Here is a 56,138-nt window from a genome sequence, read left to right as displayed (position 1 = left end):
AGATCCTCTGCCGCGCCCACCTGCTGATGGTGGTGATGGTGCTGTTCTTCGTCTTCAGTTGCGTGCTGACCCTGTCGCCGGAACAACTGGCCGAAGCCAAGGCGCAGAATCTGTCGATCCTGTCGTACCTGGCCAACCACTTCAGCAATCCGGCCATCGCTTTTGCGGCGCCGTTGATTGCCTTTGTGGCGATTTCCAAGTCGTTCCTCGGCCACTATATCGGTGCCAGCGAAGGCCTCAAGGGCCTGATCGTCAAGAGCGGCAAGCGTCCGGGCGCCAAAGCGCTGGATCGTATCGTGGCGGCGTTCATGCTGGTGGTGTGCTGGATCGTTGCAACCCTGAACCCGAGCATTCTCGGGATGATCGAGGCCGTCGGCGGTCCGGTGATTGCGGCGATCCTGTTCCTGATGCCGATGTACGCGATTCGTAAAGTACCGGCGATGGCGCGCTATCGCGGTCAGGCGTCGAACGTATTCGTTACCCTGGTCGGTCTGGTGGCCATTTCGGCGGTGATTTATTCGCTGACGGCGTAAGCCAAAGCGCCAGAGACTCAGCTACAGTGGCCGCTGTGCGTGATACGCACAGCGGCTTTTTTCGTCTGGAGACAGTGGATTGTCGAGCGCGCCCCAATCAGTAGAGCCACCCAATCGCTGGCAGGACATCCTCGCCGGTCTATCGATTGCCGGCCTGCTATTACCCGAAGCGGTCGCCTATTCGACCATCGCCGCACTGGCGCCCCAGGCCGGGGTGATTGCGCTGTTTGCCGGGTTGCTGTGCTATGGGTTGTTTGGCACCAGCCGCTTTGCCATTGTCTCGGCCACGTCTTCGTCAGCAGCGGTGCTGGCGGCGGCCACCGCGACCATGGCCAATGGCGACCCGCAGTTACGCGCGACGCTGGCGGTCGGGTTGGTGCTGGTCACCGGTGGGCTGTTCTTGCTGGCGGGGATCTTTCGTTTTGGCAGCGTCACTGCGTTTATCGCCAAACCGGTACTGCGCGGCTTCGCTTTCGGCCTCGCGCTGACCATCATCCTCAAGCAGGTCGCCAGCGTGGTCGGCGTGCACCTGATCGACGCCAATCTGGTGCGCTTCGCCCCGCAACTGCTCGAACAACTACCGCAGTGGAACTGGCCGGCGGCGGCCGTCGCAGCGGTGGCGCTGGTGCTGTTGGGACTGTTCTCGCGCTTTCCACGGGTGCCTGGCGGTTTGCTGGTGGTGGTGATCGGCATCGTCGCCGGGCAATGGCTGAACCTGCCGGCTCATGGCGTGAGCATGATCGGTTTGATCGACCTGAGCCTGGAGGTGCCGAGCCTGCCGGTGCTGCCGTTTGCCGACTGGCTGCGGCTGGGGGAGGTGGGGTTTGCGCTGGTGATGATTCTGTACGCCGAGTCGTACGGCTCGATCAGTTCGTTCGCCCTCAAGCACGGTGATCGTGTGACCTCCAACCGCGATCTGCTGGCGCTCGGCGCAGCGAACTTGTTGTCCGGATTGTTCCATGGCATGCCGGCGGGGGCCGGGTATTCGGCGACGTCGGCGAACGAGGCCGCTGGCGCGATTTCTCGCTGGGCCGGTGGGGTGGCGGCGCTGGTGGTACTGGTGATCGTGCTGACGGTGCTGCCGTGGATCGCCCTGACACCGGAGCCGATTCTGGCGGCCATCGTGGTTCATGCGCTGGCGCGGGGCTTGAGTCTGCAGCCGCTGGGGCGCTATTTCGTCTGGCGCCGGGATCGGCTGCTGGTGCTGTGCGCGGTGGGGGCGGTGCTGGTACTGGGCATTCTCGACGGCTTGCTGGTGTCGGTGACCATCAGCGTGTTGCTGATGCTCAAACAGATGTCGGCGGCGGACATTCAGGTGCTCGGTCGGATCGACGGCGGGCATGATTTTGTCGATCTGCAGCGTCACCCAACGGCGGTGACTGAGCCGGGAGTGCTGATTGTGCGGCCCAGTGAAGCGTTGTTCTTTGCTAACGTCGAGCGAGTTCTTGGTGCAGCTTTGCACTTGATTCGTCATTCGGACGTGGCGCTGCACACGGTGATTCTCAGTCTGGAGGAAACCCCGGATCTGGACGGCACCAGCATCGAGGCGATCCAGGAGTTCTTCCTGCGGGTGCATCAGGAGGGCAAGCGCCTGATTCTGGCGCGACTCAAGCATGAGGCGCTGGCCGTGTTGGAGGCGTTGCCGGAGGTGACGGCCAACGGGGTGATACTCAGCGGGCTGAGCGTCGATGGTGCGGTGCAGCAGGCCTTGAAGCCTGCTCCCACAGGTCCCCAGACATAAAAAAACGCCGCGCATCTCACGATGGGCGGCGTTTTCTATTGCTTTGTAACGTTAGGCTTGAACGACTGGAATCTTGGCGTTCGCAGCAGCTTCACGGAACTCGGCGATCTGGTCGAAGGACAGGTAGCGGTAGACATCGGCCGCCATGCTGTCGATCTTGCCAGCGTATTCCATGTACTCCTCGACGGTCGGCAGGCGACCCAGGATCGAAGCCACGGACGCCAGCTCGGCCGAAGCCAGGTAGACGTTCGCGCCGTCGCCCAGACGGTTCGGGAAGTTACGGGTCGACGTCGAGACCACGGTGCTGTTCGGCTCAACGCGTGCCTGGTTACCCATGCACAGCGAGCAGCCTGGCATTTCCATGCGTGCGCCGGCCTTGCCGTAGATGCCGTAGTAGCCTTCTTCGGTCAGTTGGTGAGCGTCCATCTTGGTCGGCGGCGACAGCCACAGACGGGTTGGCAGCTGACCCTTGACCTGATCCAGCAGTTTACCGGCAGCACGGAAGTGACCGATGTTGGTCATGCACGAACCGATGAACACTTCGTCGATCTTCTCGCCAGCCACGCTGGACAGCAGACGGGCGTCGTCCGGATCGTTCGGCGCGCACAGTACCGGCTCGTTGATGTCGGCCAGATCGATTTCGATGACTTCGGCGTATTCGGCGTCGGCATCGGCTTCCATCAGCTCAGGGTTGGCAATCCAGGCTTCCATCGCTTGCGCGCGACGTTCCAGGGTACGTGCATCGCCGTAGCCTTCGCCGATCATCCAGCGCAGCAGGGTGATGTTGGACTGCAGGTACTCGGTGATCGACTCTTTCGACAGCTTGATGGTGCAACCGGCAGCCGAACGTTCGGCCGAGGCGTCGGACAGTTCGAACGCCTGTTCCAGGGTCAGACCTTCCAGACCTTCGATCTCCAGGATGCGGCCGGAGAAGGCGTTTTTCTTGCCTTTCTTCTCGACGGTCAGCAGACCGTTCTGGATGGCGAAGTAAGGGATGGCATGAACCAGGTCACGCAGGGTGATGCCAGGTTTCATTTTGCCTTTGAAGCGCACCAGGATCGATTCCGGCATGTCCAGCGGCATGACGCCGGTGGCAGCGGCGAACGCGACCAGACCGGAACCGGCCGGGAACGAGATGCCCATCGGGAAACGGGTGTGCGAGTCACCACCGGTACCCACGGTGTCCGGCAGCAGCATGCGGTTCAGCCACGAGTGGATGATGCCGTCGCCCGGACGCAGGGAAACGCCGCCGCGGGTCATGATGAAGTCAGGCAGGGTGTGGTGGGTGGTCACGTCGATCGGCTTCGGATACGCCGCGGTGTGGCAGAAGGACTGCATCACCAGGTCAGCGGAGAAGCCCAGGCACGCCAGGTCTTTCAGTTCGTCACGGGTCATCGGACCGGTGGTGTCCTGAGAGCCGACGGTGGTCATTTTCGGTTCGCAGTAGGTGCCAGGACGAACGCCTTTGCCTTCTGCCAGACCGCACGCCTTGCCGACCATTTTCTGCGCCAGGGTGAAGCCCTTGGTGCTTTCAGCCGGTGCTTCCGGCTTCTTGAACAGATCGAATGCCGGCAGACCCAGTTCGGCACGAGCCTTCTCGGTCAGGCCACGGCCGATGATCAGCGGAATACGACCGCCGGCACGGACTTCGTCCAGCAGCACAGGGGTCTTCATTTCGAAGGTGGTGATGACTTCGTCGGTACCGTGCTTGCAGACTTTGCCAGCGTGCGGGTACAGGTCGATCACGTCGCCCATGTTCATGTTCGACACGTCGAACTCGATTGGCAGTGCGCCGGCATCTTCCATGGTGTTGTAGAAGATCGGAGCGATTTTGCTGCCGAAGCAGAAACCGCCAGCGCGCTTGTTCGGCACGTAAGGGATGTCGTCGCCGAAGAACCACAGCACCGAGTTGGTCGCCGATTTACGCGAGGAACCGGTACCGACCACGTCACCGACGTAGGCGATCGGGAAGCCTTGACCGCGCATTTCTTCGATCTGCTTCATCGGGCCGGTCTTGCCTTGCTCGTCCGGAACGATGCCGTCACGGGCCATTTTCAGCATGGCCAGGGCGTGCAGCGGGATGTCAGGACGCGACCAGGCGTCTGGTGCAGGCGACAGGTCGTCGGTGTTGGTTTCGCCGGTGACCTTGAATACGCGCAGGCTGATCTTGTCGGCCAGGACAGGACGCTTCTTGAACCACTCGCCGTCAGCCCAGGATTGCAGCACGGCCTTGGCGTGAACGTTGCCGTTCTTGGCTTTTTCAGCCACGTCGTGGAAGGCATCGAACATCAGCAGGGTGTGCTTGAGTTCTTCGGCAGCCACTGGCGCCAGCTCGGCGTTGTCCAGCAGTTCAACCAGAGTCACGATGTTGTAGCCGCCCTGCATGGTGCCGAGCAGTTCTACAGCGCGCTTCTTGTCCAGCAGAGGGGAGGTGACTTCGCCTTTGGCCAGGGCCGACAGGAAACCGGCTTTGACGTAAGCGGCTTCGTCCACTCCTGGTGGTACGCGATTGGTGATCAGGTCAACGAGGAAAGCTTCTTCGCCAGCCGGAGGATTCTTCAGCAGCTCGACCAGGCCTGCAGTTTGTTCGGCGTTAAGCGGCTGGGGAACGATACCCAGGGCTGCACGCTCTTCGATATGTTTGCGGTAGGCTTCAAGCACAGTTATTACCCTCATCAGTGGTCCCAAATGGGTGTCCGGGACGCTCATCCCGAAATTGCCGTACTCATGCACCGCACGACGTTGTGGGTCGTTTGGCCAGAATTACCGGCAATTCCTTACAGAAGCTGCTTTCAAAGTTTTACGCCTGCAGAACGGGGAGCTGATGAGGGTTGGCGTTGGGCTTTTCCCCGCTGGAAAAACCCTTCGCCAACACCGCTCTGAAGGAACGACTGTGCTCGTGACGCTTTGAAAACAGCTTCTAACGGACATTGGCGCCTTAAAAGGCTGGCTGATTCTACGGCAAAAAAAACTTAAAGGTAAGTCGCGCTCTATTGGACTTTGGTGGCGTTGTGCACGGGCAGGGTAAACCGCGAGCCAGCGCTTGCCCCTGACGTTTGAGGGGTGATCAATGCCCGACAAAGGGCTAACATGCCGGCCTGTTCCGCGTTTCAGTGTTTTGCCATTTTATGCCCAATCAGACCATCAAGACCCCCTGCGTCGGCCTCTGCTCCACTGTTTACGGAGATCTGGTGTGCCGTGGCTGCAAGCGTTTCCACCACGAAGTGATCCACTGGAATGGTTACGGCGAGGAGGAAAAGCGTGCGGTGTGGTTGCGTCTGGAGCAATTGCTGTCACAAGTGATGGCGAGCAAGGTCGAGATCTTCGATCCGGCGCGCCTTCGCCAACAGCTGGAGCAGCGCAAGATCCGCTTCGTGCCGCATCAGTCGGAATATTGCTGGGCCTATCAGCTGATTGCGCGCGGGGCGCGGGTGATCATTAATCTGGAAGCCTACGGGATGGTGTTGCTGCCGGAGTTCCGCGACTGGAACCTGCCGGAGTTGCGCGATGCCATTGATCGGGAATTTTTCCTGCTGTCGGAAGCGCATTATCAGCGCTACATCGCCCCTGGCTTCCTGAAAGACGCCTTCGGCGCCTGAAGATCAAAAGCTTCGCGAGCAAGCCCGCTCCCACAGGAGATTGCATTCCAATTGTGGGAGCGAGCCTGCTCGCGAAGGCGCCGGTTCAGGCACCGTAATCCTCAGTGCTTCACCGCCAACTCCACCAGATGATCCTCAACCTCTTGCGGCTTGAGCACCAGCACGTCGCTTTCCAGTGCATCCAGCACCACCTCAGCGGTATTGCCGATCAACGCGCCCGACAACCCGGTGCGCGCCACGGTGCCGATCACGGTCACTGCCGCTTGCAGTTTGTGCGCCATGAACGGAATCAGCACATCCGCCGGGCCTTCCTCGATGTGCAGGTGTTCGTCGTCCACATCGAACTCGGCCTGAAACGCCTTGCACTGTTCGCGGTATTTCGCCTCGATGGTTTCCTTGAGTTGAAAGGTCGGATCCGCTGCCGAGAGCATGGGTGACGGATGCGCCGTGATCACATGCAGATGCGCCTTGGCGAGGCTGGCAATGTCGTAGCCGTGATCAATGATCGTGGTGTGCAAATGCCGGTGTTCGCCATCGGCATTGCCCACGTCCACGGCCGCAAGAATCACCCGGTCTTTCCAGGAAGTGGATGTTTTTACCAATAGCACCGGGGTCGGGCAGTGGCGCAGCAGTTTCCAGTCCGCCGGCGTCAGCAGAGCCTTTTTCAGCGCACTGTCGGGATAGTGCTGCTTGATCACCAGCCCGCAGCCTTCGGCCTGCTGCACATCGATGATGGTTTCGTGCAGGCTCTCGTTCCATGCCTGTTCGGTGGTCGCGCTGTAGCCATCCGCCAGCAGCGCGGCTTTGAGCACGCCGAGCATGCCGGCGTGGTCGTGCTTGCGGTCGCACACCAGCAAGTGGAGATGGGCCTGGGTCACGCCGGCGATCAGCTTGGCGCGCTTGAGCGCCAGGCTTTCCGAATGTTCGGGTTCGATGACCACCAGAATGCTGCGAATGGCTTGCATGAGCGGAGTCTCCAGCAAAGAAAAGGCACGGCGTTGCACAACTATAGTTGCTGCTCATGCGCCTGCGACTTGATACATATCAACGCCTGCGACTGGTGGTCTGCGGGCAGGCCGGTATAATCGGCGGCCTTTGCTCGTACACTTTTTACCGTGAGCCCCATGATCCTTCCCGAAATCCACGAATTCCTTGGCTGCCGCACGCCCGACGCCTGGGTCCAGGCGGCACTGGCCGATCAGGAAACCCTGTTGATCGACCACAAGAACTGCGAGTTCAAGGCCGCCAGTACCGCGTTGAGCCTGATTGCCAAGTACCATTCCCACGTCGACCTGATCAACATGATGTCGCGTCTGGCCCGGGAAGAACTGGTGCACCACGAACAAGTCATGCGCATCATGAAACGCCGCAAGATCGAGCTGCGCCAGTTGCATGCCGGGCGTTACGCCTCGGGCCTGCGCAAAGTGGTGCGCAGCCATGAGCCGGTGAAACTGGTGGATACCCTGGTGGTCGGCGCATTTATCGAAGCGCGCAGTTGCGAGCGTTTCGAAGCGCTGGTGCCGCATCTGGACGAAGAACTCGGCAAGTTCTATTTCGGCCTGCTGAAAAGCGAGGCGCGGCACTTCCAGGGTTATCTGAAACTGGCTTACCAGTACGGCGACGTGAAGGACATCGCTCAGGTGATCGACAAGGTGCGTGCTGCCGAGCAGGAGCTGATCGAGTCGCCGGATGAAGAATTCCGCTTTCACAGTGGTGTGCCGGCCGCGGCCTGAAACACAAACTGTTAAAAACTCTTAAGAGTATGAAATATCACCGAAAACCGGCCCCTGCGGCCGGTTTTTGCTGCCCGAAACAACGCCTCTCCGACGAATCCCGCCATACTGTCGCCCACTTCACACATGGGTTGGCAGACGGTCGTTATGGATAACCTGGGTTTTGGCAAAGTCCTGCTGGTCGAAGACGATGAGCGTCTGGCCACGTTGATTGCGCACTTTCTCGAACAACATGGCTACGAGGTGCGCGCGGTGCATCGCGGTGATCTGGCAGTGGCCGCGTTTCTCGAGTTCCAGCCCAAAGTGGTGGTGCTCGACCTGATGCTGCCGGGGCAGAGCGGCCTGCACGTGTGCCGGGAAATCCGCAGCGTGTCGGACACGCCAATTGTCATCCTTACCGCCAAGGAAGACGACCTCGACCATATTCTCGGCCTGGAATCCGGCGCCGACGACTACGTGATCAAACCGATCAAACCGCCGGTACTGCTCGCTCGGCTGCGCGCCTTGCAGCGGCGGCAGATGCCGGAAGCTGGCGTGGTCAGTGCACTGGAGTTCGGGCGCTTGAGCATCGATCGCAGCTGTCGCGAAGTGCGTCTGGCCGGCGAGATCATCGAAATGACCACCATGGAATTCGAGCTGCTGTGGTTGCTGGCCAGCGCCGCCGGCAAGACCCTGTCCCGCGATGACATCCTCAATCGCATGCGCGGTATCGCTTTTGACGGGCTCAACCGCAGCGTCGACGTGTACATCAGCAAGTTGCGCAACAAACTCAAGGACAACCCACGCGAACCGGTGTGCATCAAGACCGTGTGGGGCAAGGGGTATCTGTTCAATCCGTTCGCGTGGGAGCTGTAGATGCTGCGGTTATTCCTCGGGCTGTTTCTGGTGATGACGGTGGGCCTGGTCCTGGCGTTGCAGACTGTCGAGCGTACGTTCGATGCCTTGCTCGACTATCAGATGCAGGACTACAACCGCGAGGCGGTGCGTGGTCAGGCCTGGACGCTGGGGGAGTTGCTGCGCAACCTCGACGGCCCGGCCCGTGAAAAACAATTGCAGGCCCTGCGCCCGCACTATGGCCTGGGGTTGACCTTGGTCGACGCCGATCAACTGGCGCTCAGCGACGAGGAAAAAGCCGAGCTTGCTCAAGGCTTGCTGGTGATCCGCGACAAATACACCCAATACATTTCAGCCATCGACGGCGGCTCGCAACTGCTCAGCATTCGCTTGCCCGCCGAACCCAGCCTGATGCCGTTCTACATTGCCGGTGCCTACTTGATGATCGCCGTGCTGATCGGCTGTGTGTTGTTTTTCTGGGTGCGTCCGCACTGGCGCGATCTGGAAAAACTGCGTCTGGCCGCCGAGCGTTTTGGAGACAACGATTTGTCGGTGCGCATTCAACTGTCAAAGCGCTCGAACATTCGCGATCTGGCTGAACACTTCAACCTGATGGCGGCGCGCATCGAGAGTTTGATCGCCAATCAGCGTGAGCTGACCAACGCGGTTTCCCACGAACTGCGCACGCCGATTGCGCGATTGTCGTTCGAACTCGACCAGCTCAAGCAGCAACCGGACGCCAGCCAGAACCGCGAACTGATCGCCGACATGTACGCCGACCTTGGCGAACTGGAAGAAATGGTCTCCGAGCTGCTGACCTACGCCAGCCTCGAACGTGGCGCGACGGTGATCAAGTGCGAAAACATTCAAGCGGCCAACTGGCTCGACAGCGTGGTCGGCAGCGTGGCGCTGGAGGCGGAAGCGGCGGGGGTGCAGTTGCTGATTGGTGACTGCCTGCTCGACACCGTACGCATCGAGCCGCGCTTTATGGCGCGCGCAGTGATCAATCTGCTGCGCAACGCTATTCGTTATGCCGAGCGCCGTGTCGAAGTGACGCTGGTGCGCAGCGGCGATTACTACGAAGTGCGGGTCAACGACGACGGTCCGGGTGTGCCGGTGGAAGGTCGGGAGAAAATCTTCGAGCCGTTCTCGCGGCTGGATGCCAGTCGCGATCGGCGTACCGGTGGCTTTGGGCTGGGTCTGGCATTGGTGCGACGGGTGTCGCAGTCCCATGGCGGGCAGGTCGAGGTCGGGGAATCAGTGTGGGGTGGGGCGTCGTTCCGGATGACCTGGGCGCATCTGGACTGATTTGTGTAGACAGGTTGGGCCCTATCGCGAGCAGGCTCACTCCTACATTTGGAATGCATTCCCTTGTAGGAGTGAGCCTGCTCGCGATAGAGCCATCAATCACAACACAACCCCCTGCTCATTTGACCAACCCCAACCGCTCATGCCACTGCGCAATCGACTCCTCGGGATACACCGCAAACTGCTTGTCCTTGGGTTTCGCATCCACCTCGACCCAGGGCGCCTTCGACCCCAGCATCAAATGTGTGTGCTGCGGCGGCACCGGCAGTGGCGTATCGATGGCCGAGGCGAATGGATGAATCAACTCCGGCCATTCCGGGCTGAACAGCCACAAACCGCTGCCGCACTGTGAGCAAAAATGCCGCTCGGCCGTGCTGCGATGGGCACGTTTTTCACCTGCTTCCTTCATCTTCGCGTGGTAGATGCTGATGTGCTTGCGCCCCTGAACCTTGAGGCTGGCCGCATCGCCACCGAGGTTGATCGCGTAACCGCCACCGCCTTGAGTCTTGCGGCAGATCGAGCAGTAGCAGCGTTGATAGGGGTAGGGATGGACGCTGGTCAGGCTGAAAGTGACGGCGCCGCAATGGCAGGAGCCTTCGAGGTGCATGAGGGGCCTCCGGTTGGCTGAAGGGGTGCGGTTGAGCCTAGAAGATTTGTGGCGATCATGCAGACGCTTTCGCGAGCAGGCTCGCTCCCACAGGGGAGCGCGTTCGAGAATGTGGGAGCGAGCCTGCTCGCGAAGAACGATAACTCGGTCGCACTGGACGCCCACCGCCAGCCCGGTCAGCATGTCCCAAAAAAAGGCACCCCAACCCATGCGAAGACTCCCCTCACTGGCGGCCCTGCGAACCTTCGAATGCGCCGCCCGCCACGCGCATTTCGGCCGGGCTGCCGCCGAGTTGTGCGTCACCGACAGCGCGGTCAGCCACCAGATCCGTCAGCTCGAAGAGCAGCTCGGCGTTTCGCTGTTCATCCGCGAAGGCCGGCAGATCCGCCCGACCATCGCCGCCGGACGCCTGATGCAGAGCCTGCAGCAGGCCTTCGAACTGATCGGCGAGGCCTGTGATGAACTGCGCGATCCTTCCTCGCTGGCGGTGTTGCGCCTGGCGGTCACCGCCGAGCTGGCGCAAAAGTGGCTGATGAACCGCCTCACCGATTTCTACGTGCGCTATCCGCACATCACCCTGCATCTCTACGAACAGCCGATCGACGCCAGCGCGCCGGGCGAAGACATCGACCTGGCGATCACCTACGGCACCGGCCCGGTGGACAGCAGCGCCTATTTCGTGCGGCCGTTGCCGGCGCTGCAGTTCTTCCCGGTATGCAGCCCCGGACTGTTCAACCAAGGCACTCTGAAAACCCCGAAAGACCTGGCGCGCCACTGCCTGCTGCACGACGATCAGGACGGCAAGACCTGGACCGCATGGCTGACCAGTCACGCCGGCGATCTGCGCCCGCAGCGCCAGTTGTATTTCGCTCACGCCGGTCTGGCGCTGGAAGCGGCGGCACAGGGGCAGGGTGTGGCGATGGGCGACAACCTCACCGCGCAGGAGGACTTGCTCAGCGGGCGGCTGGTGCGGCCGTTCGCATCGAGCATGACCGCGCTGGGCCAATATGCGCTGGTCTGCGAGCGGCTGCGCCTAGAGCGTCCTGCCGTGGCGCAGATGCTCGAATGGTTCAACGATCAACTGGCCGATTGATGAGTTGAATTCAACTGTTCCGCAATATTCATCGTTGGCGGGCCAGCCGTCCGCGACCTTAGCCTGTGGTCATTCCCAACCCCAAGACGAGGTTTGACCATGGCACGTTTGCTCGACTCCACCCCTAAACACGACGGCTTCCGTCTGCCCGGCGAATTCGAACGCAAGGCCGGTTGCTGGCTCGGTTGGCCGGAGCGTACTGACGTGTGGCGCAACGGCGCGAAACCGGCGCAGAAAGTCTGGGTGCAGATCGTCACCGCCATCGCGCAGAGCGAACCGGTCACCGTCTGCGCCTCCGCCGCGCAATTCGCCACCGCCCGCCGCCAGTTGCCGCCGCAAGTGCGCGTGGTCGAGATGACCTGCAACGACACCTGGTTCCGCGACAGCGGCCCGTGCTTTGTGGTCAACGACCAGAGCGGCGAAGTGCGTGGCGTCGACTTCGAATTCAACGCCTATGGCGGCCTCGACGGCGGCCTGTACTACCCTTGGGACAAGGACGACCAGATCGCCAGCAAGATCCTCGAAATCGAACGTTTCGACCGTTACCGCGCGCCGCTGATTGCCGAACTCGGCGGAATCCAGAGCGACGGTCAGGGCAGCATCCTCACCACCGAACAGTGCCTGCTCAACCGCAATCGCAACCAGCATCTGGGCAAGGACGAAGTAACCCGGCGCCTGACCGATTACCTCGGCGCCGAACAAGTGATCTGGCTGCCACGCGGCTGCAAGTTCGACGAAACCGATGGCCATGTCGATGACCTCGCGTGCTTCGTGCGCCCCGGCGAAGTGGTGCTGCAATGGACCGACAACCGCGACGATCCGCAGTGGGAAATCTATCAAGAGGCCTACGACATCCTGCGCAGCACCCGCGACAGCCGTGGCCGCGAGTTGATCGTGCACAAGCTGCCGCAACCGGACGTGCTGGAGTGGACCGCCGAAGAAGCCGAAGGCCTCGATCAGCAGGACAGTACCCACACCCGTCAGGTCGGCACCAGAATCTGTGCGTCGTATATCAACTACTACGCCGGCAACAGCTCGATCGTGGTGCCGCTGTTCGGTGATCGCAACGATCAGGTGGCGCTGGCGACCCTCGCCGAACTGTTCCCGCAGCACAAGATTGTCGGCATCGAAAACTCCCGGGAAATCCTCCTCGGTGGCGGCAACGTCGCGTGCATCACCATGCCGCAATACGCCGGCCAGAAAAAAGGAGCCTGACCATGGGCCTGCACAAACTGACTCAAGCGTTATTGCTGGTGCTTGCACCCCTGTGTGTGCAGGCCGCCGACCCCGCCAGACCGGTGGTCAATCTGTACATCTGGGGCGAGTACCTGGCCCCGGATACGCTGAAGAATTTCGAGGCGCAGACCGGCATTCATGTGGTCGCCGATCACTTCGATTCGCTGGAAACCGTGGAGACCAAACTGCTCACCGGACGTAGCGGGTATGACCTGGTACTGACCGCCGGCCAGCACCTGTCGCGGGCCATTGAAAGCGGTGCGATCCAGCCGCTGGACAAGGCTCGGGTGCCGCACTTTGCCGGGGTTGGCGAGGAGTTCCGCCAGCACATGGCGGTGTTCGATCCGGGTAACCGTTACGCCGGCATTTATGCCTGGGGCACCACCGGCGTCGGCTATCAGGAGCAAGCGATCAAGCAGCGTTTACCAGAAGCGCCGACCGACAGCTGGGCGATGCTGTTCGACCCGGCGGTGGTGGCGAAATTTGCCGATTGCGGGGTGAGTCTGCTCAACGATCCGAACGAAGTGTTCGCCGCAGTCATGAAGTACCTGGGCCTGGACATCAACCGGCAGAACCTTGATGACTTGAAACTCGCCGAGCAGCAACTGGCGAAGATCCGCCCGTACATTCGCTACTTCGACAACGATCTGAACATCAGCGACCTGGCCAACGGCAACACCTGCGTGGCGATGTCGTGGAATGGCAACGTGGCGATTGCGGCGGGGCAGGCGCAAGCGGCGAACAAGCCGTTCCAGCTCAGTTACCGTATCCCCAAAGAAGGCACGTTGATCTGGTTTGACGCCATGGTCATTCCCAAGGATGCGCCGCATCCACAGGCCGGGCTGGCGTTGATGGATTACCTGATGACGCCTGAGGTGATCGCGCCGATCACCGACACCATCCACTACGCCAATGCGATCACGGCGGCGGATGGTCTGGTGGATGCGTCGATCCGTAATGATCCGGGGACGTATCCGTCGGAGGCGGTGCGGGCTTCGCTGTATAGCAAGAATGACAATGGCAAGGCGTTCAATCGGGCTTTGATTCGGGCGTTCAGCAAGTTGAAGTCAGGTCTTTGATTTGAGGTTGAGTCGACTGGTGCCTTCGCGAGCAAGCCCGCTCCCACATTTTGAAATGCGTTCCTCTGTGGGAGCGGGCTTGCTCGCGAAGAACGATAACGCGGTCTAGACCTTGGCAACGCGCCACAAATACCAAGCTGCCACCGTCCGATACGGACTCCACGCCAAGCCGATCTCGATCATCTGCCTGCGCGTCGGCTGTACCTCCAGCGCCTTCAATCGGCGATAGCCCTCGCGCACGCCAAAATCATCCGCCGGCAGAATATCCATGCGCTCCAGGCTGTAAATCAGCAGCATCTCCACGGTCCAGCGGCCAACCCCGCGCAGGCTGACAAGGCGTTCGATCAGCGCTTCATCCTCCATTGCCAGCGCGGTGGGATAATCCGGCACTACACCGTCCAGCGTTGCCTGGGCGATGCCCTGAATGGTCGCAATCTTGCCCGCCGAAAAACCGCAGCCGCGCAGTTGATCGAAGTCGGTCGCGAGAATCTGTTCAGGCCGGGGAAACGTCTGCCCCGGAAACAGCGCCACCAGACGCCCGACAATTGCATCCCCAGCCTTGGCGTGCAGTTGCTGATAAGCAATTGCCCGCACCAGCGATTCGTAAGGGTCACGCGCCGGGTGCGGTTGATGCAGGCACTGGCCGACGGCTGCAACGTGGCGCTGCCAGTCCTCGTCGAGCGCGGCGAGAAATTCGCTGGCCGCCTGATAACGATCCGGCATGCTATTTCAGCAGTCCGTTGACTTCGCCGTAGGTCAGCGCCTTCAGATCATGGGTGTCGAGCTTGCCGCTGGCGAGGAAGCTTTTCACCAGCGAGCCCATTGCGCCGTAGAGGAACTCGGCGATTCCCGACCCGGCGCTCAGGCGCCGCACGCCCAAAGCTTGCAGCTCGGTCGGCGAGGGCAGGCAGGCGAAGCCGAGCACGTTCACCGGCAGTGACGTGCCCTTGCAGATTGCCTGGATTTCATAAGCGGCGGTCACGCCAGCGGCAAACAAGCCATCAGCCCCGGCCGCCTGATACAACGCTGAACGGTGCAGGGTTTCGGCGACGCGATCCTCGGCCGGTACCAGACCTTTGAGGTAGACGTCCGTGCGCGCATTGATGAACAGCTTCACACCACGCTTCTGAGCGATCTGCCGTGCTACTTCGATCTTGCGCGCCAACAGCTCCGGGGCGCCGCTGCCGTCCTCGATATTGATCCCGACCGCACCGGCGGCAAGCACCGCGTCGATCACTTCGGCCACGCGCTCGAGGTCATCGGAATAACCCGCCTCGATGTCCACGCTCAGCGGCACCTGGATCACCCGCGCGATGGATTCCACGGTTGAAATCAGCCGTTCGAGGGGCAGGGTGTTGCCGTCTGGATAGCCATGCGCCCAAGCGACTGCCGCGCTGCTGGTGGCGACCGCTTTACCGCCTGCATGCTCGACCAGTCGCGCGCCAGTGGCGTCGGCGACGTTAGTCAGGATCAGCAGACCTTCCTGGTGTAACTGGTGGAACCGAGTGTCAAGTGCGTTCATCGAGATCCTTTCTTGTGAGTGGTGCAAAGCGTCAGAAAGCCAGTGGTTGCGTGAGCTGCACCGCAGCGTTTTCCAGCCTCAGCAGAAACGCCTTGCGCGGCTGTCCACCACCATAGCCGGTCAACGAACCGTCCGCACCGATCACCCGATGGCACGGGACCACGATCGCCAGCCGATTGTGCCCGTTGGCCAGCCCCACCGCCCGACTGGCGCCGGGTTTGCCCAGGCGTGCCGCGAGGCTGCCGTAGGTGCTGGTGTGGCCGTATGGAATTTGCAGCAGTTGCTCCCAGACTTGCCGGTCGAACGCGCTGCCGGGCAGGTGCAGCGGGACGCTGAACAGAGTGCGGGTCCCGGCAAAATATTCGTTGAGTTGCTCTTCGATCTGCCGCAAATGCGCGTTGTGTCCCGGTGCGACCACGTAGCCATGGCGGGCCTGCAGTTCCTCGACCTCGCGGGTCAGCGCCGGGCGATCGAGAAACTCCAGCAACACCAGTCCGCGACGTTCGGCCATCGCGATCATCGGCCCCAGCGGCGTGGTCAGGCGGGTGAACAGCAGCGGTTCACTGTTGGCCGCACGACCCGGGGTGATGTGGAACGACTTCTGGAACGCATCGCGAAAACCGCTGAGCGATTCATAGCCTGAGTCGAACGCCGCATGGTCAATCGAGGTGCCTTGGCGAATCCCGCCCAGCGCCATACCGAGCCGGCGCGTGCGCAGCCACGCATGAAAGGTCATGCCGAAATGCTGCTTGAACCAGCGCCGCAGCTTCAGCGGTTCGATGCCTTCGGCCAGCAGTTGCGCATCGCTCCAGCGCATTTCCGGGTCGGCATCGACGGCGGTGAGCAGGCGCTGCACCCAGTCGGGGGCGATGGCTGCGGCGTCCAGCGGCTTGCAGCGCAGGCAGGCGCGATAACCGGCGCTCAAGCACTCATCGGCATGGGCGAAGAATTCGACGTTCTCCGGTTTCGGCTTGCGCGCCGTGCAGCTGGGGCGGCAGAAGATCCCGGTGGTTTTCACGGCCGTGAAGAACACCCCTTCGTAGGCGGTGTCGCGTTCGAGCATGGCGCGAACCATCTCGGCGTGGGGCGGCAGGAGTGCGGTTTGTATGTTCATGGGCAGAGCTTAAATCCAGGTTTTCGATGGCTCCACCGAAAAATCGACAGTGAATTTTTTCGATTCTGCACCACAATCAGCGGGTCACCGACTCAATGGAGCCAACCCATGCAGCCGTTCATCATTCAACACCTCGATCACATCGTCCTGCGGGTCGCCGATCTGCAACGCAGTATCGATTTCTACCGCCAGGTGTTCGGCGCCGAGGTGGTCAGGCACAACGAACCATTGGGTCTGGTGCACCTGCGCGCCGGCACCTCGATGATCGACCTCGTCGACTTGCAAGGCGAACTCGGCAAAAAGGGTGGCGGGGCGGCCGGTACCGAGCGGCGCAACGTCGATCACTTCTGCCTGCGTATCGAGCCCTTTGATGAACCGGCGTTGATCGAACACTTGCAGGCGCACGGTCTGACCGTGGAAAAAGCCGCTCGACGCTTCGGTGCCGAGGGCTACGGCCTGTCGTTGTATTGCTTTGACCCGGACGGCAATCAGGTCGAGCTCAAAGGCCCTTCCGAGGTTTAAGCGCGTTTCGTCATCAACAACACCGAAGCTGCCGCCGACAACAGCCCTGCGCAACAACGGTTGAAGATCCGTTTGCCGCGCGGCTCGGCGAACCAGCGGCGCATGTGCAGGCCCATCCACGCGTAGGCGCCGATGGCGATCCACTCCAGCAGCAGGAATAACGCGCCGAGCACGGCGAATTGCGCCGGCACCGGGCGGCCCGGATCAACGAATTGCGGCAGAAACGCGGTGAACAGGAGGATTGCTTTCGGATTGCCCGCCGCCACCAGAAACTCCTGACGTGCCAGCCGCCAGAACCCCACCGACGCTCCTGCGACCTGCTGCTCGGCCTCGGGGTTGGCCCGCCACAGTTGCCAGGCCAAGTAAAGCAGGTACGCCGCGCCGATGATCTTGATCGCATGGAACAGCCATTCCGAGGTCTGCAGCACCACCGACAATCCTGCCCCGGCGAGGGCGATCATTGCGGCGAACGCGATAATCCGTCCGACACCGGCGGCACACGCCCGACGATAGCCGTAGCGAGTGGCATTACTGACCGACAGCAGGTTGTTCGGGCCGGGGGCCATGTTCAGGGCGAAACAGGCCGGGAGAAACAGCGAAAGCGTGGCGAGATCCATGGGCTTGGGCTCCAGAAGCGATGACGCTTTTTTATCACAGGCTGCGGGCGCGTTGACCCGTACAGTCATGCGGTGCTGTCGCGGTACAGCCTTGGCAGCCTCTTTGATCGAGTCGAACTTTTCTGATTCTCCAGAACTCTGAAAGGTCTGAAGGCGATGGTTTCGTCAGAAAAATCTGTGCGCCAAGTCAGAAAAAGGCGTTTGCCGTGTAATATTCGTCCAAAGCTGCAAACACCCTGCCGGCCCCGAAGCGGCCCCACCAAGAGCGATCTACATGCAAGCAAAGGCCCGTGAAGTTTATGTGCCACCGGTGCTGCAAGATCTGCGAGCCGGCACTGCCGAACTGCACATCGCACTGGAAAAACGTCTTCCTTTTTTCTCCGATACCCTCGATTCCAACGCTTTTGTACGGCTGATGCAGGCCTACTACGGCTTTTATCGACCGCTGGAAAGCGCATTGCTCGACAGCGGCGCAATCCCGGTCGATTTCGATCTTGCGCCACGTCTCAAGGCGCCGACCCTGTTCAATGATCTGAGGGCCCAGGGTCTGTCGGTCGAGGCTATCGCCCGTTTGCCGCTGTGTCAGGCGCTGCCCGTGATCGACTCCAGCGCTGCCTGTCTGGGAGTGACGTACGTGCTGGAAGGGGCAACCCTCGGCGGGCAGATCCTGCGCCGCGAAATCGCCTCGCGGTTGAGCCTGAACGCCGACAATGGCGCGGCGTTCCTCGACATTTATGGCGCCGCCACTGGCCGCCGCTGGCGCGCTTTCATTGAATACTTGGGCAGTCGATCGCTGGATGCGAGCGAACGTGAAGCCGTGGTTGCGGCGGCCCGAACCACATTCAGTTGTTTCGAGCGCTGGCTCGAAAGCCGGGAGGTACTGGCATGAACCCGCAAGACCAAGAAGCTTTTGAAGAACTGCTGGCCAACTGTGCCGACGAACCGATCCGCTTTCCCGGGGCGATCCAGCCTCATGGCCTGTTGCTGACCCTGAGCGAGCCGACGCTGGAAATCATTCAGATCAGCGCCAATGTCGAGACCCTGCTGGCACGCCCGGCGCAGGAACTGATCGGCCAGCCGCTGCACGAATTGCTGGGTGAGGCGCACGCGGTGGCCGTGCGCGAGGCGTTGCAACAACCGGTATTTGCCGATGCCGGACCGTTGCACTTTCGCCTCAACGGCACCGCGTTCGAAGGGTTGCTGCACCGTCATCAAGGCGTGTTGATTCTGGAACTGGAAATCCACGTCGAAAATTTCCAGCCGCGCAACGTCGCCGGCAACCAGACCCATCTGGGGCGCATGCTCCAGCGACTGCAAGCGGCCACTTCGCTGCAGGCGCTGTACGACATCAGCGTCAAGGAAATCCAGGCCATGACCGGTTACGACCGGGTGCTGATCTACCGCTTCGAGGAGGAGGGCCACGGTCAGGTGATCGCCGAGGCGTCCGATCCGTCGATGGAAGTGTTCAACGGCCTGTTTTTCCCGGCCTCGGACATCCCCGAGCAGGCGCGCGAGCTGTACCGCACCAACTGGCTGCGGATCATCCCGAATGCCGATTACCAGCCGGTGCCGCTGGTGCCCAAGTTGCGCCCGGACACCCAGACCCCGCTGGACCTGAGTTTTGCCACTCTGCGCAGCGTCTCGCCGATTCATTGCCAGTACATGAAGAACATGGGCGTGCTGTCGTCGATGAGCATCTCGCTGCTCAAGGGCGACAAACTCTGGGGCCTGATCAGCTGCGGCAACCGCCAGCCGCTGCACGTGCCGCATGAACTGCGCAGCGCGTGCCAGACCATCGGTCAGGTGCTGTCGCTGCAGATCAGCGCGATGGAAGCGCTGGAAATCAGCCGCCAGCGCGAGGAGAAAGTCGAGGCGTTGGCGCTGCTCAATCAGGCCATGATCGACTCGCCGGAAAACGTCTTCGACGGTCTGGCGCAACAACCCCAAGTGCTTATGGCGCTGGCCGGGGCCGGGGGCATTGCGATCATCGAAGACAAGCAATTGCACCGTTATGGCAACTGCCCGGAGCCGGAAGACATTCGCGCCCTGCACAAGTGGTTGCAGAACACCGGCGAGCCGGTATTCGCCAGCCATCATCTGGCGAGCGTTTATCCGCCAGCCGCGCAGTTTCAGCAAGTGGCCAGCGGCGTGCTTGCCATGAGCCTGCCCAAACCGGTGGACAACGGGGTGATGTGGTTCCGTCCCGAGGTCAAGGAAAACATCAACTGGAGCGGCGACCCGCGCAAACCGCTGGATCTGGAAAATTCCGACGCCGGCCTGCGTCTGCGTCCGCGTACTTCGTTCGAAATCTGGAAAGTCGAGATGGCCGGGATCTCCACCAAATGGAGTCATGGCGATCTGTTCGCGGCCAACGATCTGCGCCGTTCGGCACTGGAAAACGACCTGGCCCGACAGGTACGCCGCGAGCAGGAGGCGGTGCGCGCCCGTGATGAGCTGGTGGCGGTGGTGTCCCATGACCTGCGCAACCCGATGACCGTGATTTCCATGCTCTGCGGCATGATGCAGAAGACTTTCAGTTCCGACGGCCCGCACACCTCGCGGCGCATCTCCACGGCTATCGACACCATGCAGCAGGCGGCCGGGCGGATGAACACGCTACTGGAAGATCTGCTCGACACCTCGAAGATCGACGCTGGGCGCTACACCATCGCCCCGCAGACCCTGGATGTCGGGCAGATGTTCGAGGAAACCCAGTCGCTGCTCGGGCCACTGGCGCTGGACAAGGACATCAATATCTCGTTCGAGGCCGATCCCGACCTGAAAATCCACGCCGACCCGGAGCGCCTGTTTCAGGTGCTGTCGAACCTGATCGGCAACGCGATCAAGTTCACCCCGCGCAAAGGTTCGGTGGGCGTGTTGGCCAAGTCTGACGGCAAAGAGATCGTGTTTACCGTGCGCGATACCGGCGAAGGCATTCCCAAGGAAAACCTGGCGCGGGTGTTCGACCGTTACTGGACGGTGAAGGAGGGCAACCCGACCGGAACCGGACTGGGCTTGTACATCACGCAGGGGATTGTTGAAGCCCATGGCGGGCGCATCGAGGCCAGCAGTGAGCCAGGTGAGGGCACGGAGTTTCGGTTTACGGTGCCGGCGATGCTCTCCGGGGAATGAAGAAATCCGTGCCACGCTAAACGGGGCACGGATTTTGGGTGGTTAGCCCAGATCGCTCAACGACATGAACACGTGTTTCGGCATCGGTACAAATCGATTGTTGCGCAGTTGGCTGATCGCATACACCGCGCTGGCGGTACGACCATTGCCGTCGCCGAAGCCTTGAAAACCGGCGATGGCCGCCAGCAAGTGTTTGTCGACATGCTCATGGGCGGCATCGAGCGTCTTGAGATGTTGTTCCAGCGAAGCATAACCGCTGATGCTGCCACCATATTTTGTTGGCTGTCCTACCTCGCGCACAGACTCCGCCAGTTGAGGCACCAGTCGAGCGTGGATCTCTTTGACCACGTTCGCATCGGTGAGCGATTTATTGTTGCTCGTATACTCGCGCAGGATCGCGACAATGTGCTCCAGTTCGTTGTCGGAGGACGAACCCTTGACCATCCAGGCTCCGGCTCTCTGCGCATTGTCGGTGAAACCCTGCGGGTTGAACGCCGTTTCGGGCATCACGTCGCTGTAGGGTGGCTTGCCCAGATCCAGCTTCAAGACGCTTTGCTGATGATTCTTCAGATAGATGACTTTCCTGGATTCAAGCTCGGCCATTGATCCAAGTATTTCCGAATAGTCACCAGCTTTTGTAGTGAACTTTGTGCCGTTGAACCGGGGGCCTCTGCTTTTGGTGAAGCTGATCAGTACGTCGTTCGCCGCGGCATGACCTATTAACGATTCCAGTTGCTGGAATCCCTTTGAGGACTGAGTCGCTTCCCTCGTTGCAGCGTTGAACAGATGCTGCAGTTCTGCCGCATTGCCGCCCTTGGGTATGGAAACAACGTCCTGGCTCAGGCGTGTGACGAGCTGTTCGACTGTTTCGAGTGCATCATCCTTGAACAATGCCCGTGCATGCGCCAGCGTCGGCAACGTCATGCGAATCTCCGCTGCAACCCCGGTCTTGCTCAGGGCCTTGACCAGGTCGTACGAGCCGCTGCTGGTACTGCTCAGCGCTCGAAGTTGTCCGGCTCCGGCCCGGATGACGGTATGGCCGAAATGGCTGAGTTTCATCACGCCTTTGCCGACCAGTCTGGCGCCACCGTAAACCAGCTTCGGAACGCCATCGAGCGGATTGAACACCGACAGCGCTACGCTTGCGCCGACCTTGCTCAGGCTTAACAGTCTTGTACTGCTGCCCAGCGCCTTGCTGAACGGCCCCAGCGCTCCGGCAAAGACGAAGAGGATCGCGGTCAGGTCCATCACACAGCTGAATATGGCGCCGCTGCGAAGATCCGGGTCACTGGAGGACAGGCCCCTGATGCACTGGCGGAACGGGATGACGATGTCGAGAATGGTTTCGGTGACGTTGTCCCAGTCATCATGTTTCTTCTCCAGGGCGGGTCTGTCGTAACTGATTGCATAAAACTGATCGTAATGGGTCGGGGGATTATGTTCGGCAATGATTTCGCCGATCTTGTCGAAACGTTCCGAGTTGAAACTGTGCATAGGGCTACGCGTAAGGGGTAGCGCGTCGTCAGGTTCATCGAATTCGGCAAAGCGTTCGAGAATGATGCCCGGCCTGTCTCGCAGCTCCTCGCTCAAGGGGGGCTGGCCTTCGAAGTAGGCGGTTTTCTCGAATCGCGCATGAAGATACGTCAGCGACTTGAAGTCTTTGTCGCCGTTCGGTCCCTCGGTAAACCATCCGATCTCATCGAGTGTCTGGCCGCGGATGTAGGCTTCAGCAAGAGCCGGATTATTGCGGCAAATACCTTGCAGGGGGAATATTTCAAAACAGTAGAACTGCAATCCATACTTGCAAAACAGCATGTTGCCGAAGTGCGCTGTTTTACGTGGATCAAACGGCACAAAGCTGCTGTTTATCGGGGTTTGTATGGAGAAATCGCGAACGGTGAATATGGCCACCTTGCCGAATTCAAGTGCCATCCGTTCTTCCAGTGACAATCGTGAAAGTGTCAGACGCACAGTGGTATTGATGGCTGTTTTGTATTGCTTGAAGTGTTCTTTTACTTTTGCCTCGTAAATGTCGTTGATTGGTTCGAGTGTCAGCAGATCCGGATACGCCTTGTAGATACTTGTGCCGGATTGCCTGTCATAGCCCTTTTTGAACAGCAAGTTGCGGGTCATATAAACATCAAGCACGGGATGATAATGGCGTTCGTATCCGTATTCGACCGGCAACGCTATTTGCATCATCGGATCGCAACCTACGTCGTACAGCTCGGCTTTTGCCAGCTTGCGCCGGCTGACCGGTGGGGTGGCGATCGTTGTCAGTGCGGCGTTGATCGCCTCGATGTGGGCGTTGTATTGGCTAGCTGCTTGCTTGAACAGTTCCTGGGTTTGCAGGTCATTGGCATTCTCAGGTTCCAGGCCATTCAGCATCGACCAGTCCATGATGCCTTGCAGGTTCGCCCAGTCATGCAGGGTCTGCTGTTGTGTACTGGTGGGCAACATAGCGCCCAATTCAAGCAGCTTGTCATAGGACATCTGACTGGACAGGCCAGGCGCGATGGTCTCGGCCAGACTTACCGATTTGCGCAGAATTACCCAGCCTGGCGTGCCGATCTGTAGCGTCGTGGGTGTTCTGACCAGGAATTCGGGCGCAAGTCCGGCGAGGATCAGTTCCAGCGTCATTGGAACTGCATACTCCTTTATACGTCGGCGCCCGAGTGCCTGTTCCAGTGCCAGGTTGACCTCATGGGAGGTAGCCTGCACGTAACCTGGGTTATAGATATTCTGCTCGATGAAGTTCTGGTTCTTGTCATCGCGACCCAACGACAAATCCAGCATGACCGCTGCGACCAGCAGGCGACTGCGCTGCGCTGTGCTCAGCACAGTCGCATTGGCCATGGACGGCTCGTTCAACGCTTCGAAGCAGGACTGGGCGAAAGCTTTGGCTTCTTCGGTCTCGATCAGCAGTGCCCAGGCGCGACGCGGGTATTCACGCAGGGCTGTCGGCGTCTCTTTCTTGAGCAGTGCGCCCGCCAGATAATTGATCAGCGGTTCCGCGCGCGGCTCGCCCTTGTCCATCAACTTATGGATGACCTGGTAGATAGCCGATTGCTGATCTTCGTCGATGCACAGCTCTGTTGCGCCGGTTTCGTTCGATATCCCCCAGTAGTTGCCATGTGTCGGTGGCAGCGGCAAGGTCAGTTCGAGCCAGGCAATCAGGTTTTGCAAGTGGTCTGCGGTCTCGGGCAGGTTCAGTTGCTGGAACTGCAGCCAGTTGAGCAACGGCAGACGGTCGCTTGAAGACACGATGCCACCTGTCATGACTGCACTGCTGGCCAGCAGTTGCAGGTCGGCTTTCAACGAATCAATCTCGTTGGTCTGCTGGGTGATATCAATGCGCTCGATAAACGTCCCGACAGTTGTTTGGATTTCATGGACTTGAAAGATTTCGCCCTTTTTATTGACCAGTGTCCAGTTGTCATCATTGATTTCTAACGTATCGACGATTGCAACGAATTGTGGCTGACGTACCAGTTGGCGCAGGACGATGTGTGCCGAAAAATGCGCTTGATTGAATAGACTTCCCTCAAGAGTCGATATGCACAGTTGTTTGTTGTTAACACGGTTGGTGGGGTAGGCATAGTTGTCGCTGGCCTTGGCCTTTTCCCACTTTTCGAGCATGGCTCTCATTGCCTGCGCAATAGCACGTCGCTCAAGTTGCTCACTTGATAGAGGTGCTGGGGTAAAAAGATTGGTTAAAGTCGTCATTGGGTGTCAGTCCATCCATGGCTATATAGGTGGGTCAATAAACGGGTATAGCGAAGTTTTGTTTTCGCATGGCGACTATATCGGCGCAGTCAGGGTTTGTTCTGCAGTATTGGTTTCAATGTATGTTTCCTGTCGGTCGATACGAGGGCAATTTTGTTCAATACAGGAGGCTATGCCTTAGTTAGCCTGAGTCTCTTTCTCCCCAATCTGCGGCAGGTGCGTTATGAGTCTGATTGTGTCGATGGCGGCGTTCGCGCTGGTGGCGTCCATAACCCCGGGCCCGGTGAACATCGTCGCGCTGAGTTCCGGTGCGCAGTTCGGCTTTCGGGCCAGTCAGCGGCACGTGGCGGGAGCGACGTTGGGGTTTGTGTTGTTGCTGGTACTGATGGGCCTGGGCCTGCATGAAGTCCTGAAACTGTGGCCATTCCTGACCCGGGTGGTGCAATTGGCCGGGGTGGCGTTTCTGTTGTTCATGGCCTGGAAACTGGCGGCCGATGACGGCCAGTTGCATGCCGGCGAGGCGGGTCGGGCACCGTCGATGTTGTACGGCGCGGTGATGCAATGGCTCAACCCGAAAGCCTGGCTGGCGTGTGTGGCCGGGATGGGCGCGTTTGTCGCCGATGGCGAGGCGCGGCTGGTCTGGCAGTTCGCCGCGGTGTATCTGGTGATCTGTTATCTGTCGGTCGGTTGCTGGGTCTATGCCGGGACGTTTCTGCGTGGGTATCTGGGCAATCCGAAGGGGATGCGCCTGTTCAACCGGTTGATGGCCTTGTTGCTGGCGGCGAGCGCGGGTTATCTGCTGTTGCCGTGAGCCCGGCGCCAGGATCAGCCGCGATATTGGCCGGGAGTCGCCGCCAGATGCTGTTTGAATGCGCGCTGAAAATGCGCCTGATCGGCAAACCCTGCTTCCAGCGCGACATCGGCAATCAACTGGCCGCTGCGCAGACGTTCGCGGGCGAACTGGATGCGCTGGTTGACCACAAAGGCATGCGGAGTCATGCCGTAATGCTGCTTGAACGTACGGATCAGATACGACGGTGACAACTGCGCCGCCGTGCAGATGTCCTCCAGGCTGAGCAGGTCGGTGCAGTGTTCGCGAATGAAGTCGGCGGCGCGTTCGAGCTTGAAATTCGGTTCACGCTGCGGTGGTTCAGCCGGGTTCAAGCGTAGTTGCAGATCGCTGAAAAACTCCACCGCTGCGCTGTGTTTGCGCAGTACGTCCTGCTGCTCGTCGACGAGTGTGGCGTAAAGCCCTTGCAGGTCACGAAACAGTCGCGGGTCATCCAGATGAGTAGTGGAAAACCGCCGAAACTCAAGCTCGGCACTGAACCCCAGTTGATGCTGCAGATCCGTCAGCCACGACGTCTCGACATACAGCATCAAGTACGACCACGGCTGATCATCGAGCGGGTTGCAGGCATGCACGTCGCCGGGATTCATCAGCACCACGGTGCCGGCGGCGACTTCGAACGTCGATTGCTCATGCACATAAATGCTCCGCCCGGCGGTGATCGCGCCAATCGAAAAATGCGCATGGGAATGGCGTGAGTAGCAGACCTCACGGCCATCGGCGATGGCCCGCGCTTCGATGAAGGGCAGGGCATCGTCGCGCCAGAAGCGTGGGGCTTTTTCAGGGTTTTTGGCGGCAGCGTGTTTCATCGTTATGGTTCCCGGCAGGCCAGAACCGGAGTGTATTAGCTCTGGCCGGCAAAGGCCCGCTCCAGTTCGGCGATGTCGAGTTTTTTCATCTTGAACATGGCCTGCATCGCCCGTTGCGACTTGCTGGTGTCGGGGTCCTGCATCATGTGCATGAACGCCACCGGCACGATCTGCCACGACACCCCGAACTGGTCCTTGAGCCAGCCGCATTGCTGGGCCTCGACCGGGCCACCGGCCGACAGGTTGCCCCAGAAGTGGTCGACTTCTTCCTGATTCTGGCAATTGACCTGAAACGAAATGGCTTCACTGAACTTGAACATCGGCCCGCCGTTGAGGCCGGTGAAGGTCTGGCCGTCGAGTTCGAAACTGACGGTCATCACCGCGCCTTCCGGCTTGCCGTGAAATTCCTGGCCGACCTTACTGTAGTGGGTCAGGCCGGTGATTTTCGAATGATCGAAGATCGAGCAATAGAACTTCGCGGCGGCTTCGGCCTGATCATCGAACCACAGGCACGGTGTGAGTTTTTGAAAGCGTTGCATGGCAGTCATCCTCGGCAGGTTAGACACGCAGGATTTACAGCGTAGTCAGTCCTTGGTCGAATGGCGGTGCCGTAGATCGACAACTGAAGCATTAGACGCCAAACATTGTGGGAGCGAGCCTGCTCGCGAAAGCGTCGGCACATGCAGCGACGAGCCTGTCAGGCATTCCGCATTCGCGAGCAAGCTCGCTCCCACAAGGGGCTCGAGTTGCCCCGGTCAGCGCCGTTCGGCGATCATCAGTAACGACTGCGGCACCGGGCTTTGCGGATGCTGCGGCTCTTGCAGGCTGACCAGGTGAAACCCGGCCATGTCCAGCGCGTTGCACCAGCTCGACAGCGTGCGGAAATACCACGGCATCGGCTGCCACTGGCCCTTGAACCCGGCGAAGAACTCTTCACGCCAGCCATCCTGATAATCGCCGGCCGCCACGGCCCACGGATGCAGGGTCTGAATGATCATGGCGCCGCCGGGAACCAGTAACTCATGCATTGCGGCGAGCAATGGAATGATGTCCTGATGCAGCAGCGAGAAGTTGGCGCAGATCAAATCGTAGTCACGGCCAATATCAATTTCGGCGTCGACCAATGCCGCATAACTGGCCACATGTACCTTGGCCGAACCGGCCGCGCGTGCAGCCTCGATCAACGTCGCATCGCCATCGACGCCCGCCGCATCGATACCGCGATCCGCCAGCGCCCGCAACAACCAGCCTTCGCCGCAACCCAGATCCAGCACGCGTCCCGGTTGGCGGCCCATGATCGCCAGCAGGACCGCCTGATCGGTGACCTGCTGACGGCTTTCGATGGCACCGCTGCGGATCGCGTCGATCCAGGCATCAGCGTTGGTGTGCCAGCTCTGTAACAAGATGGATTCAGGGGAGGGCATGGCGCTGTCTCCGGTATAAGCCGATTGTGGGCGTTCGCTTGTACGGCTGCTATGTTCAAAGGCTGAACAGAGTCTGGCAGAGGATAGACACCATGAACCCATTAACTGGCGGTTGCCTGTGCGGCGATGTGCGTTTCGAAGCATCGGGCCAACCTTACCGCGTCGGGATCTGCCACTGCCTCGACTGCCGCAAACACCATGGCACGTTGTTTCATGCCTCGGCGATATTTCCTGAGAATGCCGTGACCGTCAGTGGCAAGACCGGCGAATATCAAGGGCGGGTGTTCTGTCCGCGCTGTGGTTCGCCGGTACTGGCGCGTTCGGGGGATGAAATAGAAGTGAATGTCGGCTCGCTGGACGCGCCGAACCAGTTCAAGCCGACTTATGAACTGTGGACTGTACGGCGTGAGTCATGGTTGCCGGCGCTGCCATTGGCCCACCACTACGAACGTGATCGCGAAGGCACGGGGCGTACCGAGGCGTAGTGAACTTCAGGCCAATCAAGTTCCCTTGTAGGAGTGAGCCTGCTCGCGATAGCGTCGGAACAGATTGAACATTTGTTGCCTGATACATCGCCATCGCGAGCAGGCTCGCTCCTACAGGAGACAGGCGTGAACGCAACTCTCCTCAACCGCGAATAAACGCCAGCAGATCCGCATTGATCGTCGCCGCCTCAGTCGTCGGCATCCCGTGCGGAAACCCCGGATATGACTTCAGCGTGCCATTTGGCAGCAGTTTCGCCGACAAAGGCCCCGAGTTCGCATACGGTACGATCTGATCGTCCTCGCCATGCATCACCAGCACCGGCACGGTGACTTTCTTCAGGTCTTCAGTGAAATCGGTCTGCGAGAACGCAACGATCCCGTCGTAATGCGCCTTGGCGCCGCCGATCATGCCCTGACGCCACCAGTTGCCGATGATCCCCTCAGACGGCTTGGCCCCAGGGCGGTTATAGCCATAAAACGGCCCGCTGGGGATATCGCGGTAGAACTGCGCACGATTGGCCGCCAGTTGCGCCTGAAAATCGTCGAACACCGATTTCGGCAAACCACCCGGATTGCTTTCGGTCTTGACCATCAACGGTGGCACCGCGCTGATCAACACGCCTTTGGCGACGTTGTCCTGACCATGACGGGCGATGTAGTGGATGACCTCGCCGCCGCCGGTGGAGTGGCCGACATGCACCACGTTCTTCACCCCCAGGTGCTGAACCACCGCCAGCGCATCGTCGGCGTAATGGTCCATGTCATGGCCGTCCCAGACCTGGCTCGACCGTCCGTGGCCTCGACGGTCGTGAGCAATCACCCGAAAGCCCTGGGCCAGAAAGAACAGCATCTGCGCATCCCAGTCATCCGAGCTGAGCGGCCAGCCGTGGTGGAAGTGGATCACCGGGGCGTCCTTCGGGCCCCAGTCCTTGTAGAAAATTTCGACGCCGTCTTTGGTGGTGACAAATCCCATGTTCGCGACTCCTGACCAAGGTGAGGGTTACCGCGCTCGTCGCAGACCGGTCGTAATGGTTCGGATGAGCGCCGTTATCAGCCAGAAGATTAAAGTCGACATTTTTGCGATAGGGCATGACCGGTGGTCGCCATGTCTGGCTTCGCGCGCAAATTAGGCTTTGCTGAAAGGGATAAGCCGAGGCGCGCACAGGCTTCCACGGCCGTAGCGGCGCCCCTTCAGAACACCGTGAGTCTGAGGAAATCCCCCGATGCTGACCTTGAATATCAATGGCAAGGATCAGGAGCTCGATGTACCGGCCGACATGCCGTTGCTCTGGGTCCTGCGTGACGTTGCGCACCTGACCGGTACCAAATTCGGCTGTGGCATGGCCCAGTGCGGCGCCTGCACCGTACACGTCGATGGCGCGCCGTTGCGCGCCTGTATCACGCCCGCCACCGCCGTGGCCCACGGCCAGAAGATTCTCACGATCGAAGGCCTTTCGACCGATGGCTCGCACCCGGTGCAACAGGCCTGGGCCGAGCTCGATGTGGTGCAGTGTGGCTACTGCCAGTCGGGGCAGATCATGTCGGCCGCCGCGCTGCTGGCGAAGATCCCCAAACCCACCGACAGCGATATCGATCAGGCGCTCTCCGGCAATATTTGCCGTTGCGGCACCTATCCCCGGATCCGCGCGGCGGTCAAGCGCGCGTCCGAAATCGGCTGAGGCATGTTGGGAGAAGGCTGATGAACAGTCCTGTATCGCGTCGCGGATTTCTCAAGGGCAGTGCCGTGCTGGGTGGCGGTCTGGTGGTGGCGTTTGTCGTCCCCGGTGCCCATCGATTTGCCTTGGCGGCGGAGAATGAAGGCAAGGTCTTCGCGCCCAATGCGTTTTTGCGCATTGCCGCCGACAACAGCGTAACGGTGTTGCTCGGGCACTCGGAAATGGGTCAGGGCATCTGGACCGGCCTGACCATGCTGATCGCCGAAGAGTTGGACGCCGACTGGTCGACGATCCGCGTCGAGCACTCGCCGGCCTCGGCCGCCAATTACGGCATGCCGGCGTTTGGCGGGATGCAGATCACCGGCGGCTCGACCTCGACCTGGATGGAGTTCGATCGCTACCGGCTGGCCGGGGCCACGGCGCGGCAGATGCTGGTGGAAGCGGCGGCCAAGCGCTTCAACGTCGCTGCGTCGACGCTTCGCACCGAATCGGGCGTCGTGATTGCCGGCGATAAACGCGCGACTTACGGCGAACTGGCGGACGCCGCCGGGCAACTGCCGGTGCCGGATCCGAAGTCAATCACGTTCAAGGAGGCCAAGGACTGGAAGGTCATCGGCAAACCGACCAAGCGTCTCGACACCCCGGAGAAAATCACCGGGCGCGCCAGGTTCGGCATGGACGTGCAATTCGAGGGCTTGATGACCGCGATGGTCGCCCGTGCGCCGGTGTTCGGTGCCACGGTCAAATCCTTCGAGGGCGCCGAGGCACTGGCGGTGCCCGGTGTGCACAAAGTGGTACAGGTGCCGACCGGTGTGGCGGTGATTGCCGATCATTACTGGGCGGCGAAACTTGGTCGCGATGCGCTGAAGGTCGATTGGGATCTCGGGCCGCACGCTGACCTGAGCAGCCAGGGCCTGCTCGACAGTTTCCGCAAACTGGCAGCGACACCGGGCACTTCCGCCAGCCAGGCTGGGGATCCGAAAGGCAACTTCGACAAGGCGGCGAAGAAAATCGACGTCGAATACAGCGTGCCGTATCTGGCGCACGCACCGATGGAACCGCTGAACTGCACAGTGAAGATCAGCGCCGAAAAGTGCGAGATCTGGACCGGCACGCAATTCCAGACCCTAGACCAGATGGTCGCCGGCAAGATCACCGGACTCAAACCGGAACAGGTGGCAATTCACACCGAATTTCTTGGCGGCGGATTCGGGCGGCGGGCCAATCCGACCTCGGACTTCGTCGCCGAAGCGGTGCAAGTGGCGAAAGCCGCCGGGCTGCCGGTGAAAACCGTGTGGTCGCGCGAGGACGACATTCGCGGCGGGTATTACCGCTCGATGTTCCTGCATCAGGCACGCATAGGCCTGGACGGGCAGGGCATGCCGCTAAGCTGGCAGCATGTGCTGGTCGGCCAGTCGATCATGGCCGGCACCATGCTCGAACAGACCATGGTCAAGAACGGCATCGACGCGACTTCGGTCGAAGGTGTGGCCGACAGCCCGTATATCAAGGGTCTGGCCCATCAACAGGTCGAGCTGCATTCGCCGCAGACCGGAATCAATGTGCTGTGGCTGCGTTCGGTGGGGCACAGCCACACCGCTTTCGTCATGGAGTCGCTGATCGATGAGATGGCCACGGCGGCGGGCAAGGACCCGGTCGAATATCGACGCACCTTGCTCAAGGACCATGCGCGGCATCTCGGGGTGCTGAATCTGGTGGTGGAGAAGGCCAACTGGACAGCGCCGTTGCCTGACGGGCATGCATTGGGCGTGGCGGTACACGAGTCGTTCGGCAGTTATGTGGCGCAGGTGGCCGAGGTCTCGCAGGACAATCTGGCGATTCGCGTGCACCGCGTGGTGTGTGCGGTGGATTGCGGGATAGCGGTCAACCCGCAGAGCATCGCGGCGCAGATGGAATCGTGCATCACCTTTGGCCTGGGCATGGCGCTGCACAGCAAACTGACGCTCAAGGATGGCGCGGTGGTGCAATCCAATTATCACGACTATCAGGTGCTGCGGCTCAACGAGATGCCGCTGGTCGAGGTGCATATCGTGCCCAGCAGCGACAAACCCGGCGGCATCGGCGAGGCCGGTGTTCCGCCCACAGCGCCGGCGGTGGCCAATGCCGTGTATGCGCTGACCGGGCAGCGCTTGCGTGAACTGCCGCTGCAACTGTCGGGGGTGTGAGATGAAACGACATCTGCTGTTGGGCACGGTGATATTGCTGGGGCTGGGCGGCTACGCCTCGGACCTGTTCGCCGACGATCAGGAAGCGCTCAAGGCGTTCGGCACGGTGCAGAAGGTGTTCCAGAGCCCGCGCTGCCAGAACTGCCACATCCCCGGTGATTCGCCACTGCAGTTCGATGCGGGCAAACCACACGCGATGAATGTGGTGCGCGGCATGGACGGCAAGGGCGCCGCCGGTTTGCCTTGCGCCACCTGCCACGCCGAGACCAATCCACCGGCCAGTTATGGCCCGCATGCGCCACCGGGGGCGCCGCACTGGAGTCTGCCGCCGGCGGCGCACAAGATGGCCTGGATCGGCCTGCCGCCGGACAAGTTGTGCGCGATGATCAAGGACCGCTCGAGCAACGGCGACCGTGATTTCGCCGCGCTGATCAAACATGTCAGCGACGACAAACTGGTGTTGTGGGGCTGGAACCCCGGAGCAGGGCGCGCACCGGTGCCGGTGCCGCATGACATTTTTGTGGCCCAGTTCAAGCTTTGGGCCGATGCTGGCGGGCCATGTCCGGTGGCGGGCGGTTGAGTGTGTGAGTCGCTGGCGAATCAAGCTACTCTAACGGTCATTGACCCTGATGGAGTGCGTGATGCTGGCCCCGATCAAACCCGCCAATGAAGCCACCCGAATTCAAGCGCTGCACGGCTTGAAGGTTCTTGATTCGGCGCCGGAGGAGCGTTTTGACCGGCTCACGCGGCTGGCCAAACGCCTGTTCAACGTGCCGATTGCGCTGGTGACGCTGGTGGACAAGGATCGGCAATGGTTCAAGTCGTGCGTCGGCCTCGACGTCAACGAAACCCCGCGTGATGTATCGTTCTGTGGGCACGCGATTCTTCAGGACGAATTGCTGCTGGTGCCTGATGCCAAGCAGGACAAGCGCTTTCATGACAATCCGCTGGTCACCGGCGAGCCGAAGATTCGTTTCTACGCGGGCTACCCGCTGACCGTGCCCAACGGCAACAAAATGGGCACGTTGTGCCTGATCGACACCCAGCCGCGCGAACTCGACGACGAGGAGCGTGCCCTGTTGCGCGATCTCGCCGGCATGGCCGAGCAGGAGTTGATGGCGGTGCAGATGGCGAGCATGGACGAGCTGACGCTGCTGTCCAACCGCCGCGGCTTCAAGACCCTGGCCCAGCATGCGCTGGACGCCTGTAAACACCGGGACCAACCGGCGACGCTGCTGTTTTTCGATCTCAATGACTTCAAACAGATCAATGATCGTTACGGCCATGCCGAGGGCGACAGTGCGCTGAAGACCTTTGCCGATGTGCTGCGCATCGCTTTTCGCGAGAGCGACGTGGTCGGGCGCCTGGGCGGTGACGAGTTCGTGGCGCTGCTGACCGGCTCCAGTCACGTCGAAACCACAGCGATCATGGCGCGGCTCAAGGAAATCCTCGACGAGCGTAATGCGATGTTGCAGCGCGGCTACGAGATTCGCTTCAGCGTCGGCCAGATCGAATACGATCCGCAACGCCATGAAACGGTGGATCGACTGCTGGCCGATGCCGACGAGGCGATGTATGCGCACAAGCAGGCGTTGAAACGGCGCTGATTCAGGCCTCATCGCTGGCAAGCCAGCTCCCACAGATTTAGCGGCTGCCCACGAAATCCCGGCACACCGCAGAACCCTGTGGGAGCGGGCTTGCTCGCGAAAGCGTCCGGTCAGGCGATATCCATGTTGAATGTGCCGGCCTCTTCGTGAGCAAGCCCACTCCCACAGGTTTATCCGCTGCCCACAAAGTTCAGGCGCATCGCAAAACAGTGTGGGAGCGGGCTTGCTCGCGAAAGCGTCCGGTCAGGCAATATTCATGTTGAATGTACCGGCCTCTTCGTGAGCAAGCCCACTCCCACAGGTTTATCCGCTGTTCACGAAATTCAGGCTCACTCCTACAGGGGATTTGGGTTGTTGAAGACATTGCAGGCACAAAAAAACCCGCCGATTGGCGGGTTTTTTATCGGCAGACCGAAGATTACTCTTCGATGTTGCCCATGGCGGTGGTGTTGAAGCCGCCGTCCACGTACATGATTTCACCGCTGATGCCCGACGCCAGATCGGAGCACAGGAAGGCGCCGGCGTTGCCGACTTCTTCGATGGTGACGTTGCGGCGCAGTGGGGTTTGCGCTTCGTTGGCGGCCAGCATCTTGCGGAAGTTCTTGATGCCCGAGGCTGCCAGGGTACGGATCGGGCCAGCCGATACGCAGTTGACGCGGGTGCCGTCCGGGCCCAGGGAGCCGGCCAGGTAGCGTACGCCAGCTTCCAGCGAAGCCTTGGCCATGCCCATCACGTTGTAGTTCGGCATGGTGCGCTCGGCGCCCAGGTACGACAGGGTCAGCAGGCTGCCGTTGCGGCCTTTCATCATTTCGCGGCCAGCCTTGGCCAGAGCCACGAAGCTGTAGGCGCTGATGTCGTGAGCGATGCGGAAACCTTCACGGGTGGTGGCTTCGGTGAAGTCGCCGTCCAGTTGGTCGCCCGGGGCGAAGCCGACGGAGTGCACGATGCAGTCCAGGCCGTCCCACTTCTTGCTCAGTTCTTCGAAGACCTTGGCGATTTCTTCATCGCTGGCCACGTCGCACGGGAAGCACAGCTCAGGGCTCGAACCCCAGCCTTGAGCGAATTCCTCAACACGACCTTTCAGTTTGTCGTTCTGATAAGTGAAGGCAAGCTCAGCGCCCTCGCGATGCATGGCGGCAGCGATGCCGGATGCGATGGACAGCTTGCTGGCGACACCGACGATCAGTACGCGCTTACCGGCGAGAAAACCCATGTGTTGCTCCTCTTTCAGGTTATTGCGCAGTGGCTGGTGCCAAAAAAGCGGCTTCCAGCAACTGCTGTGTATACGGATGTTTGGGGGCGGCAAAAATATCTTGCGCGTCTCCCTGTTCGACCACTTGGCCATGCTTGACCACCATCAACTGGTGGCTCAGCGCTTTGACGACAGCCAGGTCATGGCTGATGAACAAATACGTCAGGTTGTACTTGGCTTGCAGTGAACGCAACAGCTCCACCACTTGCCGCTGCACCGTGCGGTCGAGCGCGGAAGTCGGCTCGTCCAGCAGGATCAGCGCCGGTTTCAGCACCAAAGCCCGGGCAATGGCGATACGTTGCCGTTGCCCACCGGAAAATTCGTGAGGGTAGCGGTGCCGGGTTTCCGGATCCAGACCTACCTCCTTCAATGCCGCAATAATCGCCGCTTCCTGCTCGGCGGCGGTGCCCATCTTGTGAATCCGCAGGCCTTCGCCAACGATGTCGCTCACGCACATCCGCGGACTCAGGCTGCCGAACGGATCCTGAAACACCACCTGCATCTCCCGACGCAACGGGCGAACCTCGTTCTGCGTCAGGCAGTCTAGCTGTTTGCCCTCAAAGCGAATCGCGCCTTTGCTGCCGATCAGCCGCAAAATTGCCAGACCGAGGGTGGATTTGCCGGAACCGCTTTCCCCCACGATCCCCAGCGTCTGACCCTGAGGCAGGCTGAAATTGATGCCGTCCACTGCCTTGATGTAATCCACCGTGCGCTTGAGCAGGCCTTTCTTGATCGGGAACCAGACTTTGAGGTTCTCGACTTCGAGCAGCGGCGCCCCGATTTTATTGGTCGCCGGGCCTCCGCTGGGCTCCGCGCCGAGCAATTCCCGAGTGTACGGATGCTGCGGCGAACGGAACAGCTCTGCGCACGATGCCTGTTCGACGATGCAACCGCGCTGCATGACACATACGCGATGCGCAATTCTTCGCACCAGGTTCAAATCGTGACTGATCAGTAGCAGCGACATGCCCAATCGAGCCTGAAGTTCCTTGAGCAAATCGAGGATTTTCAGCTGAACGGTCACGTCCAGTGCGGTGGTCGGTTCGTCGGCGATCAGCAGTTCCGGCTCGTTGGCCAACGCCATGGCGATCATCACCCGCTGGCGCTGGCCGCCGGACAATTCGTGGGGCAGGGCCTTGAGGCGTTTGTGCGGCTCGGGAATGCCGACCATCTCCAGCAGCTCCAAAGTGCGCTTGGTCGCGACTTTGCCGCTCAGACCCTTGTGGATGCCGAGGATCTCGTTGATCTGCTTCTCGATCGAGTGCAGCGGGTTGAGCGAGGTCATCGGCTCCTGAAAGATCATCGCGATGCGGTTGCCACGAATATGCCGGATGGTTTTTTCGCTCAGGCCGAGCAGATTCTGCCCGGCATAGTTGATGCTGCCGGCTGGATGGCGGGCCAGCGGGTAGGGCAGCAGGCGCAGGATCGAGTGCGCCGTCACCGATTTGCCCGAGCCGGACTCGCCGACCAGGGCCAGGGTTTCGCCGCGTTTGATGTCGAAGCTCACGCCCTCGACCACCCGGTGCAGCCGCTCGTTGAAGCCGAACTCGACGGCGAGGTCGCGCACTTCGATCAGATTGTCCTGATTCATTTCACTTCCTCGGGTCGAAGGCATCGCGAGCGGACTCGCCGATAAACACCAGCAAACTCAACATCAGCGCCAGCACCGCGAACGCGCTCATGCCCAGCCATGGTGCCTGCAAGTTGGATTTGCCCTGGGCCACCAGTTCACCCAGCGACGGACTGCCGGCCGGCAAACCGAAACCGAGGAAATCCAGCGCGGTCAGGGTGCCGATGGCGCCGGTAAGAATGAACGGCATGAAGGTCATGGTCGAGACCATCGCGTTGGGCAGGATGTGGCGGAACATGATCGCACCGTTCTGCATGCCCAGTGCCCGCGCGGCGCGCACGTATTCAAGGTTACGGCCGCGCAGGAACTCGGCGCGCACCACGTCGACCAGGCTCATCCACGAAAACAGCAGCATGATCCCCAGCAGCCACCAGAAATTCGGCTGGACGAAACTGGCAAGGATGATCAGCAGGTACAGCACCGGCAATCCCGACCAGATCTCCAGAAAGCGTTGCCCGGCCAGATCGACCCAGCCGCCATAGAAACCCTGCAGCGCGCCGGCGATCACGCCGATGATCGAGCTGAGCACGGTCAGCGTCAGGGCAAACAGTACGGAAATGCGGAAGCCGTAGATCACCCGCGCGAGCACATCGCGGCCCTGATCGTCGGTGCCGAGCAGGTTGTCCGCCGACGGCGGGGCTGGGGCCGGGACTTTCAGGTCGTAGTTGATGCTCTGGTAGCTGTAGGGGATCGGCGCCCACAACACCCACGCATCCTTGGCCTTGAGCAGTTCGCGGATGTACGGGCTCTTGTAGTTGGCTTCCAGCGGGAATTCGCCGCCGAAGGTGGTTTCCGGGTAGCGCTTGATCGCCGGGAAGTACCAGTGGTTGTCGTAATGCACCACCAGCGGCTTGTCGTTGGCGATCAGTTCGGCACCGAGGCTCAGGCCGAACAGGATCAGAAACAGCCACAGCGACCACCAGCCACGCTTGTTGGCCTTGAACAGTTCGAACCGGCGGCGGTTGAGAGGGGACAGGTTCATCTCAATGCTCCCGGCTGGCGAAGTCGATGCGCGGATCGACCAGGGTGTAGGTGAGATCGCCGATCAGTTTCACCACCAGGCCGAGCAGGGTGAAGATGAACAGAGTGCCGAACACCACCGGGTAATCGCGGTTGATCGCCGCTTCGAAACTCATCAGACCCAGACCGTCGAGGGAGAAAATCACCTCCACCAGCAACGAGCCGGTGAAGAAGATGCCGATGAACGCCGACGGAAACCCGGCAATCACCAGCAGCATGGCGTTGCGGAACACGTGGCCGTAGAGCACGCGATTGCGCGTCAGGCCCTTGGCCTTGGCGGTGACCACGTACTGCTTGTTGATCTCGTCGAGGAAGCTGTTTTTGGTCAGCAGGGTCATGGTCGCGAAGTTGCCGATCACCAGCGCGGTTACCGGCAGCGCGAGGTGCCAGAAGTAGTCGAGGATCTTGCCGCCCAGGCTCAGTTCATCGAAGTTGTTCGAGGTCAGCCCGCGTAGCGGGAACCAGTCCAGATAACTGCCGCCGGCAAACACCACGATCAGCAGAATCGCAAAGAGGAACGCCGGAATCGCGTAGCCGATGATGATCGCCGAACTGGTCCACACGTCGAAGTGGCTGCCGTGCCGCGTGGCCTTGGCGATCCCCAGCGGGATCGACACCAGGTACATGATCAGCGTGCTCCACAGCCCGAGCGAGATCGACACCGGCATCTTTTCCTTGATCAGGTCGATGACCTTGGCGTCACGGAAAAAACTGTCGCCGAAATCCAGCTTCGCGTAGTTCTTGACCATGATCCACAGACGTTCCGGGGCCGACTTGTCGAACCCGTACATGTGCTCGATTTCCTTGATCAGCGCCGGGTCGAGGCCTTGCGCGCCACGATACGCGGAGCCGGCCACCGAGACCTCGGCACCGCCACCGGCGATGCGGCTGGTGGCGCCTTCGAAGCCTTCGAGCTTGGCGATCATCTGCTCCACCGGGCCGCCGGGCGCGGCCTGGATGATTACGAAGTTGATCAGCAGGATGCCGAACAGGGTCGGGATGATCAGCAGCAGTCGCCGAAAGATATACGCCAGCATCTGATTACTCCGTGCCCACAGGGTCGGCTTGCAGTTTGGTTTCGACTTCTATGGCGGGTTTCGCGTCAGGCTTGACCCACCAGGTGTTAATCCCGATGTCGTATTTGGGCGAGACTTTCGGGTGACCGATGTGGTTCCAGTACGCCACGCGCCAGGTCTTGATGTGCCAGTTGGGGACCACGTAGTAACCCCATTGCAGCACCCGATCCAGCGCCCGCGCATGCGCCACCAGGCTGCTGCGCGAATCGGCGTTGATCAGGTTTTCCACCAGGTGATCGACGATCGGATCCTTCAGGCCCATGGTGTTGCGGCTGCTCGGTTTGTCGGCGGCGGCGCTCATCCAGAATTCGCGCTGCTCGTTGCCCGGCGAGTTGGATTGCGGGAAGCTGCCGACCATCATGTCGAAGTCCCGCGAACGCACGCGGTTGATGTACTGCGAAACGTCGACGCGGCGGATCACCAGGTCGATGCCAAGGTCAGCCAGATTGCGTTTGAACGGCAGCAGCACGCGTTCGAATTCGGTTTGTGCCAGGAGGAACTCGATGACCACCGGTTTGCCGCTGGCGTCGACCATTTTGTCGTCGACGATCTTCCAGCCAGCCTCTTGCAGCAATTGATAGGCCTCGCGCTGCTGTGCGCGGATCATGCCGCTGGCGTCGGTCTTCGGGTTCTCGAAGGCTTCGCTGAACACCTGCGCCGGCAGCTTGCTGCGAAACGGTTCGAGGATCGCCCGTTGTTCGACGTCGGGCAGGCCGGTGGCGGCCATTTCCGAGTTCTCGAAATAGCTGCGGGTGCGGAAGTAGGCACCGTTGAACAGCTGCTTGTTGGTCCACTCGAAATCGAACAGCAGGCCGAGCGCCTGACGCACCCGCACATCCTGAAACACCGGACGGCGCAAGTTGAAAACGAAGCCCTGCATGCCGGTCGGGTTGCTGTTGGCGATCTGTTCCTTGATCAAGCGGCCTTCGGTGACCGCCGGGATGTTGTAGGCGTTGGCCCAGTTCTTCGCGGTCATTTCCAGCCAGTAATCGAACTGGCCGGCCTTCAGCGCTTCGACGGCGACGGTGTTGTCGCGGTAGTAATCGGTGGTCATTACGTCGAAGTTGTAGAACCCGCGATTGACCGGCAGATCCTTGCCCCAGTAGTCCTTGACCCGTTCATAGCGCACCGAGCGCCCGGCTTTCACTTCGGCGACCTTGTACGGGCCGCTGCCCAGCGGGATCTCCAGATTGCCCTTGGAAAAATCACGATTGGCCCACCAGTGTTTCGGCAGCACCGGGAGCTGACCGAGGATCAGCGGTAACTCGCGATTGTTGGTGTGCTTGAACTTGAACAGCACCTTGAGCGGGTCTTCGGCGATGGCCTCTTCGACATCGCTGTAGTAGCCGCGAAACAGCGGCGAGCCGTCCTTGGTCAGGGTCTGGAAGCTGAACACCACGTCTTCGGCGCGCACCGGATGGCCATCGTGAAAACGCGCTTCCGGGCGCAGGTAGAAACGCACCCAGCTGTTGTCCGGGGCTTTCTCGATCTTCGCGGCGATCAGGCCGTACTCGGTGAACGGTTCGTCGAGACTGTGCTTGGTCAGGGTGTCGTAGATCTGCCCGACGTCATCGGCCGGCACGCCTTTGCTGATGAACGGGTTGAGGCTGTCGAAGCCGCCGAACCCGGCCTGACGGAAGATCCCGCCCTTGGGCGCGTCGGGGTTCACGTAATCGAACTGCTTGAAGTCCGCCGGGTATTTCGGCGGCTCGTTGTACAGGGTCACAGCGTGTTGCGGGGCGGCAATCGCCAGCCCGGCGAACAGCAGACCGCTGGCCTGCACGAGCAGGGCGCGGATGGGCGTCATTTATTGTTCTCCGAAGATTTCAGCCACCACGCGCTCAGGCCCAGGGTGTAGGGCGGCGTGGTGACGAAGGCCAACCGGTTGCGGTAGGCCAGTCGGTGATAATTGAGGTACCAGTTGGGAATGCTGTAGTGCTGCCAGAGCAGCACGCGGTCCAGCGCCTTGCCGGCGGCGACCTGTTCGTCGCGGGTTTGCGCGGCGAGCAATTGTTCGAGCAGGTGATCGACCACCGGGTTGGCAATACCGGCGTAATTCTTGCTGCCCTTGACCCCGACCTGACTGGAATGGAAGTACTGCCATTGCTCCAGACCCGGGCTGAGGGTCTGGTTGAGGGTCATCAGGATCATGTCGAAATCGAACTGGTCCAGGCGCTGTTTGTATTGAGCGCGATCCACCGTGCGCAGGCGCGCGTCGATGCCGATGCTGTTGAGGTTCTCGATATAGGGCTGGAGGATCCGCTCAAGGTTCGGATTGACCAGCAACAGTTCGAAGCTCAGCGGCTGCCCTGCGGTGTTTTGCAGGCGCTGGCCGTTGAGCTTCCAGCCGGCCTCGGCGAGCAGGGCCAGGGCCTTGCGCATGGTCTCTCGCGGGATGCCACGGCCATCGGTTTGCGGCAGGCTGAACGGCTCGGTGAACAGCTTCGCGGGCAACTGATCCTTGTACGGCTTGAGCATCAGCCATTCATGCCCGACCGGCAGCCCCGTCGCGGAAAACTCGCTGTTAGGGTAGTAGCTGGTGGTGCGCTGGTAGGCATCGCTGAACAGCGCGCGGTTGGTCCATTCGAAGTCGAACATCAGGCCCAGCGCTTCGCGCACCTTGACGTCGCTGAAGGTCGCGCGTCGGGTGTTCATGAACAGGCCCTGGCTCTGGGTCGGGATCTGGTGTGGAATCTGCGCCTTGATCACTTCGCCACGGCGCACCGCCGGAAAGTTGTAGCCGTTGGCCCAGTTCTTCGCCTGATGCTCGATGTAGATGTCGAATTCGCCGGCCTTGAACGCTTCGAAGGCCACGTCGCTGTCGCGGTAGAACTCGACTTCCATGCGATCGAAGTTGTACTTGCCGCGATTGACCGGCAGGTCCTTGCCCCAGTAATCCTTGACCCGCTCGAAAATCAGCTGCCGCCCCGGCGTCACTGAGGTGATGCGGTACGGGCCGCTGCCCAGCGGTGGTTCGAAGGTGGTGGCCTTGAAGTCGCGATCCTTCCAGTAATGCTGCGGCAGCACCGGCAACTCGCCGAGGCGCAGGATCAGTAACGGATTGCCCGAGCGTTTCATCACGAAACGTATGCGCTGCGGGTTGAGGATGTCGACCCGCGAGACTTCCTGCAGGGCGGTGCGGTACAGCGGGTGTCCGTCCTTGAGCAGTGTTCGGTAGGAGAACGCCACGTCGTAAGCGGTGATCTGGGTGCCGTCGTGAAAGCGTGCTTCCGGGCGCAGATTGAACACCACCCAGCTGCGATCTTCGCTGTACTCCACCGATTGCGCGATTAAGCCATAACTGGACGCCGGTTCGTCACCGGACGGCGAATACTGGCCGGTGCCGACCATCAGCGGCTCGTTCAGCTCGTTGATGCCGTACTGCAGGAAATTCGGTGTGGTGACCGGGCTGGTGCCCTTGAACGTGTATGGATTGACCGTATCGAAGGTGCCGAACGCCATCACCCGCAACGTACCGCCCTTGGGCGCTTGCGGGTTGACCCAGTCGAAGTGGGTAAATCTGGCCGGGTACTTGAGCGTGCCGAACTGCGCATAACCGTGACTTTCGGTAATCGTCGCGCTTGCGGGTGAGCTCAAGGCCAGGCTGATCAGGAGCAGGAGGAGGGGACGCTTCAAGTCAGATCCGATCCAGGCGGCTTGGGCTTTGTGGGCCGTACAGTAACAGCTTGTCTGGACAGGAAAAAGACAGAGGTTAATGTGGGGTTAATCGGCAAGGCCAAGAGCCCCTCACCCTAACCCTCTCCCGGAGGGAGAGGGGACTGACCGAGGTGTTTATGAGAAGTACGCCGACCTGAAATATCGAGTTGAACTCAGGTTTGAAAAAGCCCCCAATCTGCTCCCTTTTCCCGTCGCCCCCTTGGGGGAGAGGGTTGGGGTGAGGGGGAGAAGTTTTGAGGACGCCAACAAAATCAAGCCAGGCGCCAGGCGAAAAAAAGCCCCTGAAAATTCAGGGGCTCTTCTGTCAGTGCGGCTGGTAGACCGTGAGCATCTGCCCAGGCTTGAGGGCCTTGCCGGCACCCGGGTTCCAGCGCTTGAGATGCTGCATCTCGACGTTGAAACGCTTGGCCACCACGTACAGGGTGTCGCCACGCTTGACCTTGTACTGGGTCTGCTGCTGACTGTCGGCCTTGCCTTTGGGCTTGCTGTTGGCAGCGATCACCGTGTTGACCCGGCGACCGCTGCGCGCCGGGGTGCGCTTGGTGTTGTCCTGCATCAGCAGGGTCTGGCCGACCTTGAGGTTTTTGCCGGTCAGCTTGTTCCAGCGCTGCAGGTCCTTGACTTCGACCTTGTTGGCCTTGGCGATGGAACCGAGATTGTCGCCGCGTTTGACCCGATAGGCGCGCTTGAGCTTCGCCACTTCAGTCGGGTCGGCACCGTCGAACACCGGCTTCAGCGAACGCGGGCTGATCAGCTCTTCAGGCCGCATGGTCTGCAGGCTGGCGGTCAGCAATTGCGCCTTGGACGTCGGCACCAGCAGATGCTGAGGACCGTCGATGGTGGTGCGCTGCTTGAAAGCCGGGTTGAGCTGGAACAGCTCGTCTTCGTCGATGTTGGCCACCGCTGCGACCTTGGACAGGTCCATGCGCTGGTTGATTTCGACGACCTGGAAATAGGGTTCGTTGGCGATCGGGTTGAGGTTCACCCCGTAGGCTTCCGGGGCCAGCACCACTTGCGACAGGGCCAGCAGCTTCGGCACGTAGGCCTGGGTTTCCGCCGGCAACGACGACAGGTTCCAGTAGTCGGTCGGCAGGCCAAGCTTCTCATTACGCTCGATGGCGCGGCTGACCGTGCCTTCACCGGCGTTATAGGCCGCCAGGGCCAGCAGCCAGTCACCGTTGAACATGTCGTGCAGGCGAGTCAGGTAGTCCATCGCGGCGGTGGTCGAGGCGGTGATATCGCGACGGCCATCATAGAAGCGGGTCTGGCGCAGGTTGTAGTAACGACCGGTGGACGGAATGAATTGCCACAGGCCCGAAGCGTCGGCCCGGGAATAGGCCATCGGGTTGTAGGCGCTCTCGATCACTGGCAGCAGGGCCAGCTCCAGCGGCATGTTGCGCTCTTCGAGACGCTCGACGATGTAATGAATGTAGAGACTGCCGCGTTCGCCGGCGTTCTCCAGAAAGGACGGGTTGCTGGCAAACCACAGCCGCTGCTGCTCGATGCGCGGGTTGACGCCCAGGCCGTCCTGCAGCTGGAAACCACCGCGCATGCGCTCCCAGATGTCCTGAGGCACCTGCGGGCTAGGCTTTTCGCTGAGCCAGATCGGTTTCTGCTTGGCTCGCGCAGCAATGTTCGGCGTATGGCTCGCTTCAGGCTGCGGAGCATGGCTGGAACAGCCCGCCAACGTGGCGGACACAGCCACCGCGATGGCTTGCGCCAGGCGGGTCAGCGTGTCTGAATTGACGGACTTACGTATGGATGACGACATTGGCTGGAAGTAAGTTCCGGGCAAAAATGTCGGGCGATTCTAGAAAGCGCACCCCCTGCGGTCAACCATTCAGAATTTTTGTACCAACTGGTGAGTCACTTAGAACTTATCTTTCCATGCCCGCAGAGCCGCAAAAACCTCACTCGGCGCCCGGTTTTGAGCGCCTGCCCGTTCGTCCACTTTTTGTGTAACTAATGTTTCAGCGGTACGCAAAAACGGATTTGTGAGCTTTTCCAGGGCCAGGGTAGAGGGCAGGGTCATCACGCCTTTTTCCCGTTGCCGGGTGACTTTTTCCAGACGGGCGGCAATGTCCGGGTTGCTCGGTTCGACTGCCGCAGCAAATTTCAGATTGCTCAGGGTGTATTCATGGGTGCAATACACCAGCGTATCCTCGGGCAGGGCAGCGAGACGGCCGAGCGAGTGGTGCATCTGCTCCGGCGTGCCTTCGAACAGGCGTCCGCAACCTGCGGCGAACAGGGTGTCGCCGCAAAACAGCAGGCCGTGGTGGTAATAGGCGATGTGGCCGAGGGTGTGACCGGGCACCGCATAGACATCGAAATCCCAGCCGAGGACGCTGACCGTGTCGTTGTCCTTGAGCGCCACGTCGCGCCCCGGGATGTTTTCGCTGGCCGGGCCGTAGACTTTGGCGCCACTCGCCGCTTTCAGGCGTTCGACGCCGCCGACGTGATCGTGATGGTGATGGGTGATCAGAATGTCGCTCAGTACCCAGCCCGGGTGTGCGGCCAGCCAGGCCTGCACCGGCGCGGCATCGCCCGGGTCGACCACGGCGCAGCGCTGGCTGCGGTGATCCTGTAACAACCAGATGTAGTTGTCGGTGAACGCGGGCAGGGCACTGATCTGTATCATCGTCGGAATTCGCCAAGCGGAAAACATTGGCGCATCTTAGAGCTTCTAGCGGCGTTGGAGAATGACATGACCGATAAAGCGTTCGCTCAGGCCGATCCCGACTGGCTGGCGTTGATCGGCGCGGCCCGAGAATGGCTGGCCGGCCCGCTCGGGCAATTTCTGCTGGATGAAGAACGGCGCATGCTCGAAGACGAGTTGGGGCGGTTCTTCGGCGGCTATCTGGTGCATTACGGGCCGTCGGCCCAGACTCCGCCGTCGGCGCCGCAGGTACAGCGCAACGTGCGGCTCGGCGCGCCGTTGCCGGGTGTCGAGATCGTCTGCGAGGAACAGGCCTGGCCGTTGAGCGAGCACGCCGCCGACGTGGTGGTGTTGCAGCACGGTCTGGATTTCTGTCTGTCGCCCCACGGTTTGCTGCGCGAAGCGGCAAGCAGTGTACGCCCCGGCGGGCATCTGCTGATCATCGGCATCAACCCCTGGAGCACCTGGGGTTTGCGCCACGTATTTGCCCACGACGCCTTGCGCCAGGCACGCTGCATCTCGCCATCGCGGGTCGCCGACTGGCTCAATCTGCTGGGCTTTGCGCTGGAGAAACGCCGCTTCGGGTGCTATCGTCCGCCGCTCGCGTCGCCCAAGTGGCAGGCCCGACTGGCCGGCTGGGAACGCAAGGCCGGCGACTGGCAACTGTCGGGCGGTGGCTTCTATTTATTGGTCGCGCGCAAGATCGTGGTGGGCCTGCGTCCGGTGCGTCAGGAGCGCCGCGAGCCGATGGGCAAGCTGATTCCGCTGCCGATGGCCAAGGTCAACCGCCGTCGTATCGAACCGTAAACCTTCTTTTTATAGTGGCCGGACTTGTTCCGGCCGCGGCCATCGTCGATCCGCGATTGACGGGGCCAGGCATTTTTCTGGATAGAGTGGCATGAGCGAAAGCGTCGATAGCGTAGAACTGTTCACCGACGGTGCCTGCAAGGGCAACCCCGGCCCAGGCGGCTGGGGCGCCTTGCTGGTGTGCAAGGGCGTCGAAAAGGAACTGTGGGGCGGCGAAGCCAACACCACCAACAACCGCATGGAACTGCTCGGCGCCATCCGTGGCCTCGAAGCCTTGAAGCGGCCGTGCGAAGTGCTGCTGGTGACCGACTCGCAATACGTGATGAAAGGCATCAACGAGTGGATGGCCAACTGGAAAAAACGCGGCTGGAAGACAGCGGCGAAAGAGCCGGTGAAAAACGCTGATCTGTGGAAAGAGCTGGATGAGCAGGTCAGTCGCCACAAGGTCACCTGGAAGTGGGTGCGCGGGCACATTGGTCATCACGGTAACGAACGGGCTGACCAATTGGCCAACCGTGGGGTGGATGAGGTTCGCGGGTACAAGCAGAGCTGATTAACGGCGCTGCACTGTGGTACGGCCCATTCGCGAGCAGGCTCGCTCCCACATTGGAATGCGCTTCCCTGTGGGAGCGAGCCTGCTCGCGAATGGGGCGACACGGTCTGACTGAAACACCCCCACCGAGCGTGTTAACATCACCGCTTTTGTACGATTGACCCCGTTGAGAATTGAACACTGATGGCCACCAGATCCGTTGTACTCGATACCGAAACCACCGGCATGCCGGTGACCGATGGTCACCGGATCATTGAAATCGGCTGTGTCGAACTGATCGGTCGGCGCCTGACGGGTCGGCACTTTCACGTTTACCTGCAACCGGATCGCGAGAGTGACGAGGGCGCGATCGGCGTTCACGGCATCACCAACGAATTCCTCGTCGGCAAACCGCGTTTCGCCGAAGTGGCCGACGAGTTCTTCGAGTTCATCAACGGCGCGCAGCTGATCATCCATAACGCGGCGTTCGACGTTGGCTTCATCAACAACGAATTTGCCTTGATGGGTCAGCACGATCGCGCTGACATCACCCAGCATTGCACCATCCTCGACACCCTGATGATGGCTCGGGAACGTCACCCGGGGCAGCGCAACAGCCTCGACGCCTTGTGCAAACGTTATGGCGTCGACAACTCTGGCCGTGAACTGCACGGCGCCTTGCTCGACTCGGAGATTCTCGCCGACGTCTACCTGACCATGACCGGTGGCCAGACCAGTCTGTCGCTGGCCGGCAACGCTTCCGACGGCAATGGCACGGGCGAGGGCGCGGACAACTCCGCCACCGAAATCCGTCGTCTGCCGGCGAGTCGTCAGCCTGCGCGGATCATTCGGGCGACGGAAGAGGAACTGGCGGCGCATATGGCGCGGCTGGAAATCATCGCCAAGTCGGCGGGCGGTCCGGCGCTGTGGACGCAGATTGCCGAGGCTGATGCTCAAGCTTGACCCCCTCTGTGGCGAGGGAGCTTGCTCCCGCTTGGCTCGAAGCAGTCATAAAACCTGAATGCACTATTGATGCTGAACGAATACTGGGGGCCGCTTCGCGCCCCAGCGGGAGCAAGCTCCCTCGCCACAAAAGCCGAGTCAGGCTGAATGAAGCCAACTGGCCACCCTCGCCACTTTCGCTGCAACCCTCTACCCTGAGTGCATTGGCAGACTTTGATCCGCCGCCTCGGGACACTGAGCCTCATGTACAAAGATTTGAAGTTTCCGGTGTTGATCGTCCACCGCGACATCAAGGCCGACACGGTCGCCGGTGACCGTATCCGTGGCATCGCCCGGGAGTTGGAGCAGGAAGGTTTCAATATCGTTTCGGCCATCGACTACACCGAAGGGCGGTTGGTGGCCTCCACCCATCATGGTCTGGCGTGCATGCTGATCGCTGCCGAAGACGCCAGCACCAACTCGCATCTGCTGCAGAACATGGCCGAACTGATCGGCCTGGCGCGGGTGCGCGCGCCGGATCTGCCGATCTTTGCCCTCGGCGAACAGGTCACTCTGGAAAACGCCCCCGCCGATGCCATGGCCGAGCTCAATCAACTGCGCGGCATTCTCTATCTGTTCGAAGACACTGTGCCGTTTCTGGCGCGGCAAGTGGCGCGGGCGGCGCGCAAGTATCTGGACGGTCTGCTGCCGCCGTTTTTCAAGGCGCTGGTGCAGCACACCGCCGACTCCAACTATTCCTGGCACACCCCCGGGCATGGCGGTGGCGTGGCCTATCACAAGAGTCCGGTGGGGCAGGCGTTTCATCAGTTCTTTGGTGAAAACACCCTGCGTTCGGACTTGTCGGTATCGGTGCCGGAACTCGGTTCACTGCTCGATCACACTGGGCCGCTGGCCGAAGCCGAAGAGCGCGCCGCGCGCAACTTCGGCGCCGATCACACGTTTTTCGTGATCAATGGCACCTCGACCGCCAACAAGATCGTCTGGCACTCGATGGTCGGTCGGGATGATCTGGTGCTGGTCGATCGCAACTGCCACAAGTCGGTGCTGCACGCGATCATCATGACCGGCGCAATCCCGCTGTATCTGTGCCCGGAGCGCAATGAGCTGGGGATCATCGGCCCGATTCCGCTGAGCGAATTCAGTCGCGAATCGATTCAGGCGAAGATCGACGCCAGCCCGCTGACCAAGGGCCGGGCGCCGAAAGTCAAACTGGCGGTGGTGACCAATTCGACCTACGACGGCCTGTGCTACAACGCCGAGCTGATCAAACAGAGCCTGGGCAATAGCGTTGAAGTGCTGCATTTCGATGAGGCGTGGTACGCCTACGCGGCGTTTCACGAGTTCTTCGCCGGGCGTTATGGCATGGCCACCTCGCGCACCGAGGACAGCCCGCTGGTGTTCACCACTCACTCCACGCACAAGCTGCTCGCCGCGTTCAGCCAGGCCTCGATGATTCATGTGCAGGACGGCGGCGCGCGGCAACTGGACCGTGACCGTTTCAACGAAGCGTTCATGATGCACATCTCAACCTCGCCGCAGTACAGCATCATCGCTTCGCTGGATGTGGCCTCGGCGATGATGGAAGGCCCGGCCGGGCGTTCGCTGTTGCAGGAAACCTTCGATGAAGCGCTGAGTTTTCGCCGGGCGCTGGCCAATCTGCGCCAGCACATTGCGGCGGACGACTGGTGGTTCTCGATCTGGCAGCCGCCCGGCGTCGAAGGCATCGACCGGGTGCAGACTGAAGACTGGCTGCTGCAGCCGGACGCCGACTGGCACGGCTTCGGCGAAGTCAGTGACGACTATGTGCTGCTCGACCCGATCAAAGTGACCCTGGTCATGCCCGGGTTGAATGCCGGTGGCGCGCTGAGCGAGAAGGGCATCCCGGCAGCGGTGGTCAGCAAGTTTCTCTGGGAGCGCGGGCTGGTGGTGGAGAAGACCGGGCTGTATTCGTTCCTGGTGCTGTTCTCGATGGGCATCACCAAAGGCAAGTGGAGCACGCTGCTCACCGAGTTGCTGGAGTTCAAGCGCAGTTACGACGCCAACATCAGTCTCGCGACCTGCCTGCCGTGCGTGGCGCAGCAAGACACCGCGCGCTATCGCGGCATGGGCCTGCGTGACCTGTGCGATCAACTGCACGCCTGTTACCGCAGCAACGCCACCGCCAAACATCTGAAACGCATGTACACGGTGCTGCCGGAAATCGCCATGAAGCCGGCCCATGCCTATGATCATCTGGTGCGCGGCGAAGTCGAGGCGGTGCCGATCGATGAGCTGGAAGGAAGGATCGCGGCGGTGATGCTGGTGCCGTATCCACCGGGAATTCCATTGATCATGCCCGGCGAGCGCTTTACCGAGGCAACCCGCTCGATCATTGACTACCTGAAGTTCGCCCGCACGTTCGATAGCAGCTTCCCCGGTTTTGTCGCTGATGTGCATGGACTGCAACATGAAGACGAGGGCAATGGACGGCAGTACACCGTCGATTGCGTCAAGGAATGAGGACTTTTCCGAGTATGCAACCGGTCATGAATCCGAAATACCCAGGGCTGTCGGTGCGCGTCGCCGACGATGGTTTCGCGGCGTACATCTGGGGCAGCGACTTCAGTTTCGAGGTGGCCGCGTACGGTGCCGCCGTCATTGGTCAACCGGTCGAGCGCTGGGCGGTGACGCCGATCGTGCCGTACCGCAAGTGCTACGGCATTGATCCTGAAGAGTTCAGCAGCTATCGCGATGCCGCCGACAGCGCGATTTTCATGGCGTATCTCGATGATGAGCCGGTCGGTCATCTGGTGATCAGCACCAACTGGAACGGCTTTGCCCATATCGATGAGCTGGCGGTACACGCACCGGCGCGCCGGCATGGTGTGGCCAAGGCGCTGCTGGATGTCGCGCAGTTCTGGAGTCGCAAGAAAAAACTGCCGGGGATCATGCTCGAAACCCAGAACAACAACCTCGGCGCCTGTCGTTTGTATGAGCGTTGTGGCTACGAGATTGGCGGTATCGACCATCTACGTTATCGCGGGATTGATCCGAACACCGCGGAAATTGCGTTGTTCTGGTATCGACTGTTCGATAACCCGCTGGAACATTCGCTCAGCTCGCCAGCATCGCCTCGGCTTGTTCCGTGACGATCGTCAGCAGGGTCTGAATCGCGGCCGGCATGGCGCTGTGTCGGTAGGTCAGCGCATACAGGCTGATCGGCACCGCCGGTGACAACGGGCAGACATCCAGCCCGCTCGTCCGCGCGCCGAGAGCGGTGAACGGGTCGACGATGGCCAGGCCTTCGCCGGCCTCGACCATGCTGCGCATCATCTGATGGGTTTGTACTCGGGTCTGGATGCTCGGCGCCGGGCGCAGGGCCTGGAGTTTGTTCTCCAGCGCCGGGCTCAACGGGTCGTGGCCTTCGAGGCCGACCATTGCCTGGCCAGCGAGATCCTGCAGGGAAATGTATTTCTGCTTCGGTTGCAGCCAGCCGTGGGGCGCGAGCAGTTGCAGCTTGCCGTGGGCCAATGGCTGGCAGTGGATGTCGGGGTGTTCCGGATCGTGCAGGCTCAGGCCCAGATCGCTTTCGCGCAGCAGCAGGCTGCGGACGATGTCGCAGGTCGCAGAGCTGAGCAAGCGGCAAGGAGCGTCGGGCAAGCGTCGGCGCAGCAGCGCGATACTTTGCGGCAACAGCTGTTGCGCCAGCGGCGGGGTGCCGATGATGCGCAGGGGCGGGGCGAGGTATTGCTTGAGGCTGCTGGCCAGACGCTGCACCGGCTCCAGCGCCTGATAGACGTGAGCGATTTCCACCTGCAACGCCCGCGCTTCAGGCGTCGATTGCAGCCGGCCGCGTACGCTGGCGAACAGCATGAACCCCAACTCGCTCTCGGCTTCGCGCAAACGCTCTTCGACCTCGGTCACCGGGAGCTGCAGCCATTCGGCGGCGGTGCCCAGGTGACCGGTCTGCAAGAGCGCCTGAATCACTTCGATATGACGTAAACGCATGCGTGAAGTCCATGTTCAGCAGGTGGGGTCAGTGGCTGAATCCTACCCCAAGTCTGCGCATATGACTTCTGCTCATAACGGCCAGTTATGACGCGACGGTTGTCTCAGGCTCGCGGGTCAGGGTGATACCTGACTGAACCAGGAGAAACTCGGTGTCACTGACTTTGTTGACGCGATCGCCAATGGCCAGTTTGTAAATAGGCTCCGAGCCAGTGGAACCGTCTGCCGACGGGGTGGATTCCTGGAACTCATGCACGGAATAAACGCGGCCTTCCGCATCTCTTGCATGGAACTGACCGACGAGTACTGCTGCCATCTGCTTAGAACCTCTGGAGATAAAACGCTTGATTTGCGGCTTGGTAGACCGTCATCAAGCCCTGTAAGTTTTCCTACAGGAAAAAAATAATCAGCGCGCAGGAATTTCCCTTGCTCGCTGGTGAAACTGTCATTGAATCATCTATAACTACTGGCTCTTCCCACCGACAGTCGAGAGTCTTCCATGAGCAATGTCTACAACGTCGCTGTAGTCGTCGGCAGCCTGCGCAAAGCATCGATCAACCGCAAAGTCGCGCTGGCGCTGGCCGAGCTGGCACCGGCGAACCTCAAACTGAAGATTGTCGAGATTGGCGACCTGCCACTCTATAACGAAGACATCGACGGCGATTCACCGCCGGCAGCCTACAGCACTTTCCGCCAGGAAGTCGGTTCTTCCGACGCGGTGCTGTTCGTCACCCCGGAATATAACCGCTCGGTGCCGGCGCCTTTGAAGAATGCGATTGACGTGGGTTCACGGCCGTATGGCAAAGCCGTCTGGAGCGGCAAACCGGGTGCGGTGATCAGCGTGTCGCCGGGGGCGATTGGCGGTTTTGGTGCCAACCAGCATTTGCGCCAGTCCTTCGTCTTTCTCGATGTGCCGTGCATGCAGCAGCCGGAAGCGTATCTGGGGGGCGCGGGTTCGGCGTTTGACGAGGCGGGCAAGTTGAGCGAGTCGGTCAAACCGTTCCTGCAGAATTTCATCAATGCGTATGGGAAATTTGTGGAACAACACAAGAAATAATCGGGTCTGAGCTGCGATAAAACAGAGATCCTGTGGGAGCGGGCTTGCTCGCGAAGGCGGTGTGTCAGACACAAAGTTGTCATCTGACACACCGCCTTCGCGAGCAAGCCCGCTCCCACGTTTGGATCTCCACTCATTGAATAATTGAAGGCTGTCGCGAATGCTCGCTGCGTCACTGATCTTCCTGCTGACCATTACCCTTGTCATCTGGCAACCCAAAGGCCTCGGGGTCGGCTGGAGCGCGACGCTTGGCGCGGTACTGGCGCTGATCTTCGGCGTCGTGCACTTGAGCGACATCCCGCTGGTGTGGCAGATCATCTGGAACGCCACCGGCACCTTCGTCGCGCTGATCATCATCAGCCTGCTGCTCGACGAAGCCGGGTTCTTCGCCTGGGCCGCACTGCACGTGGCGCGCTGGGGGCGGGGCAGTGGGCGCAAGCTGTTTGCCTTCATGGTGCTGCTCGGCGCGCTGGTATCGGCGTTGTTCGCCAATGACGGCGCGGCGCTGATCCTCACGCCGATCGTGATTTCGATGCTGCTGGCGCTGCGCTTTTCCCCGGCGGCGACCTTGGCGTTCGTCATGGGCGCCGGCTTCATCGCCGACACCGCGAGCCTGCCGCTGGTGGTGTCGAACCTGGTCAACATCGTTTCGGCGGACTTCTTTCACATCGGCTTCAACCGCTATGCGGCGGTGATGGTGCCGGTCAACTTCGTCAGTGTGGCCGCGACGCTGGGCGTGCTGATGTGGTTTTTCCGTCGCGACATTCCCAAGGCTTACGATCCCGAACAGCTCGAACAGCCGCACACGGCGATCCACGACAAGGCCACGTTCTATGCCGGTTGGGTAGTGCTGGTGATTCTGTTGATCGGCTGCTTCTTCCTCGAACAACTGGGCATCCCGATCAGCGCGATTTCGGCGGTCTGTGCGGCCCTGCTGCTGGGGATCGCCGCCCGAGGCCACAAGATTTCCACGCGCAAGGTGCTGAAAGAAGCGCCGTGGCAGATCGTGATTTTCTCCCTCGGCATGTATCTGGTGGTGTATGGCCTGCGCAATGCCGGGCTGACCGGGTATCTGGCCGGCTGGCTGGATGTGTTTGCCGGGTACGGCGTGTGGGGGGCGGCGCTGGGCACAGGGGTGCTGACCGCGCTGTTGTCGTCGATCATGAACAACTTGCCGACAGTGCTGATCGGCTTGTTGTCGATCGATGCCAGTCAGGCCAGCGGTGTGATCAAGGAAGCGATGATCTACGCCAACGTGATCGGCAGCGACTTGGGGCCGAAAATCACCCCGATCGGCAGTCTGGCGACCTTGCTCTGGCTGCATGTGCTGGCGCGCAAGAATATCCGGATTGGCTGGGGCTATTACTTCAAGGTCGGGATTGTGCTGACGGTGCCGGTGTTGTTGATTACTTTGGCGGCTTTGGCGTTGCGGTTATCCCTTTAGACCGAGTTGCCCCAATCGCGAGCAGGCTCACTCCTACCTTGGAATGCGTTCCCCTGTAGGAGTGAGCCTGCTCGCGATAGGGCCGGTTAAGGCACTACAACTCTCACACCTGGCCCGGCACATTCGGCCAAAGATCCGCCACCAGAAACAACCGCTCCGCCTCTTCCCATTCGCCCTGCGCATTCTCGGTCAGGCGCACCAGCAGTTGCGCCGGGGCCATCGGTTCCAGGTCGTCCAGCCACATCTGCAGATGTTCAGCACTCCAGGTCTGATCCGCCGGGTAGTGTGCCGGCGCCAGCCACGCATGGCGGGGCAGGGGTTGCCAGCGCCCGGCCGGACGTTGAGCGACGAACGCCGGCCAATCCTTCTGATGCAGCCAGCTCCCGCGCAAATGTTGCGGATGCGCGCCGCTCGGTGAGGCAGACGTGCCGGGCCACGGGTATAACAGGTATCCGCCCAGCCACAGCTGCGCACTGAACACCTCGATATCCAGCTTCGCCAGCACCTCGCGACTTTCCGGGCGCGCCGAGATCGGCAGTTGATGTTCGGCCAGATGCGCCAGTTTGCGGTCCAGTCGATCGTGACAGCCCGGCCCCAGCCACTGCGCCGGGTCGTGGCCGTCGCCATTCTGCGGGCCGAGATAGAGCTTGATCGCCAGTTCCAGGTGATGCACACCGTCGCGGTTGCGCAGCAGCATGTCCAGTTCACCGAGGGTGTGGCCTTCGCGGCGGATCGGCAGGTTGGCGGCAATCAGTTCGATGCCCGGCGCATGCTCCACGGCAAACTGCCACAACCGTTCGTAATACAGGCCCAGCCGCCGGGTACGCGCCTGCGACAGCCAGTGCAGCAAACCATAACTGTCACGATCAAGTTGCCGCAGCCAGTGCTCCAGGCGCTGCGGATCACTGACCCAGTCGCTGCCGGCCAGCGGATGGCGCTGCGGCCACGGCGTCGCGGCCAGCATCGGCGGCGCGAGAATCACCCACGCCAGATCACGCACTTCGGGATGGCGTAATTGGTGTGGCAACTGAAGCAGGTCGGGAAACAGGATCATCTTGCGAGCATAGCCTGAAACACGCGCGCACCCTTGAGGCTGAAAGGATTTTGTCTATGGCGGGCTTTCGCCCATAATCGTGTTTTTCGCGTTTTCGATTGTCCGCAGAGGTCCCATGGAGCAATTTCGTAATATCGGCATCATCGGTCGCCTGGGCAGTTCCCAGGTGCTGGATACCGTCCGCCGACTGAAACGCTTTCTGCTCGATCGTCACCTGCACGTGATTCTCGAAGACACCATCGCCGAAGTCCTGCCGGGCCACGGCCTGCAGACCTCGTCACGCAAGATGCTCGGCGAAGTCTGCGACATGGTCATCGTCGTCGGCGGTGACGGCAGCCTGCTCGGCGCCGCGCGGGCGCTGGCCAAGCACAATATTCCGGTACTCGGGATCAACCGGGGCAGCCTCGGTTTTCTCACCGACATTCGTCCCGATGAGCTGGAAGTCGAAGTGGCCAAGGTGCTCGACGGCCATTATCTGGTGGAAAACCGCTTCCTGCTGCAAGCCGAAGTTCGCCGCCATGCCGAGGCCATCGGCCAGGGCGATGCGTTGAACGACGTGGTGCTGCACCCGGGCAAATCGACGCGGATGATCGAGTTCGAGCTGTACATCGACGGCCAGTTCGTTTGCAGCCAGAAGGCCGACGGCCTGATCGTCGCCACGCCGACCGGTTCCACCGCGTACGCGCTGTCCGCTGGTGGCCCGATCATGCATCCCAAGCTCGATGCCATTGTGATCGTGCCGATGTACCCCCATATGTTGTCGAGTCGGCCAATTGTGGTCGATGGCAACAGTGAGCTGAAAATCGTCGTGTCGAAAAACATGCAGATCTACCCGCAAGTCTCTTGCGACGGGCAGAACCACTTCACCTGCGCGCCGGGCGACACCATCACCGTCAGCAAGAAAGCCCAGAAGCTGCGGCTGATTCACCCGCTCGACCACAACTACTACGAAGTCTGCCGGACCAAGCTCGGCTGGGGCAGCAAGTTGGGTGGTGGAGGCGACTGATGCTCGATCCCGCGCGCAGTTATGACTTGATTGGTGATGTGCACGGATGCGCCCTGACCCTCGAACACTTGCTTGACCGACTCGGTTATCACAAGCAGGGCGGGGTCTGGCGGCATCCATCGCGCATGGCCGTGTTCGTCGGCGACATCATCGACCGTGGCCCGCGAATCCGCGAGGCGCTGCACATCGTCCACGACATGGTCGAGGCCGGGCAGGCGCTGTGCATCATGGGCAATCACGAATTCAACGCACTGGGCTGGAGCACGCCGGCGCTGCCGGGCAGCGGCAAGCAGTTCGTCCGAGAGCACACGCCGCGTCATGCACGCCTGCTGCAGGAAACCCTGACCCAGTTCGAAGACCATCCGGGCGACTGGCATGACTTCCTCAACTGGTTCTACGAGCTGCCGCTGGTGGTTGATGCCGGGCGCTTCCGTGTGGTGCACGCCTGTTGGGATGCCAGCCTGATCGAACCATTGCGCGGGCTGTTTCCCGATGCGCGCATCGACGAGCACTTTCTCCAGGCGTCAGCCGTGCCCGGCAGTT

Annotated in this window: 50 protein-coding genes (2 of these 50 cut by a window edge); 27 read left to right on the top strand and 23 right to left on the bottom strand. The window is 60.8% G+C overall.

What is annotated here, in order from left to right; all coding sequences use genetic code 11:
- Nucleotides 1–533: the 3' portion of an HAAAP family serine/threonine permease gene (locus tag AC3WMV_RS24115; RefSeq protein ID WP_027613177.1), read on the top strand. 748 nt of this gene lie to the left of the window's left edge; 533 of the gene's 1,281 nt are visible here — the last part of the coding sequence; the start codon falls outside the window, past its left edge; the stop codon is at nt 531–533.
- A 79-nt stretch (nt 534–612) separates the two neighbouring features.
- Nucleotides 613–2,274 carry a SulP family inorganic anion transporter gene (locus AC3WMV_RS24110; RefSeq protein WP_103367854.1) on the top strand — a complete coding sequence of 554 codons (1,662 nt, stop codon included), beginning with the start codon at nt 613–615 and terminating at the stop codon, nt 2,272–2,274.
- Nucleotides 2,275–2,325: 51 nt separating this feature from the next.
- Here the strand turns inward: AC3WMV_RS24110 and acnB are convergent, their stop codons facing one another.
- Entirely contained in the window at nt 2,326–4,935 is a 2,610-nt protein-coding gene (gene acnB / locus AC3WMV_RS24105) for a bifunctional aconitate hydratase 2/2-methylisocitrate dehydratase (protein WP_027613175.1), read from the bottom strand.
- A gap of 467 nt (nt 4,936–5,402) precedes the next feature.
- Between acnB and AC3WMV_RS24100 the strand changes: the two genes are divergently transcribed.
- Complete coding sequence (locus AC3WMV_RS24100) at nt 5,403–5,873, top strand: DUF1289 domain-containing protein (protein ID WP_007965774.1); 471 nt, start codon at nt 5,403–5,405, stop codon at nt 5,871–5,873.
- Between the two features lie 101 nt (nt 5,874–5,974).
- On the opposite strand, the gene AC3WMV_RS24095 is transcribed toward AC3WMV_RS24100, so the two are convergent.
- Nucleotides 5,975–6,838: a universal stress protein gene (locus AC3WMV_RS24095; protein ID WP_027613174.1), complete on the bottom strand. Its 864-nt coding sequence runs from the start codon at nt 6,836–6,838 to the stop codon at nt 5,975–5,977.
- A 159-nt stretch (nt 6,839–6,997) separates the two neighbouring features.
- Between AC3WMV_RS24095 and AC3WMV_RS24090 the strand changes: the two genes are divergently transcribed.
- The 3 genes from AC3WMV_RS24090 to AC3WMV_RS24080 all read left to right on the top strand — a co-directional run bounded on the left by AC3WMV_RS24090 (nt 6,998) and on the right by AC3WMV_RS24080 (nt 9,748).
- A complete protein-coding gene (locus AC3WMV_RS24090) occupies nt 6,998–7,606 on the top strand; it encodes a MiaE family protein (RefSeq protein WP_103367853.1) in 609 nt (202 codons plus the stop codon).
- Nucleotides 7,607–7,753: 147 nt separating this feature from the next.
- Nucleotides 7,754–8,461, top strand: a complete 708-nt coding sequence (locus AC3WMV_RS24085; protein WP_027613172.1) for a response regulator — start codon at nt 7,754–7,756, stop codon at nt 8,459–8,461.
- Nucleotides 8,462–9,748 (top strand): ATP-binding protein, encoded by a 1,287-nt coding sequence (locus AC3WMV_RS24080; protein ID WP_027613171.1) that lies wholly within the window; start codon nt 8,462–8,464, stop codon nt 9,746–9,748.
- 118 nt (nt 9,749–9,866) lie between these two features.
- Here AC3WMV_RS24080 and AC3WMV_RS24075 read toward each other — a convergent pair whose 3' ends face one another.
- Nucleotides 9,867–10,355: a GFA family protein gene (locus tag AC3WMV_RS24075; protein ID WP_103367852.1), complete on the bottom strand. Its 489-nt coding sequence runs from the start codon at nt 10,353–10,355 to the stop codon at nt 9,867–9,869.
- Between the two features lie 208 nt (nt 10,356–10,563).
- On the opposite strand from AC3WMV_RS24075, the gene AC3WMV_RS24070 reads away from it, so the two are divergent.
- The 3 genes from AC3WMV_RS24070 to AC3WMV_RS24060 all read left to right on the top strand — a co-directional run bounded on the left by AC3WMV_RS24070 (nt 10,564) and on the right by AC3WMV_RS24060 (nt 13,763).
- On the top strand, nt 10,564–11,448 hold the full coding sequence (locus AC3WMV_RS24070) for a LysR substrate-binding domain-containing protein (RefSeq protein WP_103367851.1): 885 nt from the start codon (nt 10,564–10,566) through the stop codon (nt 11,446–11,448).
- A gap of 99 nt (nt 11,449–11,547) precedes the next feature.
- A complete protein-coding gene (gene aguA, locus AC3WMV_RS24065) occupies nt 11,548–12,663 on the top strand; it encodes an agmatine deiminase (RefSeq protein WP_103367850.1) in 1,116 nt (371 codons plus the stop codon).
- Nucleotides 12,664–12,665: 2 nt separating this feature from the next.
- Complete coding sequence (locus AC3WMV_RS24060) at nt 12,666–13,763, top strand: extracellular solute-binding protein (RefSeq protein ID WP_103367849.1); 1,098 nt, start codon at nt 12,666–12,668, stop codon at nt 13,761–13,763.
- A gap of 105 nt (nt 13,764–13,868) precedes the next feature.
- Here the strand turns inward: AC3WMV_RS24060 and AC3WMV_RS24055 are convergent, their stop codons facing one another.
- The 3 genes from AC3WMV_RS24055 to AC3WMV_RS24045 are packed head-to-tail and all read right to left on the bottom strand — an operon-like array spanning nt 13,869 to nt 16,399.
- Nucleotides 13,869–14,486: a DNA-3-methyladenine glycosylase family protein gene (locus AC3WMV_RS24055; RefSeq protein WP_097087952.1), complete on the bottom strand. Its 618-nt coding sequence runs from the start codon at nt 14,484–14,486 to the stop codon at nt 13,869–13,871.
- A 1-nt stretch (nt 14,487) separates the two neighbouring features.
- Entirely contained in the window at nt 14,488–15,285 is a 798-nt protein-coding gene (locus AC3WMV_RS24050; RefSeq protein WP_103369391.1) for an isocitrate lyase/PEP mutase family protein, read from the bottom strand.
- 31 nt (nt 15,286–15,316) lie between these two features.
- Nucleotides 15,317–16,399, bottom strand: coding sequence for a bifunctional transcriptional activator/DNA repair enzyme AdaA (locus AC3WMV_RS24045; protein ID WP_103369390.1), 1,083 nt, complete (start codon nt 16,397–16,399; stop codon nt 15,317–15,319).
- Nucleotides 16,400–16,507: 108 nt separating this feature from the next.
- Between AC3WMV_RS24045 and AC3WMV_RS24040 the strand changes: the two genes are divergently transcribed.
- A complete protein-coding gene (locus AC3WMV_RS24040; protein ID WP_103369389.1) occupies nt 16,508–16,921 on the top strand; it encodes a VOC family protein in 414 nt (137 codons plus the stop codon).
- Here AC3WMV_RS24040 and AC3WMV_RS24035 read toward each other — a convergent pair.
- On the bottom strand, nt 16,918–17,538 hold the full coding sequence (locus AC3WMV_RS24035) for a LysE family translocator (RefSeq protein WP_103369388.1): 621 nt from the start codon (nt 17,536–17,538) through the stop codon (nt 16,918–16,920). The two genes, AC3WMV_RS24040 and AC3WMV_RS24035, sit on opposite strands and share 4 nt — an antisense overlap.
- A gap of 274 nt (nt 17,539–17,812) precedes the next feature.
- Between AC3WMV_RS24035 and AC3WMV_RS24030 the strand changes: the two genes are divergently transcribed.
- On the top strand, nt 17,813–18,427 hold the full coding sequence (locus tag AC3WMV_RS24030) for a biliverdin-producing heme oxygenase (protein WP_097087943.1): 615 nt from the start codon (nt 17,813–17,815) through the stop codon (nt 18,425–18,427).
- On the top strand, nt 18,424–20,670 hold the full coding sequence (locus tag AC3WMV_RS24025; protein ID WP_103369387.1) for an ATP-binding protein: 2,247 nt from the start codon (nt 18,424–18,426) through the stop codon (nt 20,668–20,670). The genes AC3WMV_RS24030 and AC3WMV_RS24025 overlap by 4 nt, the downstream gene beginning before the upstream one ends.
- 42 nt (nt 20,671–20,712) lie before the next feature.
- Here AC3WMV_RS24025 and AC3WMV_RS24020 read toward each other — a convergent pair whose 3' ends face one another.
- Nucleotides 20,713–24,396 carry a hypothetical protein gene (locus AC3WMV_RS24020; protein ID WP_158248893.1) on the bottom strand — a complete coding sequence of 1,228 codons (3,684 nt, stop codon included), beginning with the start codon at nt 24,394–24,396 and terminating at the stop codon, nt 20,713–20,715.
- 223 nt (nt 24,397–24,619) lie between these two features.
- On the opposite strand from AC3WMV_RS24020, the gene AC3WMV_RS24015 reads away from it, so the two are divergent.
- Nucleotides 24,620–25,207, top strand: coding sequence for a LysE family translocator (locus AC3WMV_RS24015; protein WP_095139638.1), 588 nt, complete (start codon nt 24,620–24,622; stop codon nt 25,205–25,207).
- A gap of 14 nt (nt 25,208–25,221) precedes the next feature.
- Here the strand turns inward: AC3WMV_RS24015 and AC3WMV_RS24010 are convergent, their stop codons facing one another.
- The 3 genes from AC3WMV_RS24010 to AC3WMV_RS24000 form a co-directional block, all read right to left on the bottom strand.
- Nucleotides 25,222–26,055: an AraC family transcriptional regulator gene (locus AC3WMV_RS24010; protein WP_103369385.1), complete on the bottom strand. Its 834-nt coding sequence runs from the start codon at nt 26,053–26,055 to the stop codon at nt 25,222–25,224.
- Nucleotides 26,056–26,090: 35 nt separating this feature from the next.
- Entirely contained in the window at nt 26,091–26,594 is a 504-nt protein-coding gene (locus AC3WMV_RS24005; protein ID WP_007965300.1) for a VOC family protein, read from the bottom strand.
- A gap of 216 nt (nt 26,595–26,810) precedes the next feature.
- Nucleotides 26,811–27,479: a class I SAM-dependent methyltransferase gene (locus AC3WMV_RS24000; protein ID WP_103369384.1), complete on the bottom strand. Its 669-nt coding sequence runs from the start codon at nt 27,477–27,479 to the stop codon at nt 26,811–26,813.
- Between the two features lie 92 nt (nt 27,480–27,571).
- Here AC3WMV_RS24000 and AC3WMV_RS23995 point away from each other — a divergent pair, with 92 nt between their 5' ends.
- Complete coding sequence (locus tag AC3WMV_RS23995; RefSeq protein WP_103369383.1) at nt 27,572–27,964, top strand: GFA family protein; 393 nt, start codon at nt 27,572–27,574, stop codon at nt 27,962–27,964.
- Between the two features lie 142 nt (nt 27,965–28,106).
- Here the strand turns inward: AC3WMV_RS23995 and AC3WMV_RS23990 are convergent, their stop codons facing one another.
- A complete protein-coding gene (locus tag AC3WMV_RS23990) occupies nt 28,107–28,937 on the bottom strand; it encodes an alpha/beta fold hydrolase (RefSeq protein WP_103369382.1) in 831 nt (276 codons plus the stop codon).
- 250 nt (nt 28,938–29,187) lie between these two features.
- Here AC3WMV_RS23990 and AC3WMV_RS23985 point away from each other — a divergent pair, with 250 nt between their 5' ends.
- The 4 genes from AC3WMV_RS23985 (at nt 29,188) to AC3WMV_RS23970 (ending at nt 33,433) form a co-directional block, all read left to right on the top strand.
- A complete protein-coding gene (locus AC3WMV_RS23985) occupies nt 29,188–29,643 on the top strand; it encodes a (2Fe-2S)-binding protein (RefSeq protein ID WP_003224136.1) in 456 nt (151 codons plus the stop codon).
- Between the two features lie 20 nt (nt 29,644–29,663).
- Nucleotides 29,664–31,826: a xanthine dehydrogenase family protein molybdopterin-binding subunit gene (locus AC3WMV_RS23980; protein ID WP_103369381.1), complete on the top strand. Its 2,163-nt coding sequence runs from the start codon at nt 29,664–29,666 to the stop codon at nt 31,824–31,826.
- 1 nt (nt 31,827) lies between these two features.
- On the top strand, nt 31,828–32,406 hold the full coding sequence (locus AC3WMV_RS23975; protein WP_103369380.1) for a hypothetical protein: 579 nt from the start codon (nt 31,828–31,830) through the stop codon (nt 32,404–32,406).
- A 61-nt stretch (nt 32,407–32,467) separates the two neighbouring features.
- Nucleotides 32,468–33,433, top strand: coding sequence for a sensor domain-containing diguanylate cyclase (locus AC3WMV_RS23970; protein WP_103369379.1), 966 nt, complete (start codon nt 32,468–32,470; stop codon nt 33,431–33,433).
- A gap of 418 nt (nt 33,434–33,851) precedes the next feature.
- Here AC3WMV_RS23970 and fabI read toward each other — a convergent pair whose 3' ends face one another.
- The 8 genes from fabI to gloB form a co-directional block, all read right to left on the bottom strand.
- On the bottom strand, nt 33,852–34,646 hold the full coding sequence (fabI, locus tag AC3WMV_RS23965) for an enoyl-ACP reductase FabI (RefSeq protein WP_003202751.1): 795 nt from the start codon (nt 34,644–34,646) through the stop codon (nt 33,852–33,854).
- Nucleotides 34,647–34,665: 19 nt separating this feature from the next.
- Complete coding sequence (locus AC3WMV_RS23960; RefSeq protein ID WP_103369378.1) at nt 34,666–36,276, bottom strand: ABC transporter ATP-binding protein; 1,611 nt, start codon at nt 36,274–36,276, stop codon at nt 34,666–34,668.
- A 1-nt stretch (nt 36,277) separates the two neighbouring features.
- A complete protein-coding gene (locus AC3WMV_RS23955) occupies nt 36,278–37,297 on the bottom strand; it encodes an ABC transporter permease (RefSeq protein WP_007965317.1) in 1,020 nt (339 codons plus the stop codon).
- A gap of 1 nt (nt 37,298) precedes the next feature.
- Nucleotides 37,299–38,372, bottom strand: coding sequence for a microcin C ABC transporter permease YejB (locus AC3WMV_RS23950; RefSeq protein WP_003224148.1), 1,074 nt, complete (start codon nt 38,370–38,372; stop codon nt 37,299–37,301).
- Nucleotides 38,373–38,376: 4 nt separating this feature from the next.
- A complete protein-coding gene (locus AC3WMV_RS23945) occupies nt 38,377–40,218 on the bottom strand; it encodes an extracellular solute-binding protein (RefSeq protein ID WP_103369377.1) in 1,842 nt (613 codons plus the stop codon).
- A complete protein-coding gene (locus AC3WMV_RS23940) occupies nt 40,215–42,047 on the bottom strand; it encodes an extracellular solute-binding protein (RefSeq protein ID WP_096795959.1) in 1,833 nt (610 codons plus the stop codon). Before AC3WMV_RS23940 ends, AC3WMV_RS23945 begins: the two co-directional genes overlap by 4 nt.
- Nucleotides 42,048–42,393: 346 nt before the next feature.
- Nucleotides 42,394–43,860 (bottom strand): LysM peptidoglycan-binding domain-containing protein, encoded by a 1,467-nt coding sequence (locus AC3WMV_RS23935; protein ID WP_103369376.1) that lies wholly within the window; start codon nt 43,858–43,860, stop codon nt 42,394–42,396.
- 99 nt (nt 43,861–43,959) lie between these two features.
- A complete protein-coding gene (gene gloB, locus AC3WMV_RS23930) occupies nt 43,960–44,727 on the bottom strand; it encodes a hydroxyacylglutathione hydrolase (protein WP_096795961.1) in 768 nt (255 codons plus the stop codon).
- Between the two features lie 66 nt (nt 44,728–44,793).
- On the opposite strand from gloB, the gene AC3WMV_RS23925 reads away from it, so the two are divergent.
- From AC3WMV_RS23925 to AC3WMV_RS23905, 5 genes are all read left to right on the top strand, one after another.
- Entirely contained in the window at nt 44,794–45,552 is a 759-nt protein-coding gene (locus AC3WMV_RS23925; RefSeq protein ID WP_003224159.1) for a methyltransferase domain-containing protein, read from the top strand.
- A gap of 91 nt (nt 45,553–45,643) precedes the next feature.
- Nucleotides 45,644–46,105, top strand: a complete 462-nt coding sequence (gene rnhA / locus AC3WMV_RS23920) for a ribonuclease HI (protein WP_085608960.1) — start codon at nt 45,644–45,646, stop codon at nt 46,103–46,105.
- 183 nt (nt 46,106–46,288) lie between these two features.
- Nucleotides 46,289–47,047 (top strand): DNA polymerase III subunit epsilon, encoded by a 759-nt coding sequence (gene dnaQ / locus AC3WMV_RS23915; protein WP_027613146.1) that lies wholly within the window; start codon nt 46,289–46,291, stop codon nt 47,045–47,047.
- Nucleotides 47,048–47,290: 243 nt separating this feature from the next.
- Complete coding sequence (locus AC3WMV_RS23910; RefSeq protein ID WP_103369375.1) at nt 47,291–49,546, top strand: Orn/Lys/Arg family decarboxylase; 2,256 nt, start codon at nt 47,291–47,293, stop codon at nt 49,544–49,546.
- Nucleotides 49,547–49,560: 14 nt separating this feature from the next.
- Nucleotides 49,561–50,175, top strand: a complete 615-nt coding sequence (locus AC3WMV_RS23905; RefSeq protein WP_103369374.1) for a GNAT family N-acetyltransferase — start codon at nt 49,561–49,563, stop codon at nt 50,173–50,175.
- Here AC3WMV_RS23905 and AC3WMV_RS23900 read toward each other — a convergent pair.
- Nucleotides 50,141–51,034, bottom strand: a complete 894-nt coding sequence (locus AC3WMV_RS23900) for a LysR substrate-binding domain-containing protein (RefSeq protein WP_103369373.1) — start codon at nt 51,032–51,034, stop codon at nt 50,141–50,143. The genes AC3WMV_RS23905 and AC3WMV_RS23900 overlap by 35 nt on opposite strands.
- A gap of 85 nt (nt 51,035–51,119) precedes the next feature.
- The gene (locus AC3WMV_RS23895; protein WP_007965845.1) at nt 51,120–51,350 is read right to left on the bottom strand and encodes a hypothetical protein; all 231 of its coding nucleotides are present in this window, start codon (nt 51,348–51,350) and stop codon (nt 51,120–51,122) included.
- Between the two features lie 183 nt (nt 51,351–51,533).
- Between AC3WMV_RS23895 and AC3WMV_RS23890 the strand changes: the two genes are divergently transcribed.
- Nucleotides 51,534–52,091 (top strand): NADPH-dependent FMN reductase, encoded by a 558-nt coding sequence (locus AC3WMV_RS23890; RefSeq protein ID WP_027613142.1) that lies wholly within the window; start codon nt 51,534–51,536, stop codon nt 52,089–52,091.
- A 160-nt stretch (nt 52,092–52,251) separates the two neighbouring features.
- Nucleotides 52,252–53,535: an arsenic transporter gene (locus AC3WMV_RS23885; protein ID WP_097087915.1), complete on the top strand. Its 1,284-nt coding sequence runs from the start codon at nt 52,252–52,254 to the stop codon at nt 53,533–53,535.
- Nucleotides 53,536–53,638: 103 nt separating this feature from the next.
- Here the strand turns inward: AC3WMV_RS23885 and AC3WMV_RS23880 are convergent, their stop codons facing one another.
- Nucleotides 53,639–54,589, bottom strand: coding sequence for a DUF1853 family protein (locus AC3WMV_RS23880; protein WP_103369002.1), 951 nt, complete (start codon nt 54,587–54,589; stop codon nt 53,639–53,641).
- A gap of 115 nt (nt 54,590–54,704) precedes the next feature.
- Here AC3WMV_RS23880 and AC3WMV_RS23875 point away from each other — a divergent pair, with 115 nt between their 5' ends.
- Both AC3WMV_RS23875 and AC3WMV_RS23870 read left to right on the top strand, forming a co-directional pair.
- Nucleotides 54,705–55,595: an NAD(+) kinase gene (locus AC3WMV_RS23875; protein WP_003224174.1), complete on the top strand. Its 891-nt coding sequence runs from the start codon at nt 54,705–54,707 to the stop codon at nt 55,593–55,595.
- Nucleotides 55,592–56,138, top strand: the 5' portion of a protein-coding gene (locus AC3WMV_RS23870; RefSeq protein WP_371917819.1) for a metallophosphoesterase. It continues 428 nt past the right edge of the window; 547 of the gene's 975 nt are visible here — the first part of the coding sequence; it begins with the start codon at nt 55,592–55,594; the stop codon falls past the right edge of the window. The genes AC3WMV_RS23875 and AC3WMV_RS23870 overlap by 4 nt, the downstream gene beginning before the upstream one ends.

It is taken from the genome of Pseudomonas sp. FW305-3-2-15-E-TSA4, assembly GCF_058787295.1.
This window is presented reverse-complemented; position numbering and strand designations above follow the sequence as displayed.

Excerpts from the sequence above, each read along its gene's own strand:
- AC3WMV_RS23970 (WP_103369379.1), top strand. The coding sequence starts at position 32,468 with ATGCTGGCCCCGATCAAACCCGCCAATGAAGCCACCCGAATTCAAGCG.
- gloB (WP_096795961.1), bottom strand. The coding sequence starts at position 44,727 with ATGATACAGATCAGTGCCCTGCCCGCGTTCACCGACAACTACATCTGG.
- AC3WMV_RS23980 (WP_103369381.1), top strand. The coding sequence starts at position 29,664 with ATGAACAGTCCTGTATCGCGTCGCGGATTTCTCAAGGGCAGTGCCGTG.
- AC3WMV_RS23895 (WP_007965845.1), bottom strand. The coding sequence starts at position 51,350 with ATGGCAGCAGTACTCGTCGGTCAGTTCCATGCAAGAGATGCGGAAGGC.
- AC3WMV_RS23960 (WP_103369378.1), bottom strand. The coding sequence starts at position 36,276 with ATGAATCAGGACAATCTGATCGAAGTGCGCGACCTCGCCGTCGAGTTC.
- AC3WMV_RS24080 (WP_027613171.1), top strand. The coding sequence starts at position 8,462 with ATGCTGCGGTTATTCCTCGGGCTGTTTCTGGTGATGACGGTGGGCCTG.
- AC3WMV_RS24015 (WP_095139638.1), top strand. The coding sequence starts at position 24,620 with ATGAGTCTGATTGTGTCGATGGCGGCGTTCGCGCTGGTGGCGTCCATA.
- AC3WMV_RS23990 (WP_103369382.1), bottom strand. The coding sequence starts at position 28,937 with ATGGGATTTGTCACCACCAAAGACGGCGTCGAAATTTTCTACAAGGAC.
- AC3WMV_RS23955 (WP_007965317.1), bottom strand. The coding sequence starts at position 37,297 with ATGAACCTGTCCCCTCTCAACCGCCGCCGGTTCGAACTGTTCAAGGCC.
- AC3WMV_RS24000 (WP_103369384.1), bottom strand. The coding sequence starts at position 27,479 with ATGCCCTCCCCTGAATCCATCTTGTTACAGAGCTGGCACACCAACGCT.
- AC3WMV_RS23910 (WP_103369375.1), top strand. The coding sequence starts at position 47,291 with ATGTACAAAGATTTGAAGTTTCCGGTGTTGATCGTCCACCGCGACATC.
- AC3WMV_RS23875 (WP_003224174.1), top strand. The coding sequence starts at position 54,705 with ATGGAGCAATTTCGTAATATCGGCATCATCGGTCGCCTGGGCAGTTCC.
- AC3WMV_RS23985 (WP_003224136.1), top strand. The coding sequence starts at position 29,188 with ATGCTGACCTTGAATATCAATGGCAAGGATCAGGAGCTCGATGTACCG.
- AC3WMV_RS24020 (WP_158248893.1), bottom strand. The coding sequence starts at position 24,396 with ATGACGACTTTAACCAATCTTTTTACCCCAGCACCTCTATCAAGTGAG.
- AC3WMV_RS24005 (WP_007965300.1), bottom strand. The coding sequence starts at position 26,594 with ATGCAACGCTTTCAAAAACTCACACCGTGCCTGTGGTTCGATGATCAG.
- AC3WMV_RS24085 (WP_027613172.1), top strand. The coding sequence starts at position 7,754 with ATGGATAACCTGGGTTTTGGCAAAGTCCTGCTGGTCGAAGACGATGAG.
- AC3WMV_RS23890 (WP_027613142.1), top strand. The coding sequence starts at position 51,534 with ATGAGCAATGTCTACAACGTCGCTGTAGTCGTCGGCAGCCTGCGCAAA.
- AC3WMV_RS23945 (WP_103369377.1), bottom strand. The coding sequence starts at position 40,218 with ATGACGCCCATCCGCGCCCTGCTCGTGCAGGCCAGCGGTCTGCTGTTC.
- fabI (WP_003202751.1), bottom strand. The coding sequence starts at position 34,646 with ATGGGTTTTCTCGCCGGTAAGCGCGTACTGATCGTCGGTGTCGCCAGC.
- AC3WMV_RS24095 (WP_027613174.1), bottom strand. The coding sequence starts at position 6,838 with ATGCAAGCCATTCGCAGCATTCTGGTGGTCATCGAACCCGAACATTCG.
- AC3WMV_RS23995 (WP_103369383.1), top strand. The coding sequence starts at position 27,572 with ATGAACCCATTAACTGGCGGTTGCCTGTGCGGCGATGTGCGTTTCGAA.
- dnaQ (WP_027613146.1), top strand. The coding sequence starts at position 46,289 with ATGGCCACCAGATCCGTTGTACTCGATACCGAAACCACCGGCATGCCG.
- rnhA (WP_085608960.1), top strand. The coding sequence starts at position 45,644 with ATGAGCGAAAGCGTCGATAGCGTAGAACTGTTCACCGACGGTGCCTGC.
- AC3WMV_RS24040 (WP_103369389.1), top strand. The coding sequence starts at position 16,508 with ATGCAGCCGTTCATCATTCAACACCTCGATCACATCGTCCTGCGGGTC.
- AC3WMV_RS24045 (WP_103369390.1), bottom strand. The coding sequence starts at position 16,399 with ATGAACATACAAACCGCACTCCTGCCGCCCCACGCCGAGATGGTTCGC.
- AC3WMV_RS24075 (WP_103367852.1), bottom strand. The coding sequence starts at position 10,355 with ATGCACCTCGAAGGCTCCTGCCATTGCGGCGCCGTCACTTTCAGCCTG.
- AC3WMV_RS24070 (WP_103367851.1), top strand. The coding sequence starts at position 10,564 with ATGCGAAGACTCCCCTCACTGGCGGCCCTGCGAACCTTCGAATGCGCC.
- AC3WMV_RS24030 (WP_097087943.1), top strand. The coding sequence starts at position 17,813 with ATGCAAGCAAAGGCCCGTGAAGTTTATGTGCCACCGGTGCTGCAAGAT.
- AC3WMV_RS24090 (WP_103367853.1), top strand. The coding sequence starts at position 6,998 with ATGATCCTTCCCGAAATCCACGAATTCCTTGGCTGCCGCACGCCCGAC.
- AC3WMV_RS24050 (WP_103369391.1), bottom strand. The coding sequence starts at position 15,285 with ATGAACGCACTTGACACTCGGTTCCACCAGTTACACCAGGAAGGTCTG.
- AC3WMV_RS24025 (WP_103369387.1), top strand. The coding sequence starts at position 18,424 with ATGAACCCGCAAGACCAAGAAGCTTTTGAAGAACTGCTGGCCAACTGT.
- AC3WMV_RS24060 (WP_103367849.1), top strand. The coding sequence starts at position 12,666 with ATGGGCCTGCACAAACTGACTCAAGCGTTATTGCTGGTGCTTGCACCC.
- AC3WMV_RS23880 (WP_103369002.1), bottom strand. The coding sequence starts at position 54,589 with ATGATCCTGTTTCCCGACCTGCTTCAGTTGCCACACCAATTACGCCAT.
- AC3WMV_RS24010 (WP_103369385.1), bottom strand. The coding sequence starts at position 26,055 with ATGAAACACGCTGCCGCCAAAAACCCTGAAAAAGCCCCACGCTTCTGG.
- AC3WMV_RS23885 (WP_097087915.1), top strand. The coding sequence starts at position 52,252 with ATGCTCGCTGCGTCACTGATCTTCCTGCTGACCATTACCCTTGTCATC.
- AC3WMV_RS23975 (WP_103369380.1), top strand. The coding sequence starts at position 31,828 with ATGAAACGACATCTGCTGTTGGGCACGGTGATATTGCTGGGGCTGGGC.
- AC3WMV_RS23925 (WP_003224159.1), top strand. The coding sequence starts at position 44,794 with ATGACCGATAAAGCGTTCGCTCAGGCCGATCCCGACTGGCTGGCGTTG.
- aguA (WP_103367850.1), top strand. The coding sequence starts at position 11,548 with ATGGCACGTTTGCTCGACTCCACCCCTAAACACGACGGCTTCCGTCTG.
- AC3WMV_RS24055 (WP_097087952.1), bottom strand. The coding sequence starts at position 14,486 with ATGCCGGATCGTTATCAGGCGGCCAGCGAATTTCTCGCCGCGCTCGAC.
- AC3WMV_RS24035 (WP_103369388.1), bottom strand. The coding sequence starts at position 17,538 with ATGGATCTCGCCACGCTTTCGCTGTTTCTCCCGGCCTGTTTCGCCCTG.
- AC3WMV_RS24100 (WP_007965774.1), top strand. The coding sequence starts at position 5,403 with ATGCCCAATCAGACCATCAAGACCCCCTGCGTCGGCCTCTGCTCCACT.
- AC3WMV_RS23935 (WP_103369376.1), bottom strand. The coding sequence starts at position 43,860 with ATGTCGTCATCCATACGTAAGTCCGTCAATTCAGACACGCTGACCCGC.
- AC3WMV_RS23900 (WP_103369373.1), bottom strand. The coding sequence starts at position 51,034 with ATGCGTTTACGTCATATCGAAGTGATTCAGGCGCTCTTGCAGACCGGT.
- AC3WMV_RS23950 (WP_003224148.1), bottom strand. The coding sequence starts at position 38,372 with ATGCTGGCGTATATCTTTCGGCGACTGCTGCTGATCATCCCGACCCTG.
- AC3WMV_RS23905 (WP_103369374.1), top strand. The coding sequence starts at position 49,561 with ATGCAACCGGTCATGAATCCGAAATACCCAGGGCTGTCGGTGCGCGTC.